Source organism: Paenibacillus sp. FSL H8-0332 (assembly GCF_037963835.1).
Taxonomy (GTDB): Bacteria; Bacillota; Bacilli; order Paenibacillales; family Paenibacillaceae; genus Paenibacillus_AQ; species Paenibacillus_AQ rhizoplanae.
In genome coordinates, this window is sequence record NZ_CP150145.1 from 2,362,513 (window position 1) to 2,420,183 (window position 57,671).

Sequence of the window (57,671 nt, forward strand, 5' to 3'; positions counted from 1 at the left end):
TCGCTGGAGGTCGGGATTGCCATCACCCTCAGTGCGGAGGAGTCCGCGTGGTCCAGGCTTCCAGTGGTGTACGATAAGGCGAGGCAGGTTCAGCATTACCGGGCCGGGGACGGGGAGCGGATGGTGCAGAAGGTGCAGCTGAATGAAACGGCGGTGCCGGATACCTTGCGTGACCGCTTCCTGCGTGACAAGGTGGAGACCCTGGCTGCGCATCTGGAGGCGGGCCGCAAGGAGGAGTTCCTCCGGTTGTTCAAGGAGATGGCTGAACCGGCCGGGCAGGACCCGGGAAGGTGCAATCCTTATCTTACCGAGCTGTATTACACAATTGCCCTGATGCTCATGTCGTACATGAACAGATGGGAAGCGGATGAGGAGATCGGGGGAAGCGGGCTGATGCAGCTTGAGTCTCACCGGACTTGGGGAGAAGCCTTCCGCTATCTGCGGGATACAGCAGAGCTGCTGTTCTCTGTCAGGAAGAGCGGGGAGCAGAAGCGGGCAGCCGGTGTCATCGACCGGATCTGCTTATATATAGAAGAGAATCTCGACCAGGACCTGTCGCTCGTGCGGCTGGCCGATGTGATCCACTTCAATCCCTCCTATCTGTCCCGCCTGTTCAAGCAGGAACGGGGCATCAATCTGTCCGAGTATATCGAGGAGTTGCGCATCCGCCAGGCCAAGGACCTGCTGCGCAGAGGGGAGCTCAAGGTCGCGGAGGTTGGCTCGTTAATCGGTTACGTCACCCCGCAATCCTTCACCCGGGTATTCAAAAAATGGACCGGAACCACGCCGCAGGAATACCGTGCGGATGTGGTTGGCGGTTGAATGGTGGGAACGAATAGGGGGAATTGGGGAAGAAATAATCGCTCCTTCGGGATGGATGGCGTTGCCTCCATCGTCCGGGGGAGCGATTATTCGTTGAGGAGAGTAAAAGAAAGGGATAAATCCCATTAATGCAGCCAAAAGTCGGCCGGACGGGGAAAAGAAAGGGATAAATCCCATTAATACAGCCAAAAGTCGGCTGGATGGGCAAAAGAAAGGGATAAATCCCATTAATGCAGCCAAAAGTCGGCTGGATGGGGAAAAGAAAGGGATAAATCCCATTAATGCAGCCAAAAGTCGGTTGGATGGGGAAATGAAAGGGATGGTATTAGAGTAACGAGGAGCACAAGTGCCCCTGATTTCAGCAGAAGTTGGCTAAATGAACAAATCAGGAGCAGAAGTGCCCCTGATTTCAGCAGAAGGCTGCTAAATGAGCGAATGAGGAGCACAAGTGGACTCCTGTCAAGAAAGTAGACAGCAACTACATCGTTTTTCGCTTAAATGTGGCTGCAAACTGAACCGGAGAAACGTAACCGAGCGCCCCATGGATTCGTTTGCGGTTGTAGAAAAATTCAATGTACTGGAAAATGGCATCATACGCCTGTTGCTTCGTTTTAAATCGATTCCAGTACACCAACTCTTTTTTTAAGAGGCTGTGAAAAGATTCGATACAGGCGTTATCATAACAGTTCCCTTTGCGGCTCATGCTTGCGGTCATCTGGTACGTCTTTAGGCGTTCCCGGTAGTCTTCAGAGGCGTACTGGGAGCCTCGATCCGAATGGTGAATTAAGCCCTTCCCGGGGCGTTTGGCCTTGTAGGCAGCGTCCAGAGCGCCTTGTACGAGGTCAGTGGTCATCCGGTCGCTAAGCCGCCAGCCGACAATCTCCCGGGTACACAGGTCCAGCACACTCGCCAAGTACATTCGTCCTTCCCGGCAGGGAATGTAGGTGATATCCGCCACCCACGTCTGGTTCGGCTTTTCCGTGTGAAATTGCTGGTTTAACAGGTTGGGGGCAATGGGTAACGGATGGTTGGAGTCGGTGGTGCATACGCGAAATCTCTTTGCGACACAAGAGCGCAGACCCCGTTCTTTCATGTACTTGCCTACCGTGCGTTCACTGACCTGGTGCCCTTCACGCTCTAAGAGAACCTTGATTTTGGGGCTGCCATAGCGACCCTTAGAGTCATGAAAATGATAGGCAATCCGCTTCAGCAACAAGGCTTTGCGGCTGGCTTGAGGGCTGGGCTTTGCTGTTCTCCATTTGTAGTACCCGCTCCGGGACACCTGAAAGACATTGCACATCTTCTCCACGCGGAACTCGGAGCGATGATCTTCAATAAACTGAAATCTCAGTTCTTTGGATTGCTGAAGATGTGCACGGCTTTTTTTAGGATTGCCATCTCCTCTGTCAGCTCTGCGAGTTCGTGCTCCCGCTCCTTCAGTTGACGTTCCAGCTCTCTGTATTTGTCTGGAGTAACGATGGGCTCATTCTCAAACTGCCGGTACTGTCCTAGCCATTTATGCAACGTTTTGGCGGGGACATCCAGTTCCAGGGCCAGTTCCGCCACCGTTTTCGTCTGCTCCTGGATGTACTTGACGGTCTGTCTTTTGTATTCTTCATTGTAGCTTCTCCGTGTTCCACTCATGGGGACACCTCCTCGTTAAACTTATTATCTCTATTCTCTTAACGGGTGTCCACGGTTAACACTAACAGCAAAGTGCCCCTGATATCAGCAGAAAGCTGCTAGATGAGCGAATGAGGAGCACAAGTGCCCCTGATTTCAGCAGAAGGCTGCTAAATGAACAAATGAGGTGCAGAAGTGCACCTGATATCAACAGAAAGCGGCTAGATGAGCGAATGAGGAGCACAAGTGCCCCTATCTCTTATAAGTAAATCCGATAATTCCCGCTTAGCGCCAGCATGGTGAAGAAATACAGGCAGTTGTCGTAATACCGCCGTTCTCCGGTGCGCAGCGGGGTGTTCCAGAACAGTTTGACGAAGCGCCCGGCATCCGGCCCGTCGGCAGCGAGCGAGGCCATTGCCAGAGTGGACAGCAGGCCGACCGGATGCAGGGACAGCTCGTCAAACGGCTGACCGTCAATGGTATACCGCCGGTAATCCGCAGGATCTATGTCCCGGAAGAACGCCTGAATCCGGTTAGACTGCTCTACCTGCCAAGGATCGCAGCGGAACCATTCATAATCCAACCCGATGTTGGCGGCGACACGGTAGGCATCGCTGAAGAAGTGGCGGAAGTCGCCATGCGGCTGGGGTTCCACCGGAGTCCCGTCATAGTTGGCGTATTCCGGGGACAGTCCGGTAACCGGGTGGCAGGCCAGGTGCAGGTAATCCCGACTCCGGGCAGCTGCATCCTTCCAGAACGCCCGGTCTGCTTCATCCGCCTGCAGGGCGAACAGATCATAGAAATGCGGCAAATGATAGGAGGGATCGCTGAACGGAGTCTCCGGGATGAACTTAATCAGCCTGGTCTCCGGGTCCCACATCGGATGGCCTTCTCCGTCTTCCCCCTTGTGCACACAAGCGCGGAGAATGATTCTGGCCTGCTCAGAATAATTGAATGGCGCGGCACCGTCGCCCCAGCGGCTGGAAGCGAAGAACAGGGCCATCGCGAAGAACTCTTCTCCATCCGGCGCGGGGCCGGGAGACAACCGTGTACCATCCAACTTGCATTGCCAGGCGAAATAATCCTTATAACGGCCCTCCGTATGCTGCATGAAGACTTTGGCGAAATTCCAGAGCCGGTCGAACTCCTCCTTTTTATTCATCTGAACCGCCATCATCATCCCGTACGACATGCCCTCTGTGCGCACATCGGTATTGCCTGTATCTACGATATAACCCTTATCATCATCCATAGTATGGTAGAGCCGGACATCAGGGGCACCGTAGAACATTTCGTTCCAGGTATCTTCCAGCCGCTGCTGAATCGCCTCCGGACGCAGTCCGTTTTCAAGAAACAAATTTCTGTACTCTCCTGTGTAAAAAGAACCCTCTGTAGTATTTATCATAACATCCTCCAGGTGAATTTTATTTTGCCCAAGTATATCATAAGCGGCGGTATAGAGATTAAAGCGTTTTCCAGATATTTTATAGACGATTCCGGCTCTGGACCATAATCTAAGGATAGATCAATCTTAGGTGTCTATATGTCATGGACTTCACGCCAAAAGCTTCTCTATACTGGTAGGGACATACTGCAAGGTGAATAAAAAGGTTAGGGTGATTGAGCTATGAATGAGGTCTCAGAGCTAATGAAGCTTACAGTCTACACGCGCATACCGAACCAAGATTACACCGGATCTCTCAGCAACAGTGTTCACATGGCCTGCACAGATGACCATAACGAATTTCAGCCGCTGAACCGGAACTATGGCATACTATTTGCCGTGGCAACGGTGGATGAGAAGAATGTGATTCATGAAAAAGGACTCAAAAATCCCTATCTATTCCGCACACAGGAAGGTGCTTTCGGGATGATTGCCGTAAGGGTTGACGCCTCGGGGGAGGATGACGGGGAGAGCAGGGGGCAGATTCTGCTGTGGACCTCGCCGGATCTGGTGACCTTCGATACTCAGCGGCTTGTCCGGCTCGATAATGAACGGTATGTAAAAGAAGCCGTCTGCGCACTGGACAACACAGGCGCAGGATACGAGATCCGCTGGCAGGACAACGACGGCAGCTATTATGTGAACCGGTTGGCCGACTTGCGGAAGCCGGAAGGGATCTCGCCGCCGGAGCCTGCGGAAGCCTTCACGGCAGAGCGGCCCGCTCAGCCGCTGCCCGGAACCCGTCCGGGGAATGTGCTGACAGTGGACGCTCCCGCCGGCCGCAAGGTACAGGCAGCCTGGACTCCAGTACACAACACCGGTATTCGCGTGGCAGAGCAGGTCAGTGTCCACTCTGCTGATGAATTGACAAAGGTCAGAGCCACAGCGCTATATTCTGACGGCTCCACTGCCGATAAGCGGGTGGCCTGGGATACCGCAGGGATTGATTTCACCTTGCCAGGAACACATACCATACATGGCAAAGTAGTCACTTATGACTTGCCGTTCCCGTTAGCAAGCGGCTATGCAGACCCGGTGATTCTTCCCTGGAACGGCAGGTATTACTTCCTGGCTACCAATGACAATGTCAATAATATCGGCATCTATGTCCGCGTGGCAGATACCTTGCAGGACTTATTCGCTCCGGGCTTCCAGGAAGCCGTTATACTGGACCTGAATGAGGAGCTGAACTTCATCCAGACCTTCTGGGCACCGGAATTCCATGTCATCGGCGGGGAGCTATACATCCTGTTCGCCGTTGGCGGCAAGGTATGGGGACCGCAATGCCATCTGATGAAGCTGAATCCCGGCGGCGATATTATGAAGGCCGGGGATTGGAGCACGCCGGTCCGGGTGAAGCGGATGGACGGTACTCCTTTGGCCGAAGACGGCATTACGCTGGATATGACTTATTTCAAGGCAGACGGTACCTCCTGTGTAGTCTGGTCTTACCGTAAAGGGATCGGAACGCCGCTGGATACCGGCTCCATGCTGTACATCGCCACTGTAGATGAAGTGAACCCGGCGGTATTAACCAGTGAGCCGGTGCTGCTGTCGCGTCCGCTGCTCGGCTGGGAGAACGTTCAGGGCACGATCAATAACGAAGGCCCGTATCCGCTCCTTACGGAAGATACCGTGTATATTGCCTATTCCGGCGGGGCGGCAACGGGATATACCTATGCGGTGGGCTGGTTAAGCATTCCACGGGGCGGCAATGTTCTGGATGCCGGTGCCTGGAGCAAGGCGGGCACGCCGGCACTTTCTTATTATTCGCTGGACGGGGTGTACGGCCCCGGGCATAATTCTTTTTTCCAGGATACAGACGGTACTACGCTGGTTCTCTACCACGGGGAAGAGCAGCTGGTGAAGCATGGAACGAGATGCTCGGCGATTCACAGAGTCCATTACAACAGTAATGGCGTCCCTCTGCTGGATGTGGCCGGGGAGAGGGATGTACACCCGGATTACGCCGACTGCACGATACAGGTGACGGTGCTTGCTTAGTCTGGAGTCACGGCAATCCCACAATGAAAAATTAACAACGACAATCTATATAACAAATGGAGGATGTTAGAATGACACAACAACAAGGATTCAACCCATATCTGCCTTCCTGGGAGTACGTGCCGGATGCGGAACCATATGTTTTTGAAGGAAGAGTATATGTCTATGGCTCGCATGACCGGTTCAACGGACACGCCTTCTGTCTGAACGATTATGTCTGCTGGTCAGCGCCGGAGGACAATCTGGCTGATTGGCATTATGAAGGTGTGATCTACCAGACGACAGATGACCCGCTCAACCCGGAAGGCAGCATGTGTCTCTATGCACCGGATGTGACGCAGGGACCGGACGGGCGCTATTATCTCTACTATGTACTGGACAAGGTTCCTGTCGTATCGGTAGCGGTCTGCGATAAGCCGGGCGGCAAATACGAATTCTACGGCTATGTCACCTATGGGGACGGCACGCGTCTGGGCGAACGGGCAGGCGATGAGCCGCAGTTTGACCCGGGGGTATTGACCGAAGGCGACACCACTTACCTGTACACCGGCTTCTGCGGATACGGAGACAAGTCGAGACACGGTGCGATGGCTACTGTACTCGGTCCCGATATGCTTACGATTATTGAGGAGCCTGTGTTCGTTGCACCGAGCCAGCCTTACAGCCAGGGGACCGGCTTCGAGGGTTATGAGTTCTTCGAGGCCCCTTCCATCCGCAAAAGAGGAGATATCTACTACCTGGTCTATTCCTCAATCTCCATGCATGAGCTGTGTTATGCCACCAGCAGCCATCCTACCCGGGATTTCGTGTACCAGGGAGTCATTGTGAGCAACTGTGATCTGCATATCGATACGTATAAGCCTGCGGACCAGACGATGTATTACGGCGGCAATAACCACGGCAGCATCGTGGAGGTTAATGGAGCGTGGTATATCTTCTATCACCGGCATACCAACGGGACCGCGTTCTCGCGCCAGGGCTGCATCGAGCCGATTACGTTCCATGAAGACGGCACCATCCCGCAGGTGGAGATTACAACCTCCGGCCCGAACGGCGGCCCGCTGGAGGGACGCGGAGAATATCCCGCTTACCTGGCCTGTCATTTGTTCACCAAGGATCAGGAGATGTATACCGGAGGGTTTGGCAAGGTGGGGGCCTGGATGGACAGCCGGTTCCCGAAAATTACCCAGGACGGCGGAGACGGCGAAGAAGAGGTTGGCTATATTGCCAATATGACGGAGTCGGCGACCGCCGGGTTCAAGTATTTTGACTGCAAGGGGGTTAGCCGGGTCTCCATCAAGGTGCGGGGATATTGCCATGGGGAGTTCCAGGTGAAGACGGCTTGGGACGGGCCTGCACTTGCCTCTATTCCGGTAGGCTTCACGAATGTCTGGAAAGAATATGCTGCGGAAGTGGCGATTCCGGACGGCGTTCAGGCGCTGTATTTCACGTATACCGGCAATGGCGGCGCGCAGTTTGCATCGTTTATGCTGGAGTAGACCAGAGGTATTCGGACCGGGCATGACACAGACAGCAGTACCAGGGAGTGTGTTCCCGGTGCTGCTGTCTTGTTGTTCATATCATGGTGCGCACGCTCTGAGTCCGCTGCTACACGCCGGAAGAATACCGGGCCTTGTACTCCGAGGGGGTCATGTTCATATAATGCTTGAACCATTTGGAAAAATAGCTGACATGCTGGTAGCCTGACTCCAGCGCAGCTTCCAGCACATTGTATGATCCGCTGCGGAGCAGACTGGCCGCCTGGCTGATGCGGATATAATTCAGGTACTCCATCGGGCGCATCCCTGTCTGAGCTTTGAAAAACTTGCAGAAATGCGAGCGGCTCAGCGCTACCACGGCGGCAAGTTGATCCAGCTCCAGCCGGTCGCGGGAATGCGCCTCCATATAGCTCAGCACCTCCCGGATCTGCCGGTTATATTCCCGGCCGTGCCGGGTCTCCGACGCCGGGTTCAAGCCGGTCAGCCCGTATTGATAGCTGTCTGCGATGAACAGCAGCAGGAGCGCCTTCAGGCTCATTTCATAAGCCCCGGGCTTACGCTCATAGCGGCTGAGCAGCTCCCTGATCAGCTGAAGCAAGGGGGAGTGGGCGGCGTCTGCAGCAGATAACAGAACGGGTAGCCGGACCGTCCCTTGCAGAACCGGGTCCAGGAACAGCTCCTGTACCCGGTCGGGCTGTGGTGAAGACAGCCAGGAGCTTTTAAACACGATGGAATAATAACAGGTGCCGCCCATGGCGGTGTCCATGCCTGAATGAAGCTCACCGGGATGAACGATCAGGGCATCTCCTGCCTGGATGGCGAACTCGCGGCTCTCAATATAGAAGGTAGCGCGGCCTTCCGCCAGATAGATAATCTCCATTTCATTATGCCAGTGCACCGGAAGAATGGAATGCACGCTTGCCTGATGCTCCACCCGGTAGATATGCAGCGGGAATTCCGGCTGGCCGTGCAGCTTGTTCTCCCGGTAACGGTGTTCGTACATGGTGCCCTCCTCTGAATCGCTATATTGTGATGATATCGCGCAAATATATGTTAGATAAACCGCTATCAATAATAATATCATTATCATCAAGAGAAGTCATAAGGAAGGGTGGTACCATAATGAAACTGATAACTGTTCAATCCGGCGAGGCTGGCGTAAGGCTGGAGACTAGTGAGGGAATGATGCATATCGGCTGGTGTACGCCGGGGATTGCCAGAATTCGTTATACGCTGAATGCCGAGCTGAGCGGCAAAGAGAGTCTGATGGTGGTAAGCCGGCCAGCGGCAGAGAATGTAGAGTACAATGTGACTGAACTGCCCGGCCATCTGGAGATATCAACGGGGCAGCTAACGATTGAAGTGGATAAAGAGACCTGTGCGTTCAGCTACAGAGCTGCGGACGGCACATTGCTGACACGGGAGCCAGCCAGAGGCGGCAAAACCCTGGAGCGCACAGAGGTCTATCATACAGTCTTCGATGCCTCATCAGACACGGTCGAGACTGGGCAGGGTGCAGATGGTCTGCGTGCCAGAGCGGAGGGGGTTAACCGGAGGCTGGACCGGGAGGCTTTTCACACGAAGCTGGAATTCGAATGGCAGGAAGGCGAAGCCCTGTACGGACTTGGCTCCCATGAAGAGGGGATGATGAACCTCCGGGGACGGCAGCAATATTTGTACCAGCAGAATATGAAGGCGGTTGTACCGGTACTGGTGTCTACACGCGGCTATGGGATTCTGGTAGATTCGGGGTCTTATATGACTTTTCATGACGATGACTTTGGCTCGTATCTCTGGAGTGATGCGGATGAAGAGATGGATTACTATTTCATTTATGGTCCGGAATTCGATCAGATTACGGCGGGAATCCGCTATCTGACCGGAGAAGCGCCGATGCTGCCGAAGTGGTCCTTCGGGTATGTGCAGTCCAAGGAAAGATACGTCTCCCAGGCGGAACTCCTTGCCATCGTACAAGAGTATCGTGAACGTTCGCTTCCCCTCGACTGTATCGTGCTCGACTGGCAGTCCTGGACGGGCAATCTGTGGGGGCAAAAGACTTTCGATCCCGAGCGCTTCCCCGATCCCTCACAGATGATGGACAGCCTGCACGCCATGAACGCCAAGCTGATGGTGTCGATCTGGCCGATTATGGGCGCGGGCGGGGAGAATCATGAAGAGATGAAGGCACGCGGTTTCCTGCTCAGCAATCAGGCGACTTATGATGCCTTCTCGGAGGAGGCTCGTGCGCTGTACTGGAAGCAGGCCAACGAAGGGCTGTTCGCCCACGGCATTGATGCCTGGTGGTGCGATTGCACCGAGCCGTTCGAAGCGGACTGGAAGGGTGCGGTCAAGCCGGAGCCGGAGCAGCGGCTGCTGATTAATACAGCAGAATCGAAGCGTTATCTCGATCCGGGCTTGATCAATGCCTATTCCATGCAGCACTCCAAAGGGATCTATGAAGGCCAGCGGGCAGCAACCTCAGAGAAGCGGGTAATCAATCTGACACGTTCGGCGTTCGCAGGGCAACACCGCTATGGCACGATAACATGGTCAGGCGATATAGCCGCCAATTGGGAGACGCTGAGAAAGCAGATTGCAGACGGCCTTAACTTTTGCGTGACTGGTTCGCCTTACTGGACGCTGGATATCGGGGCGTTCTTCGTGAAGAATCACAAGGAGCAATGGTTCTGTTGCGGGGATTATGACGAGGGTGTTGCTGATCTGGGCTACCGGGAGCTATATGTCCGCTGGTTCCAGCTTGGAGCCTTCCTGCCGATGTTTCGTTCGCATGGCACGGATACGCCGAGAGAGATATGGCAGTTCGGCCAGGAGGGTGAGCTGATGTATGACACGCTGGTGAACTATCTGAAGCTCCGTTACAGGCTGATGCCATACATCTACTCCCTGGCCGGAGCTGTGGCACACCGCAGTTATACCATGTTCCGCGCGCTGGCCTTCGACTACCGGGAGGATGTGCGGGTTCATTCTATCAGCGACCAGTTCATGTTCGGTCCGGCCTTCATGGTAGCTCCCGTGACGGAGGCTATGTATTATGGTCCCGGCTCCCGTGAGCTTGAGGGGGTTCTTAAGCAACGCAGTGTATACCTTCCTGAAGGCGAATGGTACGATTATTGGAGCGATGAACGGCTGGAGGGCGGCGTGACGATTGTAGCAAAAGCGGATCTGGAGACGCTTCCCCTGTATGTCCGCGCCGGGTCCGTTGTCCCGCTCGGCCCCGATGTTCAATATACGGATGAACAGCCGGAGGCTGTGACCCGGCTCAAGGTATACGGCGGCAAGGATGCAGCCTTCACCCTGTATGAAGATGAAGGCGATAATTATAATTATGAGACCGGCTCCTATGCCATGATTGAGCTGAGCTGGTGTGAAGCGGACCGTAGCCTGACTATCGGGAAGCGGGCCGGAGACTATGCCGGAATGCAGGCGGTAAGGCAATTTGCCGTAGAGATGGCCGGGCATGCCGGAAGCTGTATTGTCACTTATGAAGGGGAAGCTCTAACCGTCCGCGCAGAGGACCTGCATAGCTGAGGCTGAGGTTCATTGTTACCAACTTGAACGTTTTGTAAGCTGAATAGAGAAGCTCTAGTAAGCTCTGTTACTCTTGCGGTAGGCGGCGGGTGTCATGCTGGTGATTCTTTTGAACGTACGGTAGAAATGGGGCAGGCTCTCGAAGCCGCAGGCCATGGCAATCTGCTCGATGGTACAGCTTGATTGCAGCAGGCTGTCCTTGGCGGCAAAAATCCGCTTCGTCGCAATATAATCTGTCACATTCATTCCCAGACGCTGCTTGAAGACCCGGCTGAAATGGGCCGGTGAGATCGAGGCCCGCGCAGCCAGGGAGCTTAGCTCCAGCGGCTGATCCAGATGATCGTTGATATAGCTGAGCGCCTCACGGAACCACTCCGGCAGCAAGGGACTTGAAACAACCGGCTCGGCGGCCTGCGGTAGACAGTAGCGGTTCAGATGCAGCAGTGTAAGATGAAGCAGCAGCGTAAGCGCCTGCCCGCCGTCCGGCTGATTCTGCTCGCGCTCCTGGTGGATCGCATCGATATCATTTTGCAGAATTTCAGCATGTTCAGGGGACAGGGTATACTTATACTGCTTGTTTGTCTTGGCAGCGTCGAACAGCTTCAGATAGGGATAAGACTCACTGTAGGTATGGTTATGGATCAGAGCCGGGCTGAAAAAAAGGGCAGAGGAGGTCACCGGCTCCTCATTGTCGGGAAATCCCCGGTGCACCGTATTCCCAGGAACGACAATGATGTCGCCTGGATGCATCTCATAAAAGGTCTGATCGATGAAAAAGCTTCCTTTACCGCCGTATACGTAGATGAATTCGTACCAGTCATGCTGGTGGTCGGGCAGCTCGCGCTGCGGACTTTTCGTTTCCTTATAGTCTAGCAGCAGCGTAAACGGCAATTGATGGTCAAAAGACTTGCGGATCGGTTCCATGACGTCGCCCCCTGAGTTGAATCTCAACATACTTACCCACATCATATCAAAATAAGGTATAGATTTGTTTGTTTTAGCTATTTTTATTCCTTTATCGGATGTTTACAATAAGGTGGAATGGAGGCGTTATCATGTATATTGATGCTCACCAGCATTATTGGAAGATAGACAGGGATGATTATGGATGGATTACACCGGAGATTCCGGTGCTGTTCCGGGATTATCTGCCCGCTGATCTGGAGCCGGAGCTAATGAAGCATGGGATCAGCCGCACGATTGTGGTACAGGCTGCGCCGACCGTGGAGGAAACGGAATACATTCTGGGACTGAGCGAGCAGGCGGAGTCTGTCGCGGGTGTGATCGGCTGGCTGGATCTTGCAAGCCCTTCCTTCCAGGCAGAATTCGAGCGTCTCAGCAGACATCCGAAGTTCACCGGGCTGCGGGTGATGATTCAGGAGATGGCAGACCCCGGTGTACTTTTGACCCGGCCATATATAGAAGCGCTCTCATATCTTGCGGAGCGGGATGTGCCGGTGGACCTGCTGGTGCTGGCCGATCAGCTTCCCCAGCTCATTGAGATGCTGGAACAGGTTCCGGGACTACGGGGAGTTATTGATCATCTGGCAAAGCCGAAGATTGCTTCGGGCCAATTAGAGCCGTGGAGAAGCTTGATGGCGGAGGTTGCCAAGCATCCGGGAATTTACTGCAAGCTGTCCGGGATGGTCACCGAAGCAGATCCTCAGGGCTGGACGCAGGAGAATTTCACCGCTTACGTAGATGCCATGCTGGAGCTGTTCGGACCCGAGCGGGTGATGTTCGGCAGCGACTGGCCTGTGTGCCTGATGGCGGCAACCTATGAGGAGGTTGTGGGGATTCTGCGCACAGCACTGCAAGGCCGATTGTCTGCGGAAGAGATGGAGCCGGTGTTTGGAGCGAATGCTGTTAGATTTTATAAGCTGGATTCACTAATTATAGGAGGTTGAGCGATATGAAATACAGAAAGCTGGGGAATACGGGACTGGATGTCTCCGTATTAAGCTACGGGGCGTCCTCGCTCGGAAGTGTGTTCCGGGATGTGCCTAAGGAAGAGGGTATCCGCACGGTGCATACGGCGCTGGATATGGGGATTAATCTCATCGATGTCTCCCCTTACTACGGCCTCATGAAAGCGGAGACAGTGCTGGGCGAAGCGCTGCAAACTGTACCGCGCGACAAGTATATCCTGAGCACGAAGGCCGGACGTTACGGCGAGGGGGAATTCGATTTCTCCAGAGAGCGGATCATCCGCAGTGCGGAAGAGAGTATGGGCAGACTGGGCACAGATTACTTGGATATTTTGCTGCTGCATGATATTGAATTTGGCTCGCTTACGCAGGTGATGGAGGAGGGGATTCCGGCGCTGGAGGAGCTGAAGCAATCCGGCAAAATCCGCTATTATGGCGTGACCGGCCTGCCGCTGAATATCTTCGAGACCGTGTTGTCGAAGACCGCACTGGATGTTATCCTGTCCTACTGCCACTATTCGCTGAATGATACTACGCTGCTGCGGTTGCTTCCGCTGCTGGAGAGCCAAGGCACCGGACTGATCAATGCTTCGCCGATCTCCATGGGGCTGCTCAGCAACCGCAAGGTGCCGGACTGGCATCCGGCGAGCGCCGAGATTCAGGCCGCGTGTCAGCGTGCGGCGGAATTTTGCCGGGACAAGGGAGAAGAAATCGCCAAGCTGGCGGTTCAATTCTCTACAGCGAATGAGCAGATTCCTACGACACTGGTGAGTACGGCAACGCCGGACAATATCCGCAACAATATTAAATGGACCGAAGAGCCGATCAATGAACAATTACTGGCAGAGGTACTGGACATTCTGAAGCCGATCGACGGGGCGACTTGGCCGAGCGGACAGCCGGAGTGGAACGAAGCACAGAGCCGGAACGGGGAGCGCTTATAATGAAGGGAATTATTTGTGAGGAGATCGGAAAGTTCGTATTCCGCGAGGATCTGCCGGAGCCTGAGCTGCAGGATGGAGAAGCCATTGTAAGCATCCGCCGGATCGGCATCTGCGGGACAGACCTGCACGCTTACCGGGGGAACCAGCCTTATTTCACTTATCCGCGTGTGCTGGGGCATGAGCTGTCAGGGATCATTGAGCGCATTGGAGACAATTCACAAGGGCTTCGCGCAGGGGATCAGGTCAGTGTCATCCCCTATCTGCATTGCGGAGAGTGCCGGGCCTGTCTGAACGGTAAAACGAATTGCTGCCAGAAAATGAGAGTATTCGGGGTTCATCTAGACGGCGGAATGCGGGAACGGGTGAGTCTGCCTGTAGGCAATCTGCTGAAGACAGACGGGCTGACGCTGGATCAGGCGGCCATGCTGGAGCCGCTGGCGATTGGTGCCCATGCGGTGCGGCGCTCAAGAATCAGCGCCGGGGATCAGGTACTTGTGATTGGAGCAGGCCCGATCGGACTTGGAGTGATGGCCATGGCCCGGTACGCCGGTGCGAAGGTCATTGCGATGGATGTCAACGATGAACGCCTGGCCTTCTGCAAGGGCTGGGCCCAGGCGGAGCATAAGGTAAGCGCCTTGAAGGAGCCGAAGCAACAGCTATCGACGCTTACAGACGGCAACTTCCTGCCGCATGTCATTGATTCCACCGGCAACATCTCTTCTATGGAGGGAGCTTTCGGACTGGTGGGGCATGGTGGTACGTTGACTTATGTCGGCTTGGTCAAAGGGAACATTACCTTTAGTGACCCGGATTTCCATGCCCGGGAAATGACGGTGCAGGGCAGCAGAAATGCGACCCGCGAGGACTTCGAACGGGTGATTAGCGCCATTAGGGACGGTTACATTGATGTGGACCGCTATATTTCCCACCGCTGCTCATTCGGGGAGATGACCGGCCAGTTCGAGAGCTGGCTGAATCCTGAATCCAAGGTGATCAAGGCATTGGTTGAGCTGAATTAACTGCGAAGGAGCGAAGCAACGATGACAAGTACGGAACAGAGCCAGCGGTTATGGTACAGTGAACCGGCACAGGAATGGAATGAGGCGCTGCCGATCGGCAACGGCCGGCTCGGGGCGATGATCTTTGGCCGGGCGGCCGAGGAGAAACTGCAGCTCAATGAGGATTCCGTATGGTACGGAGGTCCGCGTGACCGCAACAACGAAGATGCGTTGCCCCACTTGCCGAAGCTCCGCCAGCTGATTCTGGAAGGCAAGCTGCAGGAAGCGGAGGAGCTGGCGGCCATGACGATGGTGGGGCTGCCGGAAGCGCAGCGCCATTATCTGCCGCTGGGCGACCTGCTGCTGTCATTCAGCGGACATGAGCAGCCAGTGGAAGAGTATAGCCGTGAGTTGGATCTGGAACGCGGCGTATCGCGGGTGAGTTATTCCACCGGCGGAGTCCGGTATACCCGTGAGTTGTTCGCCAGCTTCCCGGATCAAGCCATCGTGCTGCGGATCACCTCTGACCGGAAGAACGCAATCTCCCTGAAGGCCAGATTTAACCGCCAGAACTGGAGAATGCTGGAGAAGACCGAGAAATGGAATGACAGCGGGCTGGTGATGGGCGGAGAATGCGGCGGGCGCGGGGGCAGCTCCTTCGCTGCTGTATTAAAGGCCGTCACAGAAGATGGAATCTGCCGCAACATCGGCGAATACGTGCTGGTGGAGGGGGCAAGCTCGATAACGCTGCTGCTTGCTGCAGGAACCACGTTCCGCCATCCCGATCCGGCGCTGTATGCCAAGCGGCAGCTTGAAGAGCTGAGTAGCGTTCCTTATGACAAGCTGCTTGCCCGTCATGTCGCGGATTACCGCAGCCTATACGGCCGGGTTGCGCTGACGCTGCCGGAGGACCCGGAGCTGAGCGGACTGCCGACCAGTGAACGGCTAAATCGGTTCCGGCAGGGAGGAGAAGACCACGGACTGATCTCGACTTATTTCCAATATGGCCGTTATCTGCTGATTGCCTCTAGCCGTCCGGGCTCCTTGCCTGCAAATCTGCAAGGCATCTGGAACGACAGCTTCACCCCGGCCTGGGACAGCAAATTCACGATTAACATTAACGCGCAAATGAATTACTGGCCGGCTGAACTTTGTAATCTGGCGGAATGCCATGAGCCGCTGTTCGATCTGATCGAACGGATGCGTGAGCCGGGACGGGTGACTGCGAAGGTGATGTACGGCTGTGGCGGCTTCACGGCACATCACAATACTGACATCTGGGCAGATACTGCTCCTCAGGATACGTATCTGCCAGCATCGTTCTGGCCGCTGGGAGCAGCTTGGCTGTGTCTGCATATGTGGGAGCATTACCGGTTCGGTCAGGACCGCCATTATCTGGCGAATGCCTACGATACGATGAAGGAATCTGCACAGTTCCTGCTGGATTATCTGATAGAGGATGAGTCGGGCCGGCTGATTACCTGCCCGTCCGTCTCGCCGGAGAACACCTACCAGCTACCTGGCGGGGAATCGGGCGTGCTGTGTGCCGGAGCCTCTATGGACTTCCAGATTATTGAGGCGCTGTTCAAGGCCTGCATCCAGAGCGCGGAGATTATTGGCCGGGACGAGGCATTCCGCGAAGAGCTCCGCTCAGCGCTGGATCGTTTGCCAGGGCCGCAGATCGGTAAATACGGCCAGATTCAGGAATGGATGGAGGATTACGAAGAGGTAGAGCCAGGGCATCGGCATATTTCGCATCTGTTCGCGCTGTATCCGGGGGATGCCTTCATGGTGGAGCATACGCCGGAGCTGGCGGCAGCGGCCCGTACGACGCTGGAACGCAGACTTGCCAGCGGCGGTGGACATACCGGCTGGAGCCGGGCATGGATCATTAACTTCTGGGCCAGACTGCAAGATGAGGGCAAAGCCTATACCAATGTCCGGGCGTTGCTGGAGCATTCGACCCTGCCTAACCTGTTCGACAATCATCCGCCTTTCCAGATTGACGGGAACTTCGGAGGAACAGCGGGCATTGCGGAGATGCTGCTGCAGAGTCATACAGATAGGATCAGACTGCTGCCTGCTTTGCCAGCGGACTGGAGCGAGGGCAGTGTCAAGGGACTGCGGGCAAGAGGCGGCTATACCCTCGATTTCACCTGGAGCGGTGGACTCGTTACGGAAGCAGTGGTAACATGTACCGTATCCGGCCCTTGCCGGCTCGAAGGTCCAGGACTTGATTCCGTATCGTTCACAGGAGAAGCGGGAAGCTCGTATACATTCACCCGCTGTGGCTGAATAGTAGGCTATGTGGTTAACGAATACTATAAGACAGTACACTGGGATTGGCGCATTTGCGTCAATCCCTTTCTGCTGTGATTGGCTAGAACGGCGCGTGGGCCGAATGTATGCGAAAAACTGAACAGCAATTTACTGGGGGACGGCGCGTGGGACATATGAAGAGCACAAGTGCCCCTGATTCCGCTTTCATTCGTTTTCATCCGTCTGCACCCGCCAAAATCCTGCCAACCCGAGGAGGCCGTCAACACGCTCAACGCCACGCACAGCCAGCTAAGAAAGAACGGCAATTCCGCTGCCGTACTGTAAGCAAACGTTTTCTTTTTATGAATTTTCAGGGGGGAAGACCTATATTCTATGAATTGTAAGCGCATTCTGAAAACGTATAATTAAAGTTGTCACCAAGAGAAAATAGAAACATAAGCGATTAGCCAAAAAGGGGAGGCATAATAACATGCACAAAACGGCAAAACGTTCAGCTAAGGCCGCTGCGGCCGGTGTACTAGCACTCACACTGGCACTTACAGGCTGTGGATCAGGCAACAACACTAACACCGGAGGCAAAAATTCAGCCACTGGAGGTAACGCCAGTCCGGCAGCAGCAGGAGACGACACTGCACCCGTAACGTTCTCGGTATTCATGAATGGTCCCGGACAACAGCCAACACCTGACAATAAGATTCTGAAGCTGATCAAAGACGAGACCGGAATCACCTTCAACCAGGAATTCCTTGTCGGCGACCTGCAGCAGAAGCTCGGTGTCATGATTGCCGGAGGCGACTACCCGGACATCCTGTCGGGCGACGACAAATTAATCAACGCCAAGGCATACATTCCGCTTGAGGATCTGATTGAGAAATACGCTCCCAACCTGAAGAAGCATTACGGTGCGGTCTGGAACCAGATCAAGGATGAGAGTGACGGCCACATCTATGTACTGCCAAGCTATGGCGTCTATCAAGGTAAAATCACCGAGCCTACTTATCAGGGACCAGGCTTCTGGCTGCAAAAAGGTGTGCTTGAGGAAATGGGCTACCCTACTCCTAAGACCCTGGATGAGTATTTCGACATCATTGCCAAATATAAAGAAAAACACCCGGATATGATCGGGTTCGAATCACTCAACTTCGACTGGCGCGTGTTCCCGCTGCAGAATCCCCCAGAGCATCTGTCGGGGCATCCGAATGATGGGGCCGTTGTTGTAGATAACAATGTAGCACAGATTTTTGCCGACAAGGATATGTCCAAGACGTACTACAAGAAGCTTAATGACATCAACGCTCAAGGCTTGATGGACAAAGAAGCCTTCGTACAGAACTATGACCAGTATCTGGCCAAGGTAGCAAGCGGTAAGGTAATCGGGATGTTCGACCAGCACTGGAACTTCCAGGACGGCGAGAAATCCCTGATCTCCCAAGGCAAGCTGGAAAATACGTATATCGGCTTCCCTCTGCTCTATCCGGGTGCAGAAGAATGGTATCGTGACCGCGGAGCGGTCGGCACCAACCGCGGATTCGGAATTTCGATCAATGCCAAGGACCCTGTCCGCATTCTCAAATTCTGGGATAAGATGATTACCGAGGATTGGCAGAAGACGCTTCAATGGGGCGTGAAAGGCGAAGATTATGAAGTGAATGCAGACGGCTCCTTCTACCGTACGCCTGAGCAACGGAACAATGCAGAGCAGACCAGCTGGCAGGTTGCTAACAAAATCTCAGGGATGTTCGGTTACATGCCTAAGATTCAAGGTACGTACAGCGACGGTAACGCAGCAGATGCCGGCACACAGCCGCAGGAATTCTTCGACAGCCTGAAGCCTTACGACCAGAAGATTCTGAAAGCCTACAACAAGAAATCCTGGTCCGAATTCTTCAAAGAACCAAAAGAGAACAACATCTACTTCCCTGCGTATTCCGTCGTGCTTAAAGATGGTTCACCAGCCCAGCTCGCACAGTCCAAGCTGAATGACCTCATGATTAAATATTTGCCGAAAGCCATTATGGCCAGTCCTGCAGAGTTCGAGGGCGTATGGCAGGATTATGTGGACAGAATCCACAAGCTGGACATCAAGGCCTATGAAGACCGGATGAATGAAGGCATCCAGCAGCGCATCGAAAAATGGAGCGTTAAATAAACCATTCAATACAGAAATAGGAGCGGGAAATGTTATTTCCCGCTCTTCCTAAATAGGACTGCGTGAATAGGACAACGTGGAGAGAATGATTTTTACAGGAGGGAATACAACATGTCTGATGCCGTACTGGACAAACAGGTCAAAAAACAGAAGACCCGAAAAAGCAAAATCGATCCGGAAATCGGTGTGGAACTCAGCTGGAAAACACTGAAAACACAGAAGCAGCTTATTTTTATGTCTGTGCCCATTGCACTCTATCTGATTATCTTCAACTATGTTCCCATTTGGGGCTGGCTCATGGCCTTTCAGAATTACCGCCCGGCGGTGTCCTTTGGCCAGCAGGAATGGGTAGGCTTGCAGCAATTCAAATTCTTATTCTCTGATGATACTTTTATGCTGGTACTTCGCAATACCATTGCCATGAGTTTTATTAACCTTGTACTGGGTACGGTTACGGCTATCGGTCTGGCGCTGCTGCTGAATGAGATCAAGCTCAAGTTCTTCAAGCGTGCGGTTCAGTCGATTTCCTATCTGCCGCACTTTCTGTCCATGGTTATCGCTGCGGGGATTGTGTCCACTTCACTCTCCATCGATGGCGGGATTGTCAATGTCGTTCTAATGAAGCTTCACCTGATTAAAGATCCGATTATGTGGCTCAGTGAAGGGAAATACTTCTGGGGCATTATCGGGGCGTCGAACGTGTGGAAAGAGGTGGGCTGGGGCACGATCATCTATCTGGCGGCCATTACCTCCATCGATCCTTCCCTGTACGAGGCAGCTTCCATTGACGGCGCGAAACGTTTTCAAAAGATGCGTTATATCACGCTTCCGGGAATCAAGGCTACCTTCGTGATTTTGCTGATTATGAACATTGGACATATTCTGGATGCCGGCTTCGAGCTTCAATATTTGCTGGGCAACGGACTTACTGTGGACTATTCGCAAACCATTGATATCTTTGTAGTGAAGTATGGTCTGGCTATGGGTAACTACTCGCTGGCTACGGCGGCAGGGATCTTCAAAACGATTGTCAGTGTCATTCTCGTATTCATCGCAAACAATGTCGCAAAACGCCTCGGCGAAGAGCGATTACTATAGAGGAGGAAGCCCATATGAAAGCCGGGACCAAAGGTTCAAGCCGGATTGAGCCGGTTGTATTTCATACATTCAACACGATATTTATGCTCTTTGTGGTTACTGTCACACTTTATCCGTTCCTCCAGACGCTGGCGGTATCCTTCAATGACGGCAGTGACACGCTTACCGGGGGAATCTATCTCTGGCCCCGTGTATGGACGCTGGAGAATTACCGGGCGGTCTTTATATCAGGAACAATCTATCATGCCGCATTTATCTCGGTATCCCGTACGATTATCTCAACGATGCTTGGTGTATTCCTGACTACGATGTTGGCGTATGCACTGGCGCAGCCGCAATATATTTTCCGCAAAAAGATCGGCCTGCTGTTCATCCTGACTATGTATTTCAATGCCGGACTGATTCCGAACTACTTCCTGATCAAGAATATGGGCCTGCTGCATAACTTCATGGTCTATATCCTGCCGAGTCTGGTCAGCGCGTTCAACCTGATTATTATGCGGACGTATATCCGCGGACTTCCGTTCAGCCTTACCGAATCGGCGAAGATTGACGGGGCAGGAGAATTCAGAATTTTCTGGAAAATCATCTTCCCGCTGTGTACGCCTGTACTGGCAACTGTCGCACTCTTCATCGCGGTAGGCTCATGGAATTCCTGGTTTGACACATTCCTGTATGCCTCCTCGGATATCAAGCTTAGCACCCTGCAATACGAAATGATGAAGATGCTCGGCTCGATTATGAGTGCGAACAATGATCCTTCGATGCTTGCGGGAGGCCAGAACAATCAAGTACAGTCACTGGTTACGCCAGCTTCCATGCGTTCAGCGATTACGATCGTTACAGCGGTCCCGATTCTGTTCGTCTACCCTTTCTTGCAGAAGTATTTCGTGGTAGGATTGAACCTGGGTAGCGTAAAAGAGTAATTGTCACTACGTATTATAGTAAGAAAAATATGTATACTATAACCGTTTCGGGTGCAGCCGAAGCGGTTTCTCCTGTTCCATATTGGTGAGCGTTGCAGAACTCAAAATACTTCATTAAAGATGGTGATCCAATGCTTAAGGTACTGTTTGCCGACGATGAGCCGCTGATGCTGGAAGGGCTTCGGTTCCTGGTAGACTGGGAGAAATTGAACTTTGAAGTGTGCGGTGAGGCGCTGGATGGGGAGGACGCGCTGGCGCTGATTCACAGCACCCGCCCTGATCTGGTTATCACCGATGTACGTATGCCGGTCATCGACGGCCTTGAGCTGATCCGAAGAACGTCTGAGAGCGATTGCCGTCCGAAGTTTATTATTTTTAGCGGCTATGCTGACTTTGAGTATGCCAAGCGGGCGCTTAAATACGGAGTATCCAATTATCTAACCAAGCCTCTGGATGAAAACGAGCTGACGGAGGCGCTGCAGACGGTCACGGAACAGATTCTTAAGGAACGCAAGGCGTCCTCACGGCGTGAAGCGCTCTCGGCGCTGATGCAGGAGGATACGGTATCCCGGCTCCTGATGCGGGAGAATACGGAGGAAGAGCGCGAGCAGGGGCTGAAGACGCTGGGGATCGCCCCCGCCTCGCGGCTATGCTGTATATTGGTCCATGGACCCGCGCCGGACAGCTTGCATATGCGCGAGCAAGTCGCCGCCATGAGCGGCAAGGAGCCGCTGCGCAGCCTTGCGGTCTATCCGTTCACCGCAGGCAGCGGGAAGCACGGATACTTGCTGGTGTCCCCGCAGGAAGGGCCGGAGCTTGACCGGGCACTGCTCACCAATTGGATGGAGGAGCTGCGGCCGCTGTATCCCACGCCTGTCTTTTTCACGGCAAGTCTTCAGCATCAGGGCCCGGAGGCGCTGAATACGGCATACCATGAGGCGCTGGCTGCTGAGCTGTGCAGGCCGGATGCCCCGGGGGGCGAGGTGGCCGGTTTCTTCGAGAAGCAGGATAAGACGCAGATGGCTATGCTTCCGGCAGAGCTGAGACGATCGCTGCTGCAATCCGTCACCGAAGGGAAGGTTGAACATCTCACTGCGCAGCTTGGCGAGGTGTTCAGGATTTTCTCGGCGGAGGTGGCTTCAAGCTCATGGATCGACGCTTTTCTGGCCAATGTCAAAGCTGAGCTGCTACGTGAAATTACCGCCAGAGGGGGAGACTATACGCAGTGGGTGCAGAAATGGTTCCCGTCCCGGCACACGGCAAGCTGTCTGCCGCTGCTTGAGCGTCAGATAGAGGAAGAGCTATGTGAGGCTGCAGAGTGGTTCGCTGCTGCTGCGGGCGGCAGGGCAGAGGATCAGATCGTGTCCGCAGCGATAGAGTATGTCCGCGGGCATTATCAGGAGAAGCTGAAGCTGCAGGATATTGCGGGGCATCTGCATGTGAACTCCGCCTACCTGGGACAACGGTTCAAGAAGTATTACGGCAGCTCCTTTAACGATTATCTGCATGAATACCGGATTGAAGAAGCGAAGAAGCTGCTGCGCCGGACCGATATGGGAATTACGGATATCGCAAGCAGAGTGGGCTATTCAGACGCCGATGTGTTCGCCGCCAAGTTCAAGGCGCTTAACGGAGTTACGCCTTCGGCATACAAGAAGAGTTAAATCAAGAGGGAGGAGGGGGCCTGCATGAAGGATAACCGGAAGCCATCTGCTTTCATCAATGATATTCCGCTTAAATACAAGTTTTTGTTTATCTACTTACTGTGTGTGCTCGTCCCCATACTTAGCATCAATGCCCTCTTTTATGTACAGATCAGCCGTAATGTGGAGGCACGGGAGAGGGAGAACCTGGAGATTTCGGTAGACCGGGTAGTCTATGACCTGATGCAGATCGTGAACGAATGCGTGGCCATCAGCAATACGGTAGCTGCGGACCGGCCCTACATGGAGATGATGGATTACGCCTATCCGGATAATGAGGCTTATTATGATGCCTATAATGATTCTCTGAAGGATAAGCTGCGGCAGTACAGCACTCTCCACTCCTATATTTCCTGGATGGGCATATACACCTCTAATCCGACGATCCAGAACGGCAACAGCTACTTCAATCTGTCGTACGCGGATAAGCAGAGTGAATGGTACCGCAAAATCTCAAGCAGCACAGGTAAGGTGCTGCTCACTTCTTATCAGGGGACCAACCCGCTGAATCCGCCGCAGCAGGAGGTGCTGGTCAGCCTGATCCGCAAGCTGGATAACTTCACGGGCCAGCCCTACACCAAATATCTGAGGATTGATCTGCGGCTGAACAACATGCAGGAGCTGTTCCAGAAGGAGCGTGACTATCTGGATTTCAAGCTGCTGGATGAAAAGAACCGGCTCGTGCTGGCTTCGGACCGTTCCTTCTCCTCGCTGGATGCGAGTGCCTTGCTGAATGTGGACACCAGCCTTGACCAGCCTTCCAAGCAGATTGTCCGGGCGCTTAGCAGTGCGGCCTATACCAAGGGCTGGCGGCTGGTCGGAACTCCTGAAGGGCGTAAGATCAATCATGAGATGGACCGGGCGCTCAGGAACTCGCTGATTCTGGTCCTGCTGACGATCATCCTGCCCACTCTGCTCATGATCGTGATTATACGCTCCTACAATCTGCGGGTACGGCTGCTCTATAAGCATATGAAGCTGGTCAAATATGAGCAATTCGAGAGCATTGATATGTATGAAGGGAAGGATGAGATCGGCGGTCTGATCCGCAGCTTCAATCTGATGACCGATAAAATCCGTAATCTGATCAATGATGTCTACAAGCTGGAGATTCAGAAAAAGGATCTGGAGCTGGAACGGGTCCGGGCAGAGCTGAAATATCTGGAGAGCCAGGTAGACCCTCATTTCCTTTTCAATACGCTGAATGCGATCCTGGTCATCTGTAAGAAGTATAAATATGAACAAGTCACCGATGTCATCCGCAATCTGGCCCTGATTATGCGCAGGCTGCTGAGCTGGAAGGATGATCTGATTACGGTGGAGGAGGAGGTATCCTTCATCGAGATGTACCTGCAGATTGAGAAGTTCCGTTTCCAGAACCGGTTCTCTTATGTGCTGGATATTGCGCCTGAGGTGCTGAACTGCCGGATTCCCAAGATGAGTATACAGGCTCTGGTGGAGAATTCCTGCAAGCATGGCCTGCAGTCGGTCAAATGGGCAAGAGAAATCCACGTGTCCGCTTCTCGGAATGACACAGGTCTGCAGATTATAGTGACTGACAATGGCAAAGGAATCGAGAAAGAGAAGCTGGAATGGATCAAGTCCCATCTGGAGACAGAGGAGGATACGGGACAGAATGTCGGGCTCCGCAATGTGTATAAACGCCTCAAGCTGTACTATAACGGCAGAGCCGAATTCAGTATTGAGAGCACCGAATACGAACGTACGGTCATTACTATCCAGATTCCGGGGGAGTTTGAGTCTGGTTCCGATGGGGGAGGGAGCTCATGTATAAAGTAGTGCTCGCAGATGATGAGACGATTGCCTTAGAGGGGCTGCGGACGCTAACCGACTGGGAGGAGCTGGGCTTCGAGGTATGCGGCTCCTGTGAGAACGGGGAGGAGGCACTGGATGCCATTATCCGCAGCTCGCCCGATCTTGTGATTACGGATATCCGCATGCCTGAGATTGACGGGCTTGAGCTGATCCGGCGCGTTCGCAGCCTCGATATGGAGCAGCCGATCTTCATCGTGCTCAGCGGCTACGGCGAATTTGAGTATGCCAGAACAGCTATTCGTTACGGGGTAAGGCACTACCTGCTGAAGCCGGTCGTCGATGCGGAATGGGATAAGGTGCTTACAGACATTACGGATGAGCTGGAGCTGCGCCTTAAGCAGACTATGCAGCAGAGTATGCTGGCCAGCCAGCTGCTGCCGCTTGCGATTGCGCGCATGCTTGAGGGCCACTGGGCGGAGCCGGAAGAGGAGGCGGCCGAGCAGATGGACCGCCTGGATGAGGCAGCCACAGGCTGGACGTATGTGCATGTGGAGGGCCAGAGCAGCAATGTTACGGACCTCTGCCGGGAGCTGGCCGGACCGGCCGGCGCCCTGTTTATTGATCTGCCCGGGGATCAGGCAGGGCTGGTCGTTGAGAGCCCGGAGACGGCAGCCGGGCTGGCGGATCAGCTATACGCCGGGCTGACCCGCAGCGGTGTGAAGGGTTCGGTCAGCATCGGGCCAAGTGTGCGTTCCCTCCGCGAGCTGCCGGTCTCCTACCGGGAAGCGGCAGGCGCTGCGGCCCGCCACTACTTTTATTCGGATGGAAGTGGTCCGGTGAATTCGGCCAGCGAAGCCGAAGGCCAGGTGAACTATACGCTTCCTTCCGCAGAGCTGATTGAGGAGCTCTTCAGCGCAGTGGAGCGGCTGCATGAGCAGAAGGTGGTGGAGAAGCTGAGCGAATTGTTCAGCGTGTTCAAGGAGAACAGGACAGATCCGGGCGTCGTACAGATGACGGGCATGGATATCATGCTGCGGAGCATGGAGCTGCTGAAGGAATTCGGGGGTGCGGACGATCAGTGGATCGGCACGCTTGATTTTTTCAGAACCGAGCCCAAATCCCTGGAAGCTCTGCAGGTCACCCTGGAGACAGCGCTGGGAACCAGTATGAATTATATCCGCCAGCACAAGGAGCGTAACTCCGAGCATCCGCTGATACGCGTAGAATGCTTCCTGAGGGAGCATTATTCGGAGCATCTGACGGTGAAAGAGATTGCAGAGCATTTCTATATCAATCCGGTGTATCTGGGCCAGGCCTTCATCAAAAAGCACGGCATCAGCATTCTCGAGTATATTCATAATTTACGGATTGAAGCGGCTAAGAAGCGGCTGATCGACACTCATGACACGGTCAGAAGCATTGTGGAGAGTGTCGGCTATGTACACTATCATCATTTCTTAAGAGAGTTCGAGAAACGGACGGCGCTGAAGCCCGTTGCGTTCCGGGCGCAGGCTCAAGCGCAGGGCGGATAACAAATAGGGTGCAATTATTTATTTGGGGTCCATCTATTTACTTTGGTGATGGTAAACGCATACAAATGCGTTATGATAGAGAGAGTTGTCCCAAAAAATGTTGTCAAATACAGGAGGTTAGCAAAAAATGAAGCAAGCCAGCAGCGAAATTCCAGCATTACATGAAATGTTCCGGGAGGCCTTTAAAATAGGGGCTGCCGTCAGTACTGGCATTATAGCGGCCCAGGGTCCTTTCATTGCCAAGCATTACAACAGCATCACCGCCGAGAATGAGATGAAGCCGGCTCTGGTTCAGCCGGAGGAAGGGGAGTTCACCTTCGAGGCTGCGGACGGTATCTTCGAATACGCTGAGGCACACGGGATTGGCGTGCGGGGGCATACGCTTCTGTGGCATAACCAGACCGGAGACTGGATGTTCCGGGATGCGGAGGGCGGAACCTGCAGCAGAGAGCAATTGCTTGCCCGCTTGCAGACCCACATTAACACAGTAGTGGGCCGTTACCGGGGACGGGCGTATGCCTGGGATGTAGTGAATGAAGCGATTGAGGACAAAACAGACCAGTACCTGCGGGATACGCAGTGGCTTGAGATCATCGGCGAGGATTATCTCCGCCAGGCCTTTGAAATGGCACATCAGGCGGACCCTGACGCGCTTCTGTTCTACAACGACTATAATGAGACCGATCCTGTCAAAAGCGTCAAAATCCACAAGCTGGTCCGCAGCCTGCTCGATCAGAATACGCCGATTCACGGGATTGGAATGCAGGGACATTGGAATATCTACGGCCCTTCCATTGAGGAAATCCGCAATGCGCTTAAGCTGTATGCATCGCTCGGGCTGAAGATTCACATTACCGAACTGGATCTCTCCGTGTTCCGTCATGACGACAAACGCACGGATTTGAAAGCGCCAACAGCTGAAATGCTGAAGCTCCAGGAGGAGCGTTATGCCGAGATCTTCGCCCTTCTGCTGGAATTCAAAGATTCTATTGATTCGGTGACCTTCTGGGGTGTGGCCGATGATTATACCTGGCTGGACGGCTTCCCGGTCCGCGGACGCAAGAACTGGCCGTTCCTGTTCGATGAGCAGAAGCAGCCGAAGGCTTCATTCACCCGGCTGGCCGAGCTGGCCGCACCGCAATCCTAATTATTCATCTTATGCTGGACACCTTACTATATCTGGAGGGAATCAAATGACAACGCAACTGAAGCAGGCTACCGGCAAGGTTCCGCCAAGCGGCAATCCGCTGGTGGCACACCGATACGGAGCCGATCCTTATGCCCTGGTATTCGGGGACAGAGTCTATCTGTACATGACCAATGATGCACTGGAGTATGATGAGAACGGTGTGGTGAAGGAGAACTCTTACAGCAGCATCAACACGATTACCGTAATCTCGTCTGCTGACCTGGTGAACTGGACCGATCATGGTCCAATAGCCGTAGCTGGACCGGAGGGTGCAGCGAAGTGGGCAACCCAGTCCTGGGCACCGGCAGCACTTCATACCGTGATTGACGGTCAGGACAAGTTCTTCCTCTACTTCGCCAATAATGCCAGCGGCATCGGCGTTCTGTCGAGTGACAGTCCGGTAGGGCCATGGGTGGACCCGATCGGGGAGGCACTGATTCTGCGCTCCACACCGGGGGTAGAGGATGTGACCTGGCTGTTCGATCCGGCGGTGCTGGTCGATGATGACGGCAAGGGCTATATCTACTTCGGAGGCGGTGTCCCGGAAGGACAGTTCGCCGAGCCGGGCACAGCGCGCGTGATGCCGCTGGGTGAGGATATGACCAGTGTGGTGGGCACCGCGAAAGTAATTCCGGCTCCGTTCATGTTCGAGGATGCCGGAATTCATAAGTGGAACGGAGTCTACTATTATACCTACTGCTCGAACTTCTATGACGGAGAACGGCCGGAGGGCAGCCCTCCTGCGGGAGAAATCGCCTATATGACCAGTGATCATCCTATGGGGCCGTGGACGTATCACCGCACGATCCTGAAGAATCCGGGACATTTCTTCGGCGTGTCCGGGAATAACCATCATGCGGTCTTCCAGTTCCATGACAGCTGGTATATTGCTTATCACGCCCAGACCTTGTCCAAGGCCCAAGGGATTGCGAACGGTTACCGCTCCACACATCTTAACCGCCTGACTCATCATGAGGACGGGTCCATTCCCGAGATCCATGCGGATTACGAAGGTGTGCAGCAGCTTGCCGCATTGAACCCGTATGATCGTATTCCGGCGGCAACGATGGGCTGGAGTGCCGGGTTGAAGACGGAAGCCGGGGCGGCAGGTGCAGAGCAGATCGTAACGGATATTGCGCACGGCGGCTGGATCGGACTTTCCGGGGTAGACTTCGGCAGCGGAGCTGAGTCGATCCAAGTCTCGGTCCTGAGCCTGGAAGCGGGCGGCATGCTGGAACTGCATCTGGATGAGCCGGCGGGTCCGGTTATCGGCAGACTGACGGTTCCGGCGGCGGACGGCTCGCAGGAATGGCTGGAGCTGAAGACTGCGGTCCAGGGAGCAGAGGGAGTACACAACCTCTATCTGGTATTCACAGGAGAGAGCGATAAGAGCCTGTTCAAGCTGGCCGCTTGGCAGTTCACTGCGCAAGAGCACTAACTTCAAGGGGGCAGAACATTGAATACAGCCAGAATTTCGAATCCAGTAATATGGGCAGATGTCCCGGATGTGGATGTGATCCGGGTCGGCCCTGTGTTCTATATGGTCAGCACCAGCATGCACTCCATGCCGGGCTGCCCGATTATGAAATCGGTGAATCTGAAGGATTGGGAGCTTGCGGGTTACGTCTATGATACCTTCGAGGATAACAAGGCCCACCGGCTGGAGGATGGCAAGGGTATCTACGGCCGGGGCTCTTGGGCAGCTTCGCTGCGTTACAAGAATGGAACCTATTATGTATGTTTTTCCTCTAATGATATGGATCAGTTCTATATCTACCAGACCCGGGATATTGAGCACGGGCCTTGGGAGCGTTCAGTCATTCCGGGGCTGTATCATGATCCGGCGCTGCTGCTGGATGAGGACGGGCGCAATTATGTGATCTACGGGAACGGAGATATCCGCATCCGGGAGCTGACAGCGGACCTGACGGCGGTGAAGCCCGGCGTGACGGATCAGCTGCTGCTGGAAGGTGAGCGGCAGGGCATTATGCTGCGGATGGAAGGCTGTCATGCCCATAAGCGGGACGGCTATTACTACCTGTTCTTCATTGAATGGCCGGGGGACGGGAACATGCGCAGACGCCAGCTATGCTACCGGTCCCGGGAGCTGACGGGCCCTTATGAGCGCAGGGTTATTCTGGATGATCATCTGGGCTACCAGAATAACGGTGTAGCGCAAGGTGGGCTTGTGGACACGCCGGACGGCGACTGGTATGCCGTGTTATTCCAGGATCACGGGGCGGTCGGACGCATTCCCTGCGTGTTCCCCGTGAGCTGGGAGGACAGGTGGCCGGTGATCGGGGAAGGCGGCAAGGCCCCGCTGACCTTCGAGACGAGGCTTCCCGCCGGGGAATCGAAGCCGCTTGTGATCAGCGATGAGTTCGAGTATACGGAGAACCGGCTGGCGCTCCAGTGGCAGTGGAACCATAATCCCGATAACGGGCTATGGTCGGTTACCGAGCGGACGGGCTGTCTGCGGCTGCGTACAGGCCGGATCACAGACGATGTTCTGCTGGCCCGTAATACGCTGACCCAGCGGACGGAGGGTCCGGCCTGTAGTGCCGAGACGCTGCTGTATCTGGGCGGCATGAACGAAGGGGACCGGGCCGGCATGGTTGCTCTCCAGTACGAGTACGGCACGGTTGAGGCTGTAGCGGGAGAGCAGGGACAGTTCACCGTGAATATGTGTGTCCGCAGTGACGATGGCGTTGAAGTGGTGGAGAGTATCCCGTTCACAGGTGGGCACATCTGCTTCAGAATTGAGTTCAACTTCAAGGATGGCGTGGACGAGGCCCGGTTCTTCTATTCAGGACGCGGGGAGGTCTGGCACCCCATCGGGCAGACGCTGCATATGAAATATTCACTGAATCATTTCATGGGCTACCGGATTGGCTTGTTCAATTATGCGACCCGCCAGCCCGGCGGCTATGCCGATTTCGAATATTTCCGTTATCACAGAGAGGATTAAGCCCGGGTCTGGAAATGGGAAGCATATTCGCTGGGTGTCATCGATGTGTGCTGTTTGAATATTCTGCCGAAATACGTCAGGCCCGTGAATCCGACTCTGAAGGCAACCTCCTGAATCGAATACCGGCGAAGCTGGAGCAGGCGGCTGGCCTCATGCACGCGCAGCATATTCACATATTCGATTAAGGTCTTGCCTGTGTTCTTTTTGAACAGATGACAAAAGTAGTTGGGGGTCACACAGCAGATCCGTGCGGCCTCCTCCACAGTCAGCGGTTTATGGAAATGGTTGCTAAGGTGAATCAGCAGGGGCTGGATGCCCGTCTCCTGCCGGTATTTTTTGGAAGGCGGTGCTGTGAACTCTGCCAAGGGATAAGCTAGACCCAGGGAAGAGAACAGGCCTCCTTTGATACATAATTCGTACCCGGGGCTCTTGCTCTGGTAGCTGTAGATAATCTGTTCAATGCATCCTCTGATCTGGCGGGTAACCGGCTGATCCGTCCCATAGAAAGCGGGCAGTCTGATCTCACCGGAGAGCAGCGGCCGGATATGCTGAAGCTCAGTCAGGTCGCGTATGCCGTTCAGCAGCGCTTCGTTGTAGACAACCGCATATAGCTCACTGCCATCCTCTGTCGGGTAGGCCGCATGAATCTGCGGACGGCTGACGAAGGCAAGCTCGCCCTGCACCAGCTCTCTGGAGTGGGGGCCGACCTGGACGCGGAAGCGGCCCTTGGTAACGAGAATCCATTCGAGATGGTCATGCCAATGAGGCGGAATAATACTGCGGTCCGGAAAGCAGATATGAAATACATTGATGGGAAACAGGCCCTCGGGAATTTCCGTGTGCTCTTTTTTCCATGGATAAGGCTTGTCCTCGAACGCTCCACTCATCTTATTCCCTCCACACAATCGTAATATCGTATGATAGATGCGTACTTTTATGTATAGTATAGCGGCTTTGCACTCTTTATAATGTGGTTGCAACCTTATTATAGAACTGTTGGAGGGATCGCGCTATGTTTCGTGAAGAGAATGGCAGACTAATCAGAGAATATGACCATGAGAGAGTCTGGATAGAGCCTTGGGGAGAGCATTCGCTGCGTGTCCGGGCTTCCTATGCGGAGATTACCGATGAACAGTGGGCGCTTCTGCCAGCTGTGCAGACGCTGAGTCATATATCGATTACCCCAGAACGCGCGACGATCGTGAACGGGAATATCCGGGCGGAAATGACGGACAAGGGGCAGATCTTCTTTTATAACCAGCATGGCAAGCTGCTCCTTAACGAGACGGAGGATACCTATCAGTTAAAATACGGGGGCAGAGAGCTAAGCGCCATCCCCGGCAGCAGTGACTTCTCCGTGAAGCTCCGGCTGGAAGCGGACCCGCAAGAGAAGCTATACGGCATGGGCCAGTATCAGCACTCCTTCCTGAATCTGAAGGGCTGCTCGCTGGAGCTGACCCACCGCAACAGCCAGATCAGTATTCCGTTCGTGCTGTCCAGCGCCGGTTACGGGTTCCTGTGGCATAATCCGGCGATCGGACAAGCGCATTTCAGTCTGAATGTGACCGAATGGACAGCCCCGTCAACCAAGCAGCTGGATTATTGGATCACCGCCGGTGACTCGCCTGCCGAGATCGAGGAGGCTTATGCCAAGGCTACGGGAACCGTGCCGATGATGCCGGATTATGGCATGGGGTTCTGGCAATGCAAGCTCCGCTACCGTACGCAGGAGGAATTGCTGGAGGTGGCAAGGGAGCATAAACGGCGGGGGCTGCCGATCGACGTCATCGTCATTGATTTCTTCCACTGGACGAATCAGGGCGACTGGCGGTTTGACCCGGAATATTGGCCCGATCCCGAGGCGATGGTGCAGGAGCTGCAGGAGCTGGGCATTGAGCTGATGGTCTCGGTCTGGCCGACTGTCCAGACGGAGAGCGAGAATTATAAGGAGATGCTGGAAAAAGGGTATCTGCTGCGCTCGGACCGCGGGGTGCGGACGCAATTCCAGTTCCTCGGCCAGAATGCGATCTTCGATGCGACGAATCCGGAGGCCCGTAAGTTCCTGTGGGGACTGATTAAGCAGAATTATTATGACAAAGGAATCAAGGTCTTCTGGCTCGATGAGGCGGAGCCGGAGCTGACGGTCTATGACCATGATATCTACCGTTATCATATAGGCTCCAGTAAGCAGATCGGCAATATCTATCCGATGAAATACAGCCAGACCTTCTATGACGGCATGGCCGCTGAAGGCCAGGAGAATATTATCAATCTGGTCCGTACCGCCTGGGCGGGCAGCCAGCGCTACGGGGCGCTTGTATGGTCTGGAGACATTCACTCCAGCTTCAAGGTGCTCAGCATTCAGGTGCGGGCCGGGCTGAATATGGCCGTGGCCGGGATTCCATGGTGGACCACCGATATCGGCGGCTTCCACGGCGGCAATCCGGCAGATGCCTCCTTCCGGGAGCTGATGGTCCGCTGGTTCCAGTATGGCGCGTTCTCTCCGGTGTTCAGGCTGCATGGGGACCGTTCACCTTTTGTTCAGCCCACCGGAACGCAGGGTGGGGGCGTATGCGGAAGCGGCTCGGATAATGAGGTGTGGAGCTACGGCGAAGAGGCGTATACCATCTTCAAGGAGTTCATGCAGATGCGGGAGCGGCTGAAGCCGTATATCCGCGGGCTGATGGAGGCTGCACATGAGAAGGGCACGCCGCCTATGCGTCCATTGTTCTATGATTTCCCTCAGGACCCGGCGGCCTGGGATATCGAGGACCAGTATATGTTCGGTCCCGACCTGTTGGTCGCCCCGGTGCTGGCCGAGGGTGAACGGGCGCGCAAGGTGTACCTGCCGTCCGGCTCAGAGTGGACCCATGTCTATACCGGCACAGCCTATGCCGGCGGACAGACTATTATGGTCGACGCACCGCTTACGCAGATTCCGCTGTTTGTGCGGGACGGTGCCGTGCTGCCGGTGCTTGGCGGGGCTGAGGGGTAAGGCTATTGAATATGGCTATACTCCTGATTGCTCACAACTGTATAAGTTAAACAGAGCAGCGATTCTCCTGATAGTGGAGGATCGCTGCTCTGCTATGTGAACTGAATGTAAGCGAAAAACCGAACACGTTGGGCGGCGTGGGGCGTGAGAGCGGAATGTAATCAAAAAACCGATTACATTGAGCTGGTCTGAAGGTGCTTAGCGCGAAGTAGAGTGCCATAACGGCTAAAGAAGTCCTATATAGCCTTGGCAAGGGTTTTACCATGCCTCTAACTAGGATTAGTTGGAAATCCTCCACTTATAAAGGAACGTAGGAGCGATAGCCAGAGAGCAGATGGAAAAACAGCACTTAATCTTCTACGGAACAGTCAAAGTGGAGGAAACCCGTGAATTTAAATGACGTTTATCCAACTATTTCCTTCAGATGCTGCGAATGATCACAATTAAGATACGTTTTTCCAACTATATAGATTGAACTAAAAACTTAAGTTAAGAGAAAAGTGGCGGAGGGGAATTTTGGAACTGGAGGAGCGGTAGCGACCGCCTGATAGCTTTCCGCAGGAAAGCTACCCTCGTAAGCATCAGCATAAGCATCAGCAGTCTGCGGATTTCAACCGTTAAAATGGGATAAATCAAGAAATTTGCAGAAGGGCAGCGGCCGGAAGTCCAAAACTTCTCTGGAGTCACGGCAATCCCAAAACATAAAAACCATAAGTTCAATTTATATAATTATTAATGTTGCTTGGAAGCCAGCCGCTCCCGGTAGGCGCGGGGGGAGAAGCCGGTCAGCTGGCGGAACTGGCGGCAGAAATGCTCGACATTGGCATAGCCGCAGAGAGCGGCGATCTCGGCGATTTTGTGCTGGCCGAAGCCCAGCTTCTCCTTGGCCAGCCGAATCCGGCATTGAATGACATCCTCCATGCAGGAGATGCCGAAGGCGGATTTGTAGATGGTCTGAAGGTAGCCGGTGCTGATGTGCAGATATCCGGCCATCGAGGATACGGTCCAAGGGTGGCCGGGATTGCTGTACAACGTCTTGCGCAGCTCCAGCAGATTATAATACTGCGGCGTCAGCTTGTCCTGGGACGCTTCGGACAGCTTGTTGAACAAGAGACGGAACAGGTAATCAATGGACAGCTCCCGGTAATCGTTCTGGAACGAGTTCTCCAGCGTCAGCAGCTGGAACAGCTGATGGCAGTATCCGGGGTCGGGCAGGGAGAACGGGCTGCCCAGCGGCAGGACGCTTTCGGTGATATACGATTCATCCGCATCGAAACGGACCCAGTCGTTGACATACCTCCGGGAGCAGGCGCGGTAATAGATGTTGTGCCCTGGAGGATACAAGGCAACAGAGTGAGCGGGATATTCCTTCAATTCACCGTCCACTTCAAACACCGCCGGGGTCTGGGTCAGAACAAGAAGCCAGGCGTCCAGTCCTTCGGGGATACTGTAGACGAAATTGGCCGGATGTGCGGCATCGTATTCCACGTAGTGAATTGTGGGCATGGGCTTCTCCTTTCTGCGGATAGATCAATTAATGGTCAGTAAATATCATTGTTAGAATTTCGGTGAATCTCTATAATTTGTAGTGGATATAAGAGTGAATTCGAAGGTTAACTGAACAGTGCGTGATTATTGTTATTAGTAATTATCAATAGGAAGGAAGGTTATGAATCCATGATACCACAACAAAACGAGGATCGGAAAGATATCCTTTGCTATACAAGACTGCCGCAGGAGGATATCGTGTATGCATCGAAGCTGGCTTATAGTATGCACCTGGCTTACAAGACGGAGAGGGGCCAGTATCAGGCATTGAATCATAACTCGGGTGTCCTGTTCGCCAAGGCGACACAGAATGAGGATGGGACGCTCCGGGCCAAAAGCTTGAAGAAGCCGTATCTCTTCTACTTGGCTGACGGAAATTTCGGCGTCATCGCCGTGCGCACCGAGGCTGACGGGGAAGTAGATGAACAAAGCAAGGGGAAGGTGCTGCTGTTCTCCTCTGCCGATCTGCTGCAATACAGTGAGATTGGACTGCTGGAGCTTAAGGCAGACACTCATGTAAGCGATGTCTCCTGCACCTATGACCCGGAGCGGAACGGTTACCTTATCCAATGGATAGACGGTCAGGGGCAGGGCTATGAGAATTTCACTACCGACATCATGAGCCTTACGAATGTCTCGGAACCGGTGGAAGCGGAGCCGTTCACGCTGGAAGCGGTGCAGGCTGAGATCGAGGGAATCCAGCCGCGTAATAGGATCTCTGTCTCCGCTGAGATAGCCCGCAGACTCTTCTGCAAGCTTACGGTACCGGAGAACATTGCTGTCGTAGTACCGGACCGTATGAATGCGGCATCGGTGGAGGATGTGAAGGCGGTGCGGGCAACAGCCTTATACAGTGACGGAACGCAGGCTGCCAAAAGAGTCCATTGGAACACGGATGCCATCAGATGGGACAAGGCCGGAACCTACAGCATCTCCGGGAAGATCCATCAGGATCACTTTCCATTCCCGGTTGCACTTAATCGTGCGGACCCTTGCATTGCAGAGTGGAAGGGAAAATATTATTTCATTGCCACTAATGATGCGGATAAGGAGCATACGTTGTATATAAGGGAAGCCGATACGATTCCCGGGCTGGTGACAGCCGAGGAAGCCCTGATCCTCGATTCCTCCACGTATGAAGAGATTGGCGGCCTGCTGTGGGCGCCGGAACTCCATATCATTGAAGACGAGCTGTATATTTTCCATGCCGCAACACCCGGCGAGTTCTTCCAAGAGGAATCACATGTGATGAAGCTGAATTCGGGCGGGAATCCCATGAATGCTGCGGACTGGTCCAGGCCCCGCCGGGTAGTGAAGAAGGACGGCAGCTATCTGTGCGAAGCAGGCAAAACAATCTCGCTGGATATGACCGTCATCCGCTGGAACGGCAAACTCTATGCGGCATGGTCGGAGCGCCAATTTCTGCCGGTGGATCTGGGAGCCTGGGTCTATATCGCTACGATTGACCCGCAGGAGCCTTGGAAGCTGACCAGTGATCCGGTGCTGCTGACCCGCCCGGATTACGGCTGGGCCAATAACCATACGTTCGTGGATGAAGGCCCGTTTGCCCTCTATTCAGAGGATAAGCTGTACGTGACCTTTGCCAGCGCAGCGGTGGATGCTACTTATGTGGTCGGTCTGCTGACCGCAGACAAGGGGGCAGATTTGCTGGATATCCAGAGCTGGACCAAGGGCAATTATCCGCTGCTGACCTCCAGAAGCGTGCCGGGAGAATACGGGCCGGGCCATAATTCCTATGTGACGGACGAGGACGGGGTGATCTGGAACGCCTACCATGCCAGACCGGGAATCGAGGGACCGCGAAGCTCCGGCCTGCGCCGCGTGCATTTTGACATTGACGGTGCCCCGGTTCTGGATCTCACGGAAGAGAAGGACCTGAATCCGGGCCTGAAGCAGGTATCCATGGAAGTCATCGTAGGCTAGACGCCTGGCCCGCCTAACTCTATAATATTCCTTATCATCAGGGAATCCTTGACCGTTTACTTAGGCCGGGGATTCCCTTTGTTTCACGATCTTACCGGAGGAGTGGATGCCGAAGTGTACGGGATCATTATTGTCGATGATGAGCTGTTTGTCCGCAAGGGCCTGATCGGAATGATTGACTGGGCGGGCAGCGGGTTCCAGATTGTGGATGAGGCGGACAACGGGGAGGATGCGCTGGAGCTGATCCGGGCCAAGCGGCCGCAGCTGGTGATCACCGATATCCGCATGCCGGTCCTGGATGGCATCGGGCTGATTGAGGCGGTGACGGAGGAGCAGCTTGGAACGGAATTTATCATTATCAGCGGATATAACGATTTCCGGTATGCCCAGCAGGCGGTCCGGTATGGCGTGCTGGACTATGTGCTGAAGCCGATTAATGAGCATGAAATCGTGAAAGCGCTTCATAAGTTCCGCGATAAATTCACTGCGCGCAAGCAGCTTCAGGACCGGCTGAGCATTCATGAGGGAGAGAAGCGGGTGGAGGCCTTGATCCGGGGAGAAGCGGCGGAGGGGGCGCTTGATGCCTGGGAGCAGCAATGGATAGAGGCGGGAGCCCGCCGGTTCACCTATGTGCTGCTGGAGGTGAACAATGTGTTCCCTTGGAGCGGGCAGGCCATGCCCGGGAAGGCGGAGCTGAAGGAGGCGATCCGGCAGGCGGTGCAGCAGCTCACAGCAGAGGCGCCTATTATCTATGAGCACCGGAGGTTCTTCGGCTTCATTGTGCCTGAGCATTATCTGGCGAAGCATTCAGGGGAGCTGCGCAGCTTCGTGGCGGACTGTCTAAGTAAGCTCTACCAGCATTATCCCTTGCAGGTTCAGGCGTATGCGGGCAGGCCGGTAACCACACTTCAGGACCTGAAGCATTCGTATACCTCGGCCAAGGAGACTGTGGAGTACAAATATGTCCGTCCTGCCCAGCCGATTCTGCTGTCCTCTGATATTGCCGGTCTGTCCCTGAACTATATTCATGCAAGCAGTGAGGTGTTTCAGGCGCTGATTGAAGCGATTGAGGAGAATAAGCAGGCGGAGATGATGGACGCGATCGGCAAGCTGTTCACAGAATTTCAGGAGAAGCTGGTCTCCCGGGAGGCGATAAAGGCTGTTGCCATTCAATGCGTCCATAGTGTGCTGCATACCATACGGAGCATGGAAGGGGATGAGAAGCAGCTGGAGAGCCTTGTCCCGATGATGAACTGGCCGGATCATAACATCACCCTGGCGGAGCTGAGGGCCTTGTTCGAAGCCTTTGCACTGGAGGCGGCGAAGCGGATTCAAGAGCTGTACCAGAACTACGGCAGCAGCGGATTGTACCGGATCAAGTGCTATGTGGACCGGAACTTCCATGAGAACCTGAACCTGAAGCAGATCGCGGGCCAGTTCTATATGAATTCAGCCTATCTAGGCCAGGTGTTCAAGAAGAATTACGGCATGTACTTCAATGATTATCTGCTCCAGCTGCGTGTCACTGAGGCCAAGAAGCTGCTGCGGCAGACGGATCTGCGGATCTATGAAATCGCCGAGCAGGTCGGATTCAAGAACGCCGATTATTTCGTCACCCAGTTCGAGAAGCTGGAGCAGAGAACGCCTACAGAATATAGAAACCGGACGGGCAACCGTTAATGCCAGGAGGGGGCGCTGCATGAAGCTGCTGAATAATATCCGGCTCAGGAATAAAATGTTCCTCGTCTATTTCCTCGGGGTCATCGCTCCGATTATTCTCACGAATGTGATCTTCTACAACACGATTACCGGAAATGTGAAGGCACAGCGGATCAAGGACATCGATCTGGCGGTGGAACAGATTAAGAATGAGTTCCGGCTGGTGGTGGATCAGGCCGTGGGCTTGTCCTCTTTTTTCTATGCGGATTACAAGACCAATGAGGTGCTGGACCGTAACTTCACACAGACCGAAGACTATGTCGAGGCTTACGACCTCTATCTCAGGTCCACCCTGAACAACTATTCCCCGTTCTCTTCCTCGCTGCAAAACAAAACCATCTATGTGGATAACCCCACGCTGCTGAATTCTGGGAATATCGGGATCCTGTCCGGGGAGGTCCGGGAGAGTATCTGGTATAAAGAGTGGATGCAGGAGGCCTCCTCCCAGCCGATGTTCGTCCGCACCCAGGATGCAGGCGGCCGGTTCCAGTCGTTCTCGCTGCTGCGGCGGATGGATTATTTCGCGGACCGGATGGTCAAGGAGAAGCTGGTGAAGATTGATTTTAAGACGATTGATCTGATGGAGGTCTTCGCCAATCTGAACGTACAGGGGGATGTGTATCTGCTGGGGCCGGAGGGCCGGATTGAATATACGACTAACCGGGCCATAGACTGGCAGGGGAAGGACCGGCAGCTGTATGCCTCCCTGAAACAGGAGCATATCATTAATTTCGAGAAGGAATACGGCAGTATCAGCTATCTGTCCGGCTGGCGGATTGTCGGCACAGTGAATGAGAAGGAGATCATCAAGGAGGTGCTGAAATCCCGCTATTTCATCCTCTGGTCGGCCTGTCTAATGATGATTGTCCCCACCGTTATTATTCTGATCATTACCCGTTCGATCAACCTCCGGATTATTGAGATTCTGAAGCATATGAAAAAAGTGAAGACGCAGCAGTTCCAGACGATCATGCACGGGGAATCTCGCGATGAGATTGGCCAGCTGACCCTGGAGTTCAACAGTATGATTATGCAGATTAAGGCCCTGATTAACGATGTGTATCTAACGGAGATTCAGAAGAAGTCGCTGGAGCTGGAGCGGCGGAAGGCGCAGCTTAATGCTCTGCAGAGCCAGATTAACCCGCACTTCCTGTTCAATGCGCTGGAGACGATTCGGATGCGGAGCCTGCTGAAGCAGGAGAACGAGACGGCCAAAATCATCCAGAGCATGGCGATGATCCTGCGCAGCTCGCTGACCTGGAATAAGGAGTGGGTGAGCGTGGAGGAGGAGCTGGGCTTCATTCTCTGTTTTCTGGATATCCAGAAATACCGGTTCGAGGATAAGCTGAGCTATCATATCGATGTGCAGCCTGAGGCCTACGCCTGCGTTGTCCCCAAAATGGTGTTTCTGCCCTTCGTGGAGAACGCCAGTATTCATGGCATCGAGCCGCTCAAAAAAGGCGGAAGCATTGAGATCCGCATCAGCATGGAGGGGGATGAGGTGGTCTTCCAAGTGGCGGACAACGGGATTGGCATGAGCAGTGAGCAGGTTGACACTCTGTACGGATACCTCGACATGGAAGGGATTATCGGCGAGCGTATCGGAATACAGAATGTTATCTACAGAGTAACCATGCTATATGGCAGGCGCGCAATCTTCCAGGTGGACAGCAGACCGGGGGAAGGGACACGGATTGAGCTGAGAATTCCAGTTAATCCATAGTTTTCAAAGGAGAAGCCATAATTTCACGGGTAACGGAGGAATGAAAACGCTTTTATACTAAAGGAGCACTAAACCATGAATATACAAGGGGGAGTACAGGCAATGGGTAAAAGCAAGAGAATATGGCTTCTCGCTCTGACGGCAGTCGTCTCATTATCCGTGGTGACGGCTTGCTCGGGGCCTAATAATGCCAAGAAGAATACGGGGACGACGGAGCCGACAAGCGCTGCCGCTACCACAGAGACCGAACCCAAGCAGGATAAGGTAACGTTCAAAATCTTCAACGGGGTGGCCGGCTCGAAGGACGGAAACACCAATGAGACGACCATCGGCAAGCTGCTGGAGGATCAGACCGGTGTCAATTTCAAGCTGGAATTCGTGGTGGGTGACCTCAATACCAAGATCGGAACCATGATTGCCGCCAACGATTACCCGGATGTGCTGATTCCCGATGCCGCTATAGAGGAAGTGCTGAATGCCGGCGCATTCATCCCGCTCGATGAGCTGATTGAGAAGTACGGGCCGAACATCCAGCGTGTGTATGGCAAGTCGCCTTCGAGGAAGGCACGCCGGATGCTTATCTTGATCCGCCTGGGGGCCTTGTAACGAACCGCGGAATCGGGATTACCGTCAGTGCCAAAGACCCGGTCCGCATCATCCAGTTCTTCGACAACATGCTGACCGAAGAGAACCAGACCCTGATGTCCTGGGGCATCAAAGGCGAGACGTATGAAGTGAATGAGAAGGGCCGCTACTACCGTACGCAGGAGCAGATCGACAAGATTGACGAGCCGTTCAGAGAGAGCTTCGGCTTCAAGTACTTCAGCTGGAACTGGCCGATGTACAACACCACCTCTACCCTGGCTGACGGGAATGCCAAGAATGTTGCCAGCCAGCCGGAGGTCTTCCAGATGACGCTGACCGACAAGGATAAGGCGATCTTAGAGAAATACGGCGTACAGACCTATAGCCAGCTGTTCGCTGAACCGGTTCCGCGTCCATACTTCCCGGCGTGGGGCTTCGCGAAGGAGCAGAATTCCCCGGAACAGCTCTGGGAAGCCAGCAAGGACGAAATGACGAAGAAATATTTCCCTAAGCTGGTGCTGACGACTCCCGATAAGTTCGATGCGGTCTGGGAGGAATACATGAAGGAATTCGGCAAGCTGGATACTGCGGGTTACGAGAAATGGACCACTGAGCAAGTCAAAGCGAAGGTCGAACTGGCGAACCAATAGCCGCCGGAATCGGCAGGAAAGACTAGGGCTGTGTAGCTATCCTGGTCTTTCCTGGTTGCCGCTTGGACGGCCCGGTGTGCTGAAGGAGAGAGATACGGATGGATAAAAATACGGTACCCGCGTTATCCCGGCCGGCGGCGGATAAGGAGCCGGGCCGGATGAGGCTGTTTTTCAAAAAGCTGGGCCAGCAGCGGGCCTTGGCAGTGATGTCAGTCCCTTTTCTAATCTGGCTGTTTGTATTCAAATACTTGCCGCTGTGGGGCTGGAGCATTGCCTTCCAGGATTATAAGCCAGCCAGGAAGTTCATGGAGCAGACCTGGATTGGCTTCGAGCATTTCAAATTTCTGTTCGGGGATGACCGCTTCCTCCGGGTGCTCCGCAATACGCTGGCGATGAGCTCGATTAACCTGTTCTTCGGCTTCGTCACTGCGATCACCCTAGCCTTGCTGCTTAATGAAATACGCAATATTGCTTTCAAGCGTGTAGTGCAGACTGTCAGTTATTTGCCGCATTTTATCTCCTGGGTGGTTGCAGCGAGTATCATTCAGACGACGCTGTCCCCGGATGGTACCATTAACCAGCTGCTGGTGGGTCTGGGCTTCCTTGACCGCGGCAATGAAATTCTGTTCCTGGGCATCCCGGAATACTTCTGGACCATCTTCGGAGCCAGCTCCGTCTGGAAGGATATCGGCTGGAACACGATCGTCTACCTGGCCGCTATGACGACGATTGATCCCACACAGTATGAAGCAGCGGAGATCGACGGCGCGAACCGGTTCAAGAAAATGATCTATGTCACGCTTCCGGGCATCAAGTCTGTTGTGATTGTCCTGCTCATTATGAATATCGGCTATCTGCTGGAATCGGGATTCGAGCCGCAGTACCTGCTGGGCAACGGCATGAATGTGGATTATTCCGAGAACATTGATATATTCGTGCTGAAATACGGAATTGCCCAGAGTAACTTCTCCCTGTCCATCGCAGCGGGAATGTTCAAGACGGTCGTCAGCTTCATCCTGCTGTTCATGGCGAATAATGCCGCGAAGCGTATGGGCGAAGCCAGACTGTATTAATAAAGGAGGCGCAGGCATGGAAACCGCAGCTGTCCATAAGAAAAAACGCAAGCCCCCCATAAGCTCTTCCACCGGCGACCGCTTGTTTGTCATTTGCAACTACTGCTTCATGATCGCACTAATGATTGTTACCCTGTATCCGTTCGTGAATGTCCTTGCCGTATCGCTTAACAATGCGCAAGATTCCATTAAAGGCGGGATCTACCTGCTTCCCAGAGAATGGACGCTGGCGAATTACAATTATATTCTGAGAGAGGCCACGATTTTTCATGCGACCTTCATCTCGGTGCTGCGCACCGTGATCGGAACGGTCGTCACCGTCTTCTGCTCCGCCATGCTGGCCTACACGCTTAGCAGACAGGATTATGTGCTGCGCAAATTCATCACCGTAGCTTTTATCATGACGATGTACTTCAACGGCGGCCTGATTCCCAATTACCTGCTGATACGGGATATGGGACTGGTCGGCAGCTTCTGGGTCTACATTCTTCCGGGAATCATCGGGGTGTTCAACCTGATTATTATCCGTTCCTTCATTGAAAATCTGCCGGAGAGCATCATCGAATCGGCTAAGATTGACGGTGCGGGCGATTACCGGACCTTCTTCAGCATCATCCTGCCGCTTACGGTACCCGTGCTGGCTACGGTGGCGCTGTTCTCGGGAGTGTTCCAGTGGAATTCGTGGTTCGATGTCTTCCTCTACAACTCCTCGGATGCAAGTCTCAGCACCCTGCAATATGAGCTGCAGAAGATTCTGCAGAACTCCAACACCACCACCGGCACCTCGTCGCTGGACGGGATGATCCAGGGAGCAACAGGAGGCCAGCAGAATGCGGTCACTCCGATGTCCGTGCGGGCAACGATGACGATTGTGGCTTCTGTGCCGATTATTATGGTCTATCCGTTCCTGCAGAAGTATTTTGTCAAAGGCATGATGGTCGGCGGGGTTAAAGGTTAGGTTGTCTAATTGTATACATGGTTATAGCAATATACAGGATATTCATTTAAAATGTCCATATGACATACAAGAAAGAGGAGGATGCTCATATGGAATATCATGTTGCATTGCAAGGGAGCGATCAGGCTCCAGGCACGGCGGAACAGCCTTTCCGCTCCATCTCCCGCGCTGCGGCGCTGGCGGAGCCTGGGGATACAGTTACGGTTCATGCGGGTACATACAGGGAATGGGTGAGCCCGGCTAACGGAGGAACAGAGGAACAGAGGATTGTCTATCAGGCTGCCGGGGACGGGGAAGTCGTCATCACAGGCGCTGAGCCGGTGGCGGACTGGCAGGATGAAGGAGACGGTGTCTGGAGTACAGAGGTGCCGAACAGCCTGTTTGCTGTGCGCAATCCGTTCAAGGAGAAATTATATGGCGACTGGCTGTTCGAAGGGGCGTTCGAGCCTCATCTGGGGGAGGTCTACCTGGACGGCAAATCGCTGTATGAATGTGATAGCGTTACCAAGCTGCGCGATCCTAAGGTATGGCCGCAGGCCAAGTACGCAGCGGACTCTCTGCTGCAGTGGTATGCAGAAGTAGGCTCGGCCTCCACAAGGATCTGGGCGAGCTTCGGGGGCAAGGACCCGCGCCGGGAGAATGTGGAGATCAGCGTTCGCCCTTATTGCTTCTGGCCGGAGCAGACTGGCCGGGGTTATATAACCGTTAAGGGCTTCACACTCCGCCAGGCTTCTCCGCAATGGGCACCGCCAACGGCCTTGCAGGAAGGGCTGATCGGCCCCCACTGGAGCAAAGGCTGGATCATTGAAGACAACCATATCTGCGAGTCCAAATGCACAGGGGTGAGCCTGGGCAAAGAAATCTCAACCGGGCATAACGAGTGGTCAAATGGCCGGATGAAGGGCGGGACGCAGCGGGAGCAGGAGGTTATTTTCCGCGCACTCCGCCAGGATTGGCATAAGGACAACATTGGAAGCCATATCGTCCGCAATAATGTGATTCATGATTGTGAACAGGCTGGAATCGTGGGGCATTTAGGGGCTGCTTTTAGCCGGATTGAACAGAACCGCATTTATAATATTCATCATAAACGGATTTTCCACGGGGCAGAGGTAGGCGGGATCAAGCTCCATGCTTCACTGGATACCCAGATTTGCGGAAATGTCATTTACAGCTCCTACCGGGCGTTATGGCTCGATTGGCAGGCACAGGGAACCCGGATCAGCCGGAATGTGTTCTACGACAACCTGTCCGAGGATTTCTTCATGGAGGTGTGCCACGGTCCTTATATGGTGGATCACAACCTGTTCCTGTCGCCGATGAACTTCCGCAATATGGCCCAGGGCGGCGCGTTCGTCCATAATCTGTTCGCCGGCAGGTTCGTAGTGCGCTCCGAGCTTACCCGTTATACGCCGTACCATATGCCGCATGAGACAGCGATTGCCGGTTACAGCAACTTCACGGGCGGGGATGACCGATATTATAACAATATCTTCCTGCGTGATGAGGACACGGACAATGAGGTAGTGCCGATGACCTTCTTCGAGCATCTGCCGCTGGCCCCGAGAGAACAGCTTAACGATAACGGTGAACGGGTAATGGACGGTATCCCGGATAATTCCCGCTGTTATCTGCATCCAGTCGGATTAGGCGGCTACGATGAGCACCCGAATGCGCTGGACAAGCAGTGGTGGGAATACACCAGGGAAGAGATCAAGGCGCTGATCGATTCCGGGAAGCCGTTCCATCCTGAACAGATGGCCCTTCCTGTAGCCATTCAAGGCAATCTGTATCTGAAAGATGCGGTGCCGGGTACACATGAGCCGAACGCGAAGGTCTATGCCGATAAGGGTCTTGAGATCGAGGTTGATCCGGCTTCCGGCAAGGTGCAGGTGCATATTGTGAACCCTGAGCTGCTGCGTGCCGCAGCGCCTACCTTGGTCACCACTAATCTGCTGGGCCGAAGCTATCACGCCGAGATGCGTTACGAGGAGCCGGACGGCTCGGCGTACCGGTTCGACCGCGACTTCTTCGGTAAGCAGCGCCCGGACTCGAATGTGACGCCTGGACCGTTTGAATTAACGGATAACAGTCCGGTGAAGATTGTGCTGTAGAACTGAATGGTTATGGCTTAGAGCCTGTCCCTGTGGACAGGCTTTTGTGTGGTGCACGAAATGAGAAATCCTGCAAGAAGTTTAACAATGGTGATGCAATAGTACAAATGGTTATAGCCGATCTCTGCCTATGAAGGGGAAGTAGGCCTACATATAATGGAAGAAGAATGAAATGATGAGAGAGATGAATGGAGATGAGGAGATAAAGGCATTCAATGAAAAGTACGTAGACACCCAGGAGAACTTCAACAACGTTCATGCCTTTTTGAGAAAAATGGTAACATTGACGGGTAAACTTCAGACCTGGGAATTTGTCAGATTCGAGTTCTGGAACCGGTACGAAGCGCCCAAAAGTGCAGACCCTAATTTCATGGAGAATAATGCACACCTATGGAAGAATGAAGCAGGTGAGATCACAGGCCTGTTCATTTCCGAATCCGGAGGCGGTTTCTTCAGTTTAATCGTTCATCCGGATTACCCGCATCTGGCGGACGAGATGGTCGCATGGACCCGGAATGTATGGGGCAAGGGGAAAAAGAAGCTTAACACCGATTGCTATCCCTATGGTCAGGAGGTTCAGGCATTATTAGACCATGGTTTTGTGCAGGATTCCCATATTGGGAATACAAGAAGATACGATCTTGTTCATATGGATTACACTTTGAATCTGGAAGAAGGATTCTCCATCCGCTGCATGAGGGAAGGGATAGATGAAGGCGCGAAGAGCGATTTAATGGAGCAGATCTTCTCTTCGGGTGATTCCAATGTCGGGAGCATAGAGTACTGGAGAAAAGATCTAAAGTCCTATCGTGCGGACCTTGACTTCACGGTGATGGATGAGAACGGCCGGCCCATTGCCTTCTGTTTCGGATTCGTGGATCAGGATAACGGGATTGCGGTTATAGAGACGATTGGGACCCACCCGGATTACCGGCAACGCGGCTTCGGCAAATCTGTCATTTCAGCATGCTTCATCCGCCTGAAGGAGCAAGGTGTGAGAACGGCATATATTACAGGGTTCTCTGCCGAGGCTAATGCACTCTATCAATCACTGCACCCGGTGGAGATTACTCCGATGCATTCGTATGTATACGAAGGTTAAATACAATCGGGACTGTCCAATGCAGGAGAATGCAGAAGGCCTTCTATCCTACATATATTATTTTTCTGCAGCAGGTTCCTCAGCAGGATTCCGCACTTAGTTTATTGAATAAACTAAGTGTGAGGATATACATATAACTTATGAGAGGAATGAGCAGCTTTGGACATGAACTATCAGAAGTATACAACACAAGCAGCGGGATATGATCAGGAGAGAGAAGGCATCGAGCGTGGCGAGATCACGATGATAGAATATCCCTCTGCCACAGTAGGCAACACCCGGAAGGCCCGAGTATATACACCGCCCGGATATTCCAGCGCAGACAAATACAGCGTCTTATATCTGCTGCATGGGATCGGCGGGGATGAGGACGAATGGTATACTCACGGCAAACCGCAGATCATCCTGGACAATCTGTATGCCGATCAGCTGCTGAAGCCCATGATTGTTGTATTGCCGAACGGGCGGGCGATGTTGAATGACCGGGCGGAGGGCGACATCTTCGCGCCTGACAAGTTGGAAGCCTTTGCAACCTTTGAGTCTGATCTGCTGAACGATCTGATCCCTTATATTGAAGCGAATTATTCCGTGCTGACGGACCGGGGGCACCGTGCGCTGGCCGGGTTGTCCATGGGCGGAGGGCAATCGCTCAACATGGGTCTGAACAATCTGGACCGCTTCGCCTGGGTGGGAGCCTTCTCTCCGGCACCTAACACGAAGGAGCCGGAGCTGCTGGTACCGGACCCGCAGAAGACGTCCGCAGCGCTTAACGTTCTCTGGTTATCCTGCGGAGATCTTGACAGCCTCAAGTATGTCAGCGACCGCACCCATGCTTATTTCTCAGAACATAAAGTGCCGCATATCTGGGTGGAAGAGCAGGGCGACCATGACTGGCCGGTCTGGAAGAACGGCTTGTATCAGTTCGCGCAGCTTATTTTCTAATTGGTGTAGGGGCGGCCGGAAGTCCAAATGTTCACCGCAGTCACACTGATACTCAAAAAAAGGCAGCCCCAAGCCATATCCATGGCTTTGGGGCTGCCTTTTCTATCATCTCCGCGTTTTGCCGGTCAGCGTTTACTTATTAGCAACCGCATCAGCGCGCATTTTAACGATTTTCTCTGCTCTTTCCTTGTCTACGGCGAAGACATCGTTCCAGCCGAGTCCTTCGACATCGCTCTTCAGCTTGGTCCAGAGCTGGTCGAATTCGGCCTGGTCCTTGGCGAAGATCATTTTCCAGGAGGTGTTCTTGACATAATCTGAAATCTGGCTGCGTTTGTTCTTGACGTCAGAGGAATCGGAGCCAAGACTGGTGTTGATATTCGGCACGATGTCGATCATGTTGTTCTTTGTATAGTACTCGGTCGGAGTAGTGGCGTCATAGGTCTTCTGCCAATCTGTAGTCAGCGCAGTCTTGTTGGCTTCAATGGTGGATGCCCAGTAGGTGCTGTTATAGAACTCTTTGGTTTCCGGGTCGACCACAAAATCACTCATAATCATCGAGTTGACCTTGCTCTGGCCATCCTGATAACCGCCGCCGCCGTATTCAGCAGGGACAGGGGTGTTTTCCTGGAATGCAGTTTGGCCGACTTCGGTCAGTTTGAATTTGCCGTCAGGTGTTTTTTCATAGTTGAAGCCTTCGAAGCCGTTGGTGTAGTAACGCAGGCCTTCCGGTGAAGACATCCAGTCCATCAGTTCCATGATTCTTTCCGGTTCTTTCGCTTTGGAGCCGATGGCGAACACTCTGCCGTTCCCGAAGTAAGCATCACTGTTCTGAATCAGGTGGGTATCGCCGATCGGAACGGCTACGTTACCGTCACCCTGGTTGCCCCGTTCAATCGTGTTGTAAAAGCCTCTCTGCCAGGAGTACCACAGGAGCAGTACCTGCTTGTTGGTCAGCTTCTCAGATACCTTGTTCCAGTCCTGGGAAGGGGAATCCGGGTCGACGAGACCCATTTTGTTAGCGTCATAATAGAACTGCAGAATCTTCTTGTACATGCTGTTGTCGTCCACGACCGGAACGATATCGCCTTTGGCATTCAATTGAATCGTTGTCGTACCGTTCGGCTGCTCGTAGCCATACCAGTTGCTCAGCCACCGGACATTCTCCATGCTGCCGCCATCCCAGTCCTTCCACAACGTAATCGGAACAATTGGCTTGCCGTCCGGAGTTTTCGGATATTTAGCCTGCATGTCCTTCAGGGCCGTCATCAGGTCGTTCAGATTATTCAGCTTCGGCGCACCGATTCCCTTGTAGTAGTCCCAAGGCATAATCGGGCTGGAGTAAGGCAGCTCTTCCGAAAAGGTGGTTGCTGAAGTGTCGGCGGTGAAGGCCGGCAGGGCATAGATTTTACCATCGGGATTCTGCTTCTCGAAGGCCACATTGAACGGCTTAAAGTGATTGTCTACATACTTGGACAGATGCTCCGTATTCTTGATCAGGTCCGTAAGATCCATAATCATGCCCGCCGGAATCAGTTCCTCGAGCTGGCTGTTCTCAATAATCAGCAGGTCCCCGAGGTCACCGGAGGCTGATCTGGTCTTGTACAGCTGGTCGCCCGCTACCTGAGGAGCCAGAATGTTGAGTGTGATATTGAACTTGTCTTTCAGCAGCTTGCCGTACCATCCCGTCTGTTCGCCTTGATAGTTAGCTGCGTTGTCGAATACCGTAATGGTTAGAGGTTTGCTGTGATCGATGCCTTTGCTTGTGCCCGGATCGGATGACTCAGCAGGTGTTCCGGGTTCGGCCGTCCCCGCAGCAGCTCCTCCATTGTTGGAATTACCGCTGCAACCACTTAGCGCCGTTGTTACCAGCAGGATGGTCGTCCCTAGTAAGAGCGCAGACTTTCTGCCCAGCTTAATGTGTGTTTTCATGTGTAGCCCCCCGAATGATTAATGTATCATAATGGCGCAGGTCCGTTAGCCTTTCACGGCGCCAATTATAATTCCTTTGACAAAAAATCTCTGGAAGATCGGATATACCAGCAGAATGGGTGCGACTACGATAATGGTAACTGTCATGCGGATGGAGGTAGAGGTCTGCTTGGTCGCCAGAGTAGCCATCGCCGTTGATCCGGCATTCTGCAGGTTGACCATGGTGGACAAGGAGCTCGCCTGGTTGATGTAGTTATACAGAATGAACTGCAGGCTGTAGAGCTTGCTGTCCGTCACCAGCAGGAGCGTATCCTGGAAGGCATTCCACTGGTTGACCGCCGAGAAAATGGCAACGGTTGCAAGGATCGGCTTGCTGATCGGCAGAATGACTTTGTAGAAAATCGTGAAGATTCCCGCGCCGTCAATGCTGGCCGCCTGCTGCAGCTCCTTCGGTGTTGCCTCGACGAAGGTTTTGACCAGGATAATGAAGAAAGGCGCTACCACGGACGGAAGAATATACGCCAGGAAATTGTCGGTCAGATGCAGGGTTCTCATGGTCAGATACCACGGGATGATCCCGGCATTGAAGAACATCGTGATGATGGTGAAGCGGTACCAGAATTTCTTGCCCCACATGTCCTCTTGCGCAAACATAAATCCCAGGAAGGCGGAGGCGCCGACCGTGAGCAGGGTTCCGATTACCGTTCTGCCCAGCGAAATGACAAAGGCATTGCCGAGGCCGGGTATTTTAAATACATCGACATAGTTCTGGAAATGAATCCCCTTGGGCCAGAAAATAATTTCACCCTTCGCGCTGAGGTCGTTCGCGCTGATTGTATTGATAATGATCGAGTAGAACGGATAAACGCAGATGAAGGCGAACAGGGAGAACAGGATATAGATGATAGTAGAGATGATTTTATCGGTAGCGCTGACCTGCATTTTGACCGTTTTTTTGGTGATATCGATCTCCCGGGTGTTTGGCGTAAGACTGGTCTGGTTGTCACTCATACAATGCCCTCTCCTCTCAGCATTTTGGACAGCCCGTTCACCGAAAAGAGAAGCACTACGCTAATCAGACTCTTCAGCATACTGATGGCAACGGAGACGGAATAACTGCCGCCGCCCATGGCGAGGTTATAGACATATAGATCGAGAACCTGAATAGTGTCCTTGTTAAACGCATTTTGGAACACGAAATATTGCTCCAATCCGTTGTTCAGGAAGCTTGCAATCTGGAGCATCAGCAGGACGAAATAGGTTGGCATCATGCTTGGCAGCACGACATGGCGGATGACCTGCATTCTTGTGGCACCGTCTACGTGAGCCGCTTCATACAGTGACTCGTCAATGCCCATAATGGCGGCGATATACAGGATGGCTGACCAGCCGAGCGTCTTCCAGGTAGCCCAGAACCACATGGTGAGCCAGACATGATCCGAGCTCTGCAGGAACAGCACTGGCTTATCCGACAGCCCCGTCATGTGGAGGAAGCCGTTGACCATCCCTTCACTGGAGAACATGGAGAAGGCCAGGGAGTAGACGAGTACCCAACTGATGAAGTTAGGCAGGGTGGTTACGGTCTGGATGAATTTGCGGAACCGGACAGCCTTGATCTCGGTCAGGAAGATGGCGAAGATCATCGGGAGCCAGGAGAAGAGGATACCCAGTCCGCTGATGCCGAAGGTATTCCAGATGACCTGCATTAACTGGTCGATCTTGACCTGATTTTCGACCAGGGAATGGAACCATTTGAAGCCGACGAACTCAGATTGGGACAATGGGATAGGCGGGGTATAGTCAAAGAATGCGTACACCCATCCATAGAGCGGGTAATACGCAAATACAGCAAGTAAAACCATAAAGGGCGAAATGTACAGGAACTTCCGGAAAGAATTGCTTCTTATGCTCTGGCTGCGCATTGTTTCACTCCTCATTGTATTCTCTTTGTATGATTGCTTTCTGAAGCTAAGCCGGGGCAAGCATTCCCGGGTATCTTGTCCGTCTGTCATCCCCCTTCTTCAGTAAGCAACTTCGGTTTTGATAACGCTTTCATGTATGAAACTATAATAAGTTATCGTCTATCTTCCTACAATGACCGATCCTCACCAATTATTGATCTATTGTCAGGTGAAGGAGGCGCGGATGAGAAGGGAAAGTGCATGGGAGGGGAAGCGAGAGAAGCAGGGGGTGCGGATGCAACGGGAGTATAGGAAGGAGAAGAACGGAATACGGGAGGCGAGGGGGCAGATGAGCCGAATGAGGGGTATTAGTGCACCTGATTTCATTAATGGACTGGGAGCAGGCTTCTATGGTCTGGCAGGCAGCGGCCGTGCTTACTCAGAGCCTTGCACCAGATTTCACACTGGCCGCTCCCTCCAATCCCCTCCGCCTCAGGCGGTGATGAAGCATTGCTTGCGGTATTCATTGGCGCTGGTTCCCGTGTATTCTCTGAATTTCTTGTAGAACCAGTCGATTTCCGAATATCCGACAGCGTCTGCAATCTCATAGATCTTCATGTCGGTCGTTTCCAGCAGCAGCTTGGCCTTCTCCATCCGCTGGCGCAGGAGGTATTCGTTGAAGGACATCTTCTCCTGCTGCTTAAACTTCTGTCCGAGGTAGGCGCAATTGAAGTTCAGGGAGTCGGAAATCCGCTTGAGTGTAATATTATGATGGAGCTGCTCATCCACGTATTGCTTGATCGTACTGACGATCGGGCACGGGGAGGGCGGCTCTTTTTGAAGGCTGAACTCCGCATAATCCTGATCCGCATAATCCCGCTCAGCAGCCGGTCTGCCAGCCGAAGCCAGCACCCGTCTAACCGCCTCCAGGCTTCCGCCCAGCTCAGCCGGGTTCACCGGATCTGTCAAGTAATCGCTTACATTATAAAGTAAGGCTTGGCGCGCCAACCCGAAATCCCCGCTGCCCCCGAGCAGGATAATCGGAACGGAGCTTCCCTGCCTGATCTGTTCACAGACTCTCATGCCCGGCGTATGGGCGTCCCTGATATTCAGAAGAACCAGTGATATCCCCTCGCTGCGGATCAGCCGCAGAATATCGGATGAATAATCAGCATGCGCATGAATGATGAAATTCTTAAGTCTGCTCCCTGCCATATAAGAAGCGATCTCCCGTACCTGACGGTTTCGCTCTACACATAAGATTCTGTACAACCTGAAGACCCCGCTTTCAGAGAGAAGTTAAGCTTCCTTCATTCATTATGTGCAACAGAGCCGGGCGCTACAATGTGCAATTCTTGCACCAGGCTCCATTTGTTTACCTGATCGAAATCCGGTGGCCCGGTGCATAAGGACTTGCGGACCCGACCTATAATTTGACAGGTGAACACCTGAAGTTAGACGGGTTGCTGCCTGAAAATGTAAGCGCTAAACTTTCGAGGTAAGTCATTCATACTTGGGGGGACAGATCATGCGGGCAAAAAAAGTAATGTCAGTATTCATTAGTATGTTGTTATTAGCTGCAACGACGGCATGCGGCGGAGCAGGTAACGGCGGGAATGCCGGAGGGGGAGCGTCAGCCCAGCCGGCGGCGGCTACGGAGGCACCGGCAGCGGAAGCCACAGCGGAAGCTACAGAGGCTGCGGAGCCGAGCAATGCTACACCGGAAAAGGATTTTGATATGGGCGGCAGAACGATTAAGATTGTCTCCTGGTGGGATATGAAGATTCCCGAGGATAACCCGGATAATATCCAGCGCTCGAAGAATCTGAAGGAATTGATGGCGAAGCATAACTTTAAGGTTGAATATGTGGCGCTTGACTTCGGTGAATACCAGAAGAAGGTAGTGGCTTCACTGGTCGCCGGTGAACCGCTTGGTGATATTGTCCGAATGGGCAAGGGATATATGATTCCAGTGTTGACGAAGCAGGATATGTTCTGGCCGGTTGACGAGTACACCAAGAATGAGAATGCCTTCAATCAGCGGATGACTACAGAATTCTCGCAATATGAGGGCCGGGGCTATGGCTTCTCGGAGAATGCGGGCAACCTGATCAGCGGGGTCTTCTATAACCGCACCCTGATGAAGAAGCTGGGCATGAAGCCGCTCCAGGAATATGTGAACGAGGATAACTGGAACTGGGAGACCTTCACCCAAGTTGCCAAAGAAGCGAACAAAGATACAGATAACAACGGAAAACTTGATGTTTGGGGCTTGGCCTCAGGCGGGTTCCTGGAAATGGCACTGGCCTCCAACGAGACAGATCTGACCATTGACGACAAACAGAATCTCGATGATCCCAAGCTGCTGGAGGTCTTCAAGTTCATTGCGAAGCTGGGTGCCGAGAAGGTAGCGCGGCCGACAGAAGGCGGGGACTGGCAGGAACCGGCGCAGTTCTTCCGCCAGGGGAACACGCTGATGTATGCGGGAGCAGATTATGAGGCGAGCGGCTTCAAGACGGATATGAAGGATTATGATATCGGCTTTGTTCCTTTTCCAAAAGGACCTAATGCTACCGAGTACCACAGTGTGGAATCCAATGTCCAGTTCCTGACCATCCCGAAGAAGGCCGAGAATCCGGACCAGCTGCTGTATATCTGGGAGAAGCTCAACGATATCGAGTCCATCTACGATTATCCGAAGCAGGCTTCCCTGGAGAGCACCTATGACAACGAGGATGATATCAACAACGCCAAGCTGGTCGAAGGCGGCATGCTGCTCACGAACCATAACACCTTCTCGACCATGCCGTACTACGAGATGATTGACGAGCTGAAGAAGGGAACCTCGGCGTCTACTGTCATTCAGAAGTACAAGGCGAAGGTTCAGGCTTCTGTAGACGCGGTCTACAAAAAATAAGCGGATATCCGCATGGAACAACAGTCCCCCGCGGACTGTTGTTCCCATTCTTGCGGCAATTATACAGCTGGAACTTGAAATATACGAACTTATGATCCATCGCTTAAGGGGAGGAGTACGTTGAATATTCGAATCAGGAACATAGCGATTATATTGGTTGTTGTCCTGCTGGCCGGGACGTTCTGGATATTTAATTCCTCGGGGCAGCCTGTGCATTCCGACTCTCCGGCAGAAGGCAAGTTCACGGCAGCCGTGCAGGATGCCGCAGAAGGCAGCTATGAAGCCTATCTGAAGCAACACCGGGATGCCCCGCGCCCTGACCGGGAGATCCGCATCGAAGGGGAGAGCTATTCCCCCGGCAGTGGAGATGTCTTCGAGGTGAAGCAGCAATTCGAGGGGCTTGACGGAGCAGCAGTCATTACCCCGGAATCGGGAACCATCTCCTGGGAGGTGCCGGTTCCCGAATCCGGGCTGTATAACATCCGGGTTCATTATTATCCGGTGGAAGGTAAAAGCTCGTCGATTGAGCGTTCCTTATCCATCAACCGGCAAGTGCCGTTCAAGGGAGCGGATACCTTGCTCTTCGACCGGGTCTGGGGGAACCGTGAAGAGGTCATTAAGCAGGATGACCGCGGCAACGATCTGCGTCCCAGACAGGTGGAGCAGCCGGTGTGGCAGTCCACGGTCGTTGCGGACAGTGAAGGCTTCTATGAGGAGCCATATGCTTTCTATCTGGAGCAGGGGAACCAGACCCTGTCGCTGACCGCGCTCCGTGAGCCGATGGCCATTGATTATATCGAGCTGTTCCAGGACCGGACAGTGCAGTCTTACGCAGAGGCTAAGCAGCAGTATGAGACGAAGGGCCTTCAGCCGGTAAAAGAGCCTTATATCGAGGTCCAGGCCGAAGCGGCATCCGCCAAATCCTCGCCTACCTTATACCCGTTATCTGACCGCTCCAGCCCGGCAGTGGTTCCTTATGCCGTCTCAAATTTAAGGATCAACACCATCGGCGGGGTGAACTGGAAGCTTCCGGGGCAATGGATCGAATGGGAGATTGAAGTCCCTGAAGAAGGTCTGTACCGGATAGCTCTCAAGGAGAAGCAGAATCAGCTCCGGGGCGTCTATGCCAACCGCAGTCTCACGATTGACGGTGAATATCCGTTCACCGAGATGAAGCAGATCCGCTTCAATTACTCTCCCGGCTGGCAGATGAATGTACTGGGCGGGGAAGAGCCTTACCTGTTCCATCTTACACAAGGGACGCACAAGCTGAGGCTGACCGTGACCCTGGGTGATATCGCGCCGCTGGTCCGTACCGTCCAGTCCAGTGTCCTGACCTTGAATGAAATGTACCGCAATATTCTGGCGATTACCTCGAATAACCCTGATAAATTCCGCGACTATCAGCTGGAGAAGCGGATACCGGAGATGACCAAGGTATTCCGGGAGCAGGCGGAGATTATCCGCGGTGTCGGCGAATATCTGGAGCAGGCGACCGGGGAACGCAGCGACAAGGTATCGGTGCTGTACTCGATGGTGACCCAGCTGGAGGATATGGCTAAGCACCCGGATACAGTAGCGAAACGGCTGGTCTCCTTCAAGACGAATGTCGGCGGACTGGGAACCTGGATACTTAGCGTGCGGGAACAGCCGCTGACGCTGGATTCACTGGTGGTCTCGGCGCCAGACAAGCCGCTTCCGTCCGCGCAGGCTACCTTCTTCCAGAAGCTGAAGCATGAGCTGAGAGCCTACGGCGCCTCGTATACCGAAGACTATGACAGTATCGGTAACGTAGCGAAGAACCAGAAGGCGATTACGGTCTGGATATCGACCGGGCGGGATCAGGCTCAAGTGATGAAGAGTATGATTGACGATACCTTCACGCCGGATACGGGCATCTCCGTGGCGCTAAGGCTGGTACCTCCGAACATTCTGCTGCCGGCAACCCTGGCTGGGGAAGGGCCGGACGTAGCCATGCAGATCGGTGAGGACCTTCCAGTGAACTATGCGATGCGCAAAGCATCGGCTGATCTGTCCCAGTTCGCCGATTTCAAAGAAGTGGCTGACCGCTTCCGCGACAGTGCCCTTACGCCTTATAAGTACAATGGAAGCGTCTACGGGCTGCCTGAGCAGCAGATCTTCCCGATGCTCTTTTACCGGAAGGATATTCTGCAGGAGCTTGGCCTGGAGCCGCCTACTACGTGGGAGGAAGTGTACAATGTGGTCTCTGTTCTGCAGAGACATAATCTGGAGTTCTATCTTCCGCTGGAGGATACGCTGAACAACGCGACGCTGGTGCCCAATGCGGCCTTCACCATGCTGCTCTACCAGAACGGCGGGCAGTTGTATACGGATGACCAGAAGCGAAGCGCACTGAACTCGGAGACCTCCATGAGTGAATTTAACAAGTGGACCCAGTTCTATACCAATTACAAGTTCCCGGTGAAAGTGGACTTTCCGAACCGCTTCCGTACAGGCGAGATCCCGATCGGGATTGCCGATTATACCATCTATAACAGCCTGACGGTAATGGCGCCGGAAATCCGCAATTTGTGGGAATTCACGGTGGTGCCGGGAACGAAGCAGGCGGACGGCACGGTGGACCATAGCGTGGCCAGCCATACAACCGGTGTCATGCTGCTGGAGAATGCCAAGGACAAGGATTCGTCCTGGGAATTCATGAAGTGGTGGACGGACAAGAACACTCAGGTCCAGTACGGCCGGGAAATGGAAGGGCTGATGGGAGCGGCGGCACGTTATCCGACCGCCAACATCGAAGCGCTGGAGGAGCTGCCTTGGCCGGTGAAGGACTACAAGGAGCTGGAGAGCCAGTGGCAATGGGTGAAGGGTAACCCTCAGGTTCCGGGCGGCTACTTCACAGGCCGGCATCTGGACAATGCGTTCCGCAAGGTGGTCAACGGGAAGGTGAATCCGCGTGAAGCCCTGTCGGATTATCTGATCTACATTAACGATGAAATTCAGATCAAACGGAAGGAATTCAAACTTCCGTATTAGGTTGGAGGCTGTAAGCTGATGGTACAAATACACAATACCACTGAACCAGCCTTGCAAGGGCTGGCTGGCGGTCCGCTCAAGGAATCCCGCCTGGCGCAATTATGGAAAGATATCAAGAAGAGCA

At 53.7% G+C, this 57,671-nt stretch carries 42 protein-coding genes (2 of these 42 only partly in view); 31 read left to right on the forward strand and 11 right to left on the reverse strand.

Annotated features, from left to right (window positions below; genetic code table 11):
* Positions 1-822 carry the 3' portion of a response regulator gene (locus NST43_RS10105; protein WP_339224163.1) on the forward strand. It extends 798 nt beyond the left edge of the window, so only the last 822 of its 1,620 coding nucleotides appear in the window; the start codon falls outside the window, past its left edge; its stop codon occupies positions 820-822.
* A 478-nt stretch (positions 823-1,300) separates the two neighbouring features.
* Here NST43_RS10105 and NST43_RS10110 read toward each other — a convergent pair whose 3' ends face one another.
* From NST43_RS10110 to NST43_RS10120, 3 genes are all read right to left on the reverse strand, one after another.
* Positions 1,301-2,284: an IS3 family transposase gene (locus NST43_RS10110; protein WP_339225388.1), complete on the reverse strand. Its 984-nt coding sequence runs from the start codon at positions 2,282-2,284 to the stop codon at positions 1,301-1,303.
* The gene (locus tag NST43_RS10115) at positions 2,170-2,466 is read right to left on the reverse strand and encodes a transposase (RefSeq protein ID WP_339218171.1); all 297 of its coding nucleotides are present in this window, start codon (positions 2,464-2,466) and stop codon (positions 2,170-2,172) included. The genes NST43_RS10110 and NST43_RS10115 overlap by 115 nt, the downstream gene beginning before the upstream one ends.
* Positions 2,467-2,704: 238 nt before the next feature.
* Complete coding sequence (locus tag NST43_RS10120) at positions 2,705-3,850, reverse strand: glycosyl hydrolase family 8 (protein ID WP_339224164.1); 1,146 nt, start codon at positions 3,848-3,850, stop codon at positions 2,705-2,707.
* A 222-nt stretch (positions 3,851-4,072) separates the two neighbouring features.
* On the opposite strand from NST43_RS10120, the gene NST43_RS10125 reads away from it, so the two are divergent.
* Together NST43_RS10125 and NST43_RS10130 are read left to right on the forward strand one after the other, a co-directional pair.
* A complete protein-coding gene (locus NST43_RS10125; RefSeq protein ID WP_339224166.1) occupies positions 4,073-5,893 on the forward strand; it encodes a family 43 glycosylhydrolase in 1,821 nt (606 codons plus the stop codon).
* A 71-nt stretch (positions 5,894-5,964) separates the two neighbouring features.
* Entirely contained in the window at positions 5,965-7,392 is a 1,428-nt protein-coding gene (locus tag NST43_RS10130) for a family 43 glycosylhydrolase (RefSeq protein WP_339224168.1), read from the forward strand.
* Between the two features lie 109 nt (positions 7,393-7,501).
* Here the strand turns inward: NST43_RS10130 and NST43_RS10135 are convergent, their stop codons facing one another.
* Positions 7,502-8,395: an AraC family transcriptional regulator gene (locus tag NST43_RS10135; RefSeq protein WP_339224170.1), complete on the reverse strand. Its 894-nt coding sequence runs from the start codon at positions 8,393-8,395 to the stop codon at positions 7,502-7,504.
* A 119-nt stretch (positions 8,396-8,514) separates the two neighbouring features.
* Between NST43_RS10135 and NST43_RS10140 the strand changes: the two genes are divergently transcribed.
* The gene (locus NST43_RS10140; protein ID WP_339224171.1) at positions 8,515-10,941 is read left to right on the forward strand and encodes a TIM-barrel domain-containing protein; all 2,427 of its coding nucleotides are present in this window, start codon (positions 8,515-8,517) and stop codon (positions 10,939-10,941) included.
* A gap of 54 nt (positions 10,942-10,995) precedes the next feature.
* On the opposite strand, the gene NST43_RS10145 is transcribed toward NST43_RS10140, so the two are convergent.
* Entirely contained in the window at positions 10,996-11,865 is an 870-nt protein-coding gene (locus NST43_RS10145) for an AraC family transcriptional regulator (RefSeq protein ID WP_339224172.1), read from the reverse strand.
* 131 nt (positions 11,866-11,996) lie between these two features.
* Between NST43_RS10145 and NST43_RS10150 the strand changes: the two genes are divergently transcribed.
* The 13 genes from NST43_RS10150 to NST43_RS10210 all read left to right on the forward strand — a co-directional run bounded on the left by NST43_RS10150 (position 11,997) and on the right by NST43_RS10210 (position 30,432).
* Positions 11,997-12,848, forward strand: coding sequence for an amidohydrolase family protein (locus tag NST43_RS10150; RefSeq protein ID WP_339224174.1), 852 nt, complete (start codon positions 11,997-11,999; stop codon positions 12,846-12,848).
* 5 nt (positions 12,849-12,853) lie between these two features.
* Complete coding sequence (locus NST43_RS10155) at positions 12,854-13,813, forward strand: aldo/keto reductase (RefSeq protein WP_339224176.1); 960 nt, start codon at positions 12,854-12,856, stop codon at positions 13,811-13,813.
* Complete coding sequence (locus NST43_RS10160) at positions 13,813-14,832, forward strand: zinc-binding alcohol dehydrogenase family protein (RefSeq protein WP_339224178.1); 1,020 nt, start codon at positions 13,813-13,815, stop codon at positions 14,830-14,832. Before NST43_RS10155 ends, NST43_RS10160 begins: the two co-directional genes overlap by 1 nt.
* Before the next feature lie 21 nt (positions 14,833-14,853).
* Positions 14,854-17,106: a glycoside hydrolase family 95 protein gene (locus tag NST43_RS10165; RefSeq protein ID WP_339224180.1), complete on the forward strand. Its 2,253-nt coding sequence runs from the start codon at positions 14,854-14,856 to the stop codon at positions 17,104-17,106.
* Between the two features lie 454 nt (positions 17,107-17,560).
* A complete protein-coding gene (locus NST43_RS10170; protein WP_339224182.1) occupies positions 17,561-19,240 on the forward strand; it encodes an extracellular solute-binding protein in 1,680 nt (559 codons plus the stop codon).
* Positions 19,241-19,351: 111 nt separating this feature from the next.
* Positions 19,352-20,338: an ABC transporter permease subunit gene (locus NST43_RS10175; RefSeq protein ID WP_036693453.1), complete on the forward strand. Its 987-nt coding sequence runs from the start codon at positions 19,352-19,354 to the stop codon at positions 20,336-20,338.
* A gap of 14 nt (positions 20,339-20,352) precedes the next feature.
* The gene (locus NST43_RS10180) at positions 20,353-21,264 is read left to right on the forward strand and encodes a carbohydrate ABC transporter permease (RefSeq protein WP_339224185.1); all 912 of its coding nucleotides are present in this window, start codon (positions 20,353-20,355) and stop codon (positions 21,262-21,264) included.
* Positions 21,265-21,395: 131 nt separating this feature from the next.
* Entirely contained in the window at positions 21,396-22,928 is a 1,533-nt protein-coding gene (locus tag NST43_RS10185) for a response regulator transcription factor (RefSeq protein ID WP_209992433.1), read from the forward strand.
* A gap of 24 nt (positions 22,929-22,952) precedes the next feature.
* On the forward strand, positions 22,953-24,767 hold the full coding sequence (locus NST43_RS10190; RefSeq protein ID WP_339224187.1) for a sensor histidine kinase: 1,815 nt from the start codon (positions 22,953-22,955) through the stop codon (positions 24,765-24,767).
* Positions 24,755-26,275 carry a response regulator gene (locus tag NST43_RS10195; RefSeq protein WP_339224189.1) on the forward strand — a complete coding sequence of 507 codons (1,521 nt, stop codon included), beginning with the start codon at positions 24,755-24,757 and terminating at the stop codon, positions 26,273-26,275. Before NST43_RS10190 ends, NST43_RS10195 begins: the two co-directional genes overlap by 13 nt.
* A gap of 127 nt (positions 26,276-26,402) precedes the next feature.
* Complete coding sequence (locus tag NST43_RS10200) at positions 26,403-27,422, forward strand: endo-1,4-beta-xylanase (protein WP_339224190.1); 1,020 nt, start codon at positions 26,403-26,405, stop codon at positions 27,420-27,422.
* Positions 27,423-27,468: 46 nt separating this feature from the next.
* Positions 27,469-28,902: a glycoside hydrolase family 43 protein gene (locus tag NST43_RS10205; protein WP_339224192.1), complete on the forward strand. Its 1,434-nt coding sequence runs from the start codon at positions 27,469-27,471 to the stop codon at positions 28,900-28,902.
* A gap of 18 nt (positions 28,903-28,920) precedes the next feature.
* Complete coding sequence (locus tag NST43_RS10210; protein WP_339224194.1) at positions 28,921-30,432, forward strand: glycoside hydrolase 43 family protein; 1,512 nt, start codon at positions 28,921-28,923, stop codon at positions 30,430-30,432.
* Here NST43_RS10210 and NST43_RS10215 read toward each other — a convergent pair.
* On the reverse strand, positions 30,429-31,319 hold the full coding sequence (locus NST43_RS10215) for an AraC family transcriptional regulator (RefSeq protein ID WP_339224195.1): 891 nt from the start codon (positions 31,317-31,319) through the stop codon (positions 30,429-30,431). The two genes, NST43_RS10210 and NST43_RS10215, sit on opposite strands and share 4 nt — an antisense overlap.
* Positions 31,320-31,444: 125 nt before the next feature.
* On the opposite strand from NST43_RS10215, the gene NST43_RS10220 reads away from it, so the two are divergent.
* Positions 31,445-33,427 carry a glycoside hydrolase family 31 protein gene (locus NST43_RS10220; RefSeq protein ID WP_339224196.1) on the forward strand — a complete coding sequence of 661 codons (1,983 nt, stop codon included), beginning with the start codon at positions 31,445-31,447 and terminating at the stop codon, positions 33,425-33,427.
* Between the two features lie 732 nt (positions 33,428-34,159).
* Here NST43_RS10220 and NST43_RS10225 read toward each other — a convergent pair.
* The gene (locus NST43_RS10225) at positions 34,160-34,933 is read right to left on the reverse strand and encodes an AraC family transcriptional regulator (RefSeq protein WP_339224197.1); all 774 of its coding nucleotides are present in this window, start codon (positions 34,931-34,933) and stop codon (positions 34,160-34,162) included.
* Positions 34,934-35,173: 240 nt separating this feature from the next.
* Between NST43_RS10225 and NST43_RS10230 the strand changes: the two genes are divergently transcribed.
* The 10 genes from NST43_RS10230 (at position 35,174) to NST43_RS10275 (ending at position 47,785) form a co-directional block, all read left to right on the forward strand.
* On the forward strand, positions 35,174-36,919 hold the full coding sequence (locus NST43_RS10230) for a family 43 glycosylhydrolase (protein WP_339224199.1): 1,746 nt from the start codon (positions 35,174-35,176) through the stop codon (positions 36,917-36,919).
* Between the two features lie 78 nt (positions 36,920-36,997).
* Entirely contained in the window at positions 36,998-38,599 is a 1,602-nt protein-coding gene (locus tag NST43_RS10235) for a response regulator transcription factor (protein ID WP_339224201.1), read from the forward strand.
* Between the two features lie 19 nt (positions 38,600-38,618).
* On the forward strand, positions 38,619-40,361 hold the full coding sequence (locus NST43_RS10240) for a sensor histidine kinase (protein ID WP_339224203.1): 1,743 nt from the start codon (positions 38,619-38,621) through the stop codon (positions 40,359-40,361).
* A 75-nt stretch (positions 40,362-40,436) separates the two neighbouring features.
* On the forward strand, positions 40,437-40,967 hold the full coding sequence (locus NST43_RS10245; protein ID WP_339224205.1) for a hypothetical protein: 531 nt from the start codon (positions 40,437-40,439) through the stop codon (positions 40,965-40,967).
* A 68-nt stretch (positions 40,968-41,035) separates the two neighbouring features.
* Positions 41,036-41,596, forward strand: coding sequence for a hypothetical protein (locus NST43_RS10250; RefSeq protein ID WP_339224207.1), 561 nt, complete (start codon positions 41,036-41,038; stop codon positions 41,594-41,596).
* Positions 41,597-41,754: 158 nt separating this feature from the next.
* On the forward strand, positions 41,755-42,669 hold the full coding sequence (locus NST43_RS10255) for an ABC transporter permease subunit (RefSeq protein WP_235218379.1): 915 nt from the start codon (positions 41,755-41,757) through the stop codon (positions 42,667-42,669).
* A 16-nt stretch (positions 42,670-42,685) separates the two neighbouring features.
* A complete protein-coding gene (locus NST43_RS10260) occupies positions 42,686-43,627 on the forward strand; it encodes a carbohydrate ABC transporter permease (protein WP_051477981.1) in 942 nt (313 codons plus the stop codon).
* Between the two features lie 89 nt (positions 43,628-43,716).
* Positions 43,717-45,741 (forward strand): right-handed parallel beta-helix repeat-containing protein, encoded by a 2,025-nt coding sequence (locus NST43_RS10265; RefSeq protein WP_339224211.1) that lies wholly within the window; start codon positions 43,717-43,719, stop codon positions 45,739-45,741.
* Positions 45,742-45,913: 172 nt separating this feature from the next.
* Entirely contained in the window at positions 45,914-46,843 is a 930-nt protein-coding gene (locus NST43_RS10270; protein WP_339224213.1) for a GNAT family N-acetyltransferase, read from the forward strand.
* A gap of 165 nt (positions 46,844-47,008) precedes the next feature.
* Complete coding sequence (locus tag NST43_RS10275; protein WP_339224215.1) at positions 47,009-47,785, forward strand: alpha/beta hydrolase-fold protein; 777 nt, start codon at positions 47,009-47,011, stop codon at positions 47,783-47,785.
* A gap of 132 nt (positions 47,786-47,917) precedes the next feature.
* Here the strand turns inward: NST43_RS10275 and NST43_RS10280 are convergent, their stop codons facing one another.
* The 4 genes from NST43_RS10280 to NST43_RS10295 all read right to left on the reverse strand — a co-directional run bounded on the left by NST43_RS10280 (position 47,918) and on the right by NST43_RS10295 (position 52,887).
* The gene (locus tag NST43_RS10280) at positions 47,918-49,714 is read right to left on the reverse strand and encodes a hypothetical protein (RefSeq protein ID WP_339224217.1); all 1,797 of its coding nucleotides are present in this window, start codon (positions 49,712-49,714) and stop codon (positions 47,918-47,920) included.
* Between the two features lie 45 nt (positions 49,715-49,759).
* Positions 49,760-50,725: a carbohydrate ABC transporter permease gene (locus NST43_RS10285; protein ID WP_209992414.1), complete on the reverse strand. Its 966-nt coding sequence runs from the start codon at positions 50,723-50,725 to the stop codon at positions 49,760-49,762.
* Positions 50,722-51,576: an ABC transporter permease subunit gene (locus tag NST43_RS10290; protein ID WP_339224219.1), complete on the reverse strand. Its 855-nt coding sequence runs from the start codon at positions 51,574-51,576 to the stop codon at positions 50,722-50,724. Before NST43_RS10290 ends, NST43_RS10285 begins: the two co-directional genes overlap by 4 nt.
* Positions 51,577-52,107: 531 nt before the next feature.
* Positions 52,108-52,887, reverse strand: a complete 780-nt coding sequence (locus tag NST43_RS10295) for a helix-turn-helix domain-containing protein (protein ID WP_339224221.1) — start codon at positions 52,885-52,887, stop codon at positions 52,108-52,110.
* Positions 52,888-53,143: 256 nt separating this feature from the next.
* On the opposite strand from NST43_RS10295, the gene NST43_RS10300 reads away from it, so the two are divergent.
* The 3 genes from NST43_RS10300 to NST43_RS10310 all read left to right on the forward strand — a co-directional run.
* Positions 53,144-54,532: an extracellular solute-binding protein gene (locus NST43_RS10300; protein WP_339224223.1), complete on the forward strand. Its 1,389-nt coding sequence runs from the start codon at positions 53,144-53,146 to the stop codon at positions 54,530-54,532.
* Positions 54,533-54,652: 120 nt separating this feature from the next.
* Entirely contained in the window at positions 54,653-57,547 is a 2,895-nt protein-coding gene (locus tag NST43_RS10305) for an extracellular solute-binding protein (RefSeq protein WP_209992411.1), read from the forward strand.
* Between the two features lie 18 nt (positions 57,548-57,565).
* Positions 57,566-57,671, forward strand: the 5' portion of a protein-coding gene (locus NST43_RS10310) for a sugar ABC transporter permease (RefSeq protein WP_209992410.1). 860 nt of this gene lie beyond the right edge of the window; only the first 106 of its 966 coding nucleotides appear in the window; its start codon is at positions 57,566-57,568; the stop codon falls past the right edge of the window.

Bases quoted from the DNA above. Each gene is read 5' to 3' on its own strand.
- NST43_RS10115 (WP_339218171.1), bottom strand. From the start codon at position 2,466: ATGAGTGGAACACGGAGAAGCTACAATGAAGAATACAAAAGACAGACC.
- NST43_RS10120 (WP_339224164.1), bottom strand. From the start codon at position 3,850: ATGATAAATACTACAGAGGGTTCTTTTTACACAGGAGAGTACAGAAAT.
- NST43_RS10125 (WP_339224166.1), top strand. From the start codon at position 4,073: ATGAATGAGGTCTCAGAGCTAATGAAGCTTACAGTCTACACGCGCATA.
- NST43_RS10130 (WP_339224168.1), top strand. From the start codon at position 5,965: ATGACACAACAACAAGGATTCAACCCATATCTGCCTTCCTGGGAGTAC.
- NST43_RS10135 (WP_339224170.1), bottom strand. From the start codon at position 8,395: ATGTACGAACACCGTTACCGGGAGAACAAGCTGCACGGCCAGCCGGAA.
- NST43_RS10140 (WP_339224171.1), top strand. From the start codon at position 8,515: ATGAAACTGATAACTGTTCAATCCGGCGAGGCTGGCGTAAGGCTGGAG.
- NST43_RS10145 (WP_339224172.1), bottom strand. From the start codon at position 11,865: ATGGAACCGATCCGCAAGTCTTTTGACCATCAATTGCCGTTTACGCTG.
- NST43_RS10150 (WP_339224174.1), top strand. From the start codon at position 11,997: ATGTATATTGATGCTCACCAGCATTATTGGAAGATAGACAGGGATGAT.
- NST43_RS10155 (WP_339224176.1), top strand. From the start codon at position 12,854: ATGAAATACAGAAAGCTGGGGAATACGGGACTGGATGTCTCCGTATTA.
- NST43_RS10160 (WP_339224178.1), top strand. From the start codon at position 13,813: ATGAAGGGAATTATTTGTGAGGAGATCGGAAAGTTCGTATTCCGCGAG.
- NST43_RS10165 (WP_339224180.1), top strand. From the start codon at position 14,854: ATGACAAGTACGGAACAGAGCCAGCGGTTATGGTACAGTGAACCGGCA.
- NST43_RS10170 (WP_339224182.1), top strand. From the start codon at position 17,561: ATGCACAAAACGGCAAAACGTTCAGCTAAGGCCGCTGCGGCCGGTGTA.
- NST43_RS10175 (WP_036693453.1), top strand. From the start codon at position 19,352: ATGTCTGATGCCGTACTGGACAAACAGGTCAAAAAACAGAAGACCCGA.
- NST43_RS10180 (WP_339224185.1), top strand. From the start codon at position 20,353: ATGAAAGCCGGGACCAAAGGTTCAAGCCGGATTGAGCCGGTTGTATTT.
- NST43_RS10185 (WP_209992433.1), top strand. From the start codon at position 21,396: ATGCTTAAGGTACTGTTTGCCGACGATGAGCCGCTGATGCTGGAAGGG.
- NST43_RS10190 (WP_339224187.1), top strand. From the start codon at position 22,953: ATGAAGGATAACCGGAAGCCATCTGCTTTCATCAATGATATTCCGCTT.
- NST43_RS10195 (WP_339224189.1), top strand. From the start codon at position 24,755: ATGTATAAAGTAGTGCTCGCAGATGATGAGACGATTGCCTTAGAGGGG.
- NST43_RS10200 (WP_339224190.1), top strand. From the start codon at position 26,403: ATGAAGCAAGCCAGCAGCGAAATTCCAGCATTACATGAAATGTTCCGG.
- NST43_RS10205 (WP_339224192.1), top strand. From the start codon at position 27,469: ATGACAACGCAACTGAAGCAGGCTACCGGCAAGGTTCCGCCAAGCGGC.
- NST43_RS10215 (WP_339224195.1), bottom strand. From the start codon at position 31,319: ATGAGTGGAGCGTTCGAGGACAAGCCTTATCCATGGAAAAAAGAGCAC.
- NST43_RS10220 (WP_339224196.1), top strand. From the start codon at position 31,445: ATGTTTCGTGAAGAGAATGGCAGACTAATCAGAGAATATGACCATGAG.
- NST43_RS10225 (WP_339224197.1), bottom strand. From the start codon at position 34,933: ATGCCCACAATTCACTACGTGGAATACGATGCCGCACATCCGGCCAAT.
- NST43_RS10240 (WP_339224203.1), top strand. From the start codon at position 38,619: ATGAAGCTGCTGAATAATATCCGGCTCAGGAATAAAATGTTCCTCGTC.
- NST43_RS10245 (WP_339224205.1), top strand. From the start codon at position 40,437: ATGAATATACAAGGGGGAGTACAGGCAATGGGTAAAAGCAAGAGAATA.
- NST43_RS10250 (WP_339224207.1), top strand. From the start codon at position 41,036: ATGCTGACCGAAGAGAACCAGACCCTGATGTCCTGGGGCATCAAAGGC.
- NST43_RS10255 (WP_235218379.1), top strand. From the start codon at position 41,755: ATGAGGCTGTTTTTCAAAAAGCTGGGCCAGCAGCGGGCCTTGGCAGTG.
- NST43_RS10260 (WP_051477981.1), top strand. From the start codon at position 42,686: ATGGAAACCGCAGCTGTCCATAAGAAAAAACGCAAGCCCCCCATAAGC.
- NST43_RS10265 (WP_339224211.1), top strand. From the start codon at position 43,717: ATGGAATATCATGTTGCATTGCAAGGGAGCGATCAGGCTCCAGGCACG.
- NST43_RS10270 (WP_339224213.1), top strand. From the start codon at position 45,914: ATGATGAGAGAGATGAATGGAGATGAGGAGATAAAGGCATTCAATGAA.
- NST43_RS10275 (WP_339224215.1), top strand. From the start codon at position 47,009: ATGAACTATCAGAAGTATACAACACAAGCAGCGGGATATGATCAGGAG.
- NST43_RS10280 (WP_339224217.1), bottom strand. From the start codon at position 49,714: ATGAAAACACACATTAAGCTGGGCAGAAAGTCTGCGCTCTTACTAGGG.
- NST43_RS10285 (WP_209992414.1), bottom strand. From the start codon at position 50,725: ATGAGTGACAACCAGACCAGTCTTACGCCAAACACCCGGGAGATCGAT.
- NST43_RS10290 (WP_339224219.1), bottom strand. From the start codon at position 51,576: ATGGTTTTACTTGCTGTATTTGCGTATTACCCGCTCTATGGATGGGTG.
- NST43_RS10300 (WP_339224223.1), top strand. From the start codon at position 53,144: ATGCGGGCAAAAAAAGTAATGTCAGTATTCATTAGTATGTTGTTATTA.